Below are 43,425 nucleotides of genomic sequence, written 5' to 3' on the forward strand. Positions count from 1 at the left end.
CCACCCGCCCGCGCCCAACGACTCCTCGCTGTCCTGCCGCCACCCACCCTGGCGTGCGTTGCTTGTCTGATGTGTGGCACTGCGATCGCCCTGCGACGCACTGTTGAGCCGCAAACCCGAAGCGCGACGGCAGCTGGTGCCGCGTGATGCCGCAATCCATGGCTTTAGTTGATGACCTCTGAACTCGCGCAAGACGCGAATCCGCAAATCGATACGTCCAAGCCGCAGCAGCAGCCTCAGCAACACGAGATGCCGCTGGCGACCGTGCATGGACAGGCCGTGCTGCAGATTCCGCAGGATCTCTACATCCCGCCGGACGCGCTGGAGGTGATCCTGGATGCGTTCGAAGGCCCGCTGGACCTGCTGCTGTACCTGATCCGCCGGCAGAACCTGGACATCCTGGACATCCCGGTTGCCGAGATCACCCGCCAGTACGTCGACTACATCGGTGTGATGCAGGACCTGCGCTTCGAACTGGCGGCCGAATACCTGGTGATGGCCGCGATCCTGGCCGAGATCAAATCGCGGATGCTGCTGCCGCGGCCGATCAGCGAGCATGGCGAGGAAGGCGACCCGCGCGCTGAACTGGTGCGTCGCCTGCAGGAATACGAACGCTTCAAGCAGGCCGCCGAGGATATCGACGCCCTGCCCCGCCTGGACCGCGACACCACCCCGGTGCAGGCACACGTGCCCGAGCGCAGTGTCGTGCGCCTGCCACCGCCCGTGGACCTGCGCGAGATGCTGCTGGCCCTGCACGATGTATTGAAGCGTGCCGACCTGTTCACCGGCCACGCGATCAAGCGCGACGCCCTGAGCGTACGCCAGCGCATGGGCGATGTGTTGACGCGGCTGGAGGACGGCAAGTTCCATCGGTTCGAGTCGATGTTCACCCCTGAGGAAGGCCGGCAGGGCGTGCTGGTCACCTTCCTGGCGATGCTGGAACTGGCCAAGGAGCAGCTGCTCGACTTCGTGCAGGAAGCACCGCTGGCGCCGATCTACCTGAAGTCGCTGGCCCTGAACAATACGAATGAGCCGCTGGCGTTCTCCAGCGAATTCGATGACGGCGATGCCGCCAACGACAACTGACCCGCACCCAAGCCCTGTTCCGGAACCAAGTACCGAATGGATCAAGCACTCATCACCCGCATCGTCGAAGCCGCGCTGCTGGCGGCCAACCAGCCGCTGACCCTGGCGCAACTGCATGGCCTGTTCCCCGAGGAGCAGCCGGCGCCGCCGGACAGCGTGGAACAGGCGCTGGAACAACTGCGCGAGGCCTGTGCCGAGCGTGGCGTGGAACTGGTCGAGGTGGCTTCCGGCTTCCGCTACCAGGTCAAGGAGGAAGTGCACGGCTGGATCTCGCGCATGTGGACCGAGCGCAAGACCAAGTACACCCGCGCCACCCTGGAGACCCTGGCGCTGATTGCCTACCGGCAGCCGATCACCCGCGGCGAGATCGAAGCGGTGCGTGGCGTGGCGGTCAGCAGCAATACTATCCAGGCATTGGAAGAACGCGAATGGATCCGCGTGGTTGGCCACCGCGACGTGCCGGGCAAGCCCGCACTGTTCGGCACCACCAAGATCTTCCTCGATTACTTCGGCCTGAAGCGACTGGATGAATTGCCACCGCTGTCCGAGCTGAAGGATATAGGCGAGCTGGAGCCGCAGCTGTTCGCTGACAATGCGCCGGTCCCGGTCGGTCTTCCGGCCCCGGACTCCAGCGCGGAAGTTGCTCCTGCAGAAGACGATGCGTTGGCGGACGGCGACGAGACCCAGGATCGCACGCAGGCCGATGAGGCCGCCGTTGATCCGGACGAAGAAGAAACTCCCTTCGAGGAACCGGCGCCCGAAGCGCAGTTTTCCGAAGAACACACCACCCCAGAACAGGACGAGCCCGAAGGCGTCGATAGCGACCGCCCGGTTTTGTCGGAGCAGAAACAATGAGCGACACCCCACGCAACAAACTGTCACTGAAGCGCGGCGACACTGCCGAAACCGGTGAAGCCCCCAAACTCACCGAACGCCTGCACAAGGTACTGGCCCAGGCCGGCCTGGGCTCGCGCCGCGCGCTGGAGCAGCGCATCGCCGATGGCCTGGTCAAGGTCAACGGCGAAGTCGCGCAGACCGGCATGAGCGTCACCGGCGGCGACAAGATCGAACTGGATGGCAAGACCTTCGTCGCCAGCGCGCTGACCGAACCGGCCCGCGTGCTGCTGTACAACAAGCCCGAAGGCGAAGTGACCACGCGCGAAGACCCCGAAGGCCGCCCCACCATTTTCGAAGCGCTGCCCGCCTTGAAGGGCGCGCGCTGGATCGCCATCGGCCGCCTGGACATCAATACGACCGGCCTGCTGCTGCTGACCACCGATGGCGAACTCGCCAACGCGATGATGCATCCGTCCTACGAAGTCGAACGCGAATACGTCTGCCGGGTGCGTGCGCCGGAAGGCATGGAGACGGTTCCCGACAATCTGGTCGATCGCCTCGCCCGCGGAGTCGCGCTGGAAGACGGCCCGGCCAAGTTCGACGTGATCGAACGCATCGGCGGCACCGATTCGCATGACTGGTTCCGGGTGGTGGTCAAGGAAGGCCGCAATCGCGAAGTCCGCCGGCTGTGGGAATCCCAGGGCTGCCAGGTCAGCCGCCTCAAGCGCACGCGCTACGGCAAGGTGAGCCTGCCCCAGCCGCTGCTGCGCGGCCAGTCGCAGGAACTGCCCGAAGCCCAGGTTGAAAAGCTGCGCATCGAGCTGAACCTGGAAACCGGCGCCCCGCCCGCACTGACCCTGCAGCCGGTGATCGGCCAGCGCAAGGCCGCCAAGGCGACCGTGCACCTGGGGGCAGGCCGCAACCAGGGCCAGGCCTACGTCAACGGCCACAACACCGCCGACGAAGGCCGCGAGCTGCGCCGCTTCGACAACGTCCGCGAGGACCGCGGCCGTGGCCGTTTCGGCAGCAAGAAGCCGCACGGTGGCCTGACCGTCAGTGGCGAAGCCGCGGCCAAGCAATCGCAGAAGCCGTTCAAGTCGCGCCCGACCAAGGGCCCCAAGCCCTTGCCCGATGGCAACCCGGCCGCGTTCCGCAGCTGGTACGTGCCTGATGGCGTCGACACCGGCCCGACGGGGCATCGCAATGCCGGTCCGCCGAAGCCTTATGGCGACAAGCCCCGTGGCCCGCGTCCCGCAGGCGCGGGCGCAGGCCGCCCCGGTGGCGCCGGTCGCCCTGCGGCAGGCGGCAATCGCCCTTACGCGGCACGCAGCGAAGGCAATTTCGGCAACGAAGCCCGCGGTCCGCGTGGTCCGGGAGCCAAGGGTCCGCGCCAGGGACAGGGCCAGGGTGAAGGCCAGCCACGTGCGCCGCGTCCCTACGGACATCCGGGCAACGCACCCAGTTTTCCTTCCGACCATGCCAATCCGGGCGCCTACAACCCGTACGGCCAGCCGCCACGTGCCCCACGTCCGCAAGGCGCGCGTCCGGGCGGCAACCGTCCCGGCGGCAACAACGCAGGTCCGCGCCCGGGCAACAACGGCCCGCGCCCCTCAGGTCCGCGTGGCGCGGGGCGTCCGCCCAGTGGCAATCGCGGGCCGCGCGGCGGCAATGGCTGATTGAACAAGGGCGCTCCGGCGCCCTTTTTCATGAGCCGTTTGCAGGTGGGCTTGCAGGTTTTTTGCAGGAGCGACGCAAGTCGCGAAGCTGGAAGCAATCAACCGCTGAGGGCTTCGCGACTTGCGTCGCTCCTACCGTCCCGGCTCCTGCGGCTACAATGCGCACCTTGATTCGACGCATCCGACAGCAGCCCCATGTCTTCCGCCTTCGGCACTGAAACGGTGCTCGACGTCCGTCACTGGACCGACGACTACTTCAGCTTCACCACCACCCGCGACGATGGCTTCCGTTTCGACAACGGCCAGTTCGTCATGATCGGCCTGCAGGGGCAGCAGCCCGATGGCCCGCCCAAGCCGCTGATGCGCGCCTATTCCATCGCCAGCGCCAACTGGGAAGAACAGCTCGAGTTCTTCAGCATCAAGGTGCCCAACGGCCCGCTGACCTCACGTCTGCAGCACATCCAGCCTGGCGACTCGATAGTGATCGGCAAGAAACCCACCGGCACCCTGCTGATCAGCGACCTGCATCCAGGCCGCAACCTCTACCTGTTGGGCACGGGCACCGGCCTGGCGCCATGGCTTTCGATCATCAAGGACCCGGAAACCTACGAACGCTTCGACCGCATCGTGCTGACCCATGGCGTGCGCCACGTCCGCGACCTGGCCTACCGCGACTATTTCGAAAGGGAACTGCCGCAGCATGAATTCCTGGGCGAGCAGATCCGCGAGAAATTGCTGTACTACCCCGCAGTGACCCGCGAGGAATTCCGCAACCACGGTCGCCTGACCGAACTGCTGGCAAGCGGTCGCATGACCGATTCGCTGGGCCTGCCCGCATTGGACCCCGAGCAGGATCGCGCGATGATCTGCGGCAGCCCGCAGATGCTGGCCGACTTGCGCGCGATCCTGGACAAGCGCGGCTTCACGCCCGCGCCGCGAATCGGCACGCCGGGCCAGTACGTATTCGAGCGCGCGTTCGTCGAGAAATAGATGGCGCGTGCAAGCCTGCCGAACGAACGGAGCGAGTCCGATGACGGGCAACATGCTGACGCTGCTGCTTGCCAGTGACGCCTGCCGGACCTGAGCGGCGCTGGTTTCTTCGCGCTGCGACGGGCACACTTTCGCCCAACTTGCCCCGGAGACATCGACCATGCTGTTTCGGCCCCTGCCTTGGTTGATCCTCGCCCTTTCGTTCCTGCTTCTGGCCGCATGCTTTCCCAGGGGCAATGCCGGCGTGCCAATTCCGCATCTGCTGGTGACCGCGCCGGCCCCGGCGAGCCGGCTGGTGATCGTGCTGCCGGGGCGGGGCGACGACCTGGCCGCCATGCGGCGCTCGGGCATGGCGGAGGCGATCCAGTCAGCTTGGCCCGATGCCGACGTCATCCTGACCGGCCTGTCCTACGACTACTACATGCAGGGCCGCGCGCCGCAGCGCTTGCATGATGAGATAGTCGCGCCCGCGCGCCACAAGGCCTACCGGCAGATCTGGCTGGCAGGGGCGTCCATGGGCGGGATGGGCACGCTGATGTACGACCGGGCTTATCCAGGCGAAATGTCCGGCCTGCTCCTGCTGGCGCCGTACCTTGGCGACACGTCGCTGCTCAAGGAAATCGATACAGCTGGCGGCGTTGCGCAATGGCAGCCCGGACCGGTGCCGGCCGCCGTCAACGCCGACAATTTCCAGCGCGAACTCTGGCGCCACCTGCAGGGCTGGTCGCGGGAGCCGGGCAAGGCTGCCAACGTTTGGCTCGCCTACGGCGACAAGGATCGGCTCAGGAACACAATGCCTCTCCTGGGGTCCGTGCTGCCGGCTGCCAACATCCGCCGGCGCAGTGGCGGACACGATTGGGAAACCTGGTCGGCAGCCACCCGGGACGTCCTGGCGCAGGCACGGGAACGCAACCCGGTTTCGCCCTGACCCGACGAACCGTGTCTCCACGTTGTTCGGAACTCAGCCCAGCGCCGCCTCGATATCGCCTGCAATCGATTCGGGCTTGTCGGTCGGCGCATAGCGCTTGACCGGCTTGCCGTCGCGACCGACCAGGAACTTGGTGAAATTCCATTTGATCGCGTCGATACCCAGCAGGCCGCCTTTTTCTTTCTTCAGCCACTTCCACAGCGGGTGCGCCTGCGCGCCGTTGACGTCCACCTTGGCGAACATCGGGAAGTCGACTTCATAAGTCAGCGAGCAGAAATTCTTGATTTCTTCCTCGCTGCCGGGCTCCTGGCTGCCGAACTGGTCGCATGGGAAGCCCAGGACCACCAGGCCGCGTTCGCGGTAGTCCTGCCAGAGCTTTTCCAGCCCGGTGTACTGCGGCGTGAAGCCGCACTTGGAGGCCACGTTGACGATCAGCAGGGCCTTGCCCTGGTAGTCGGCGAGGGAAACGGGCTTGCCGTCGATGTCGACGGCTTCGAATTCATAGGCAGTGGTCATGCTGTTCTCCAGTTGCACTTGCGGCGCGGCGCTGGCCGCTTTACTGATCCCTTGTAAAACCAGTGCCCATCGATGACGAGTGGGCCCGCCCTACAAGGCAGGTATTTGTCTATCTGGAATCCTGGACCTGGATCATCACCGGCGACGCGAAGGGCTTGATGCCCAGCGCTTCGTTTATTTCGCTCGGGTAATAGGCCCTGTCGTGCTTGATCACCAGCGCGACCTTGCGTATGTCGGCAATGTCGAGAGTGGGATCACCATCGATCAGCACCAGGTCGGCGCGCCTGCCGACCGTGATCGACCCGCGATCCTCCAGCGTGCGCGTGTACTTGGCGCCGTTCCAGGTCGCAATCTGCAGGACCTGCGCCGGCGTGATGCCCGCCTTGACGTACAGCTCGAGTTCGCGCTGCAGGGTGAAGCCTGAAAGTTCGTCGGTGCCGGCCACCACGGGTACGCCCGCCTTGTACATGCGTCCGACGAACTCCACCAGCTTGTCGAATGACCTGGTGTAAAGCGCCGCAGTGGCGTCGTCGGGAATATCCATTTCCGCGACCTTGCGGCTGCGCTGGATGTCGGGTGGCAGGTGATCGGCCACGTCCGCAATGATCGGCGACTGCTCGCCGCTGCGCTGGTGGATGAACTCGAAGGTGGCCAGGGTCGGGTCGACCACGATCTGCTTTTTCGCCAGCATCGCGACAAAGTCCTGCACCGGCTTGGAATCAAGGTCCAGGCCGTCGGTCTTCCTGGCCACCAGGTAGAAGCGTTCAAGCGTGCGGGTATCGGTCTGCGGGGTCACGAAGAAGTTCAGCATCAGCTGGTTGATGTGCTGGATCTCGTCATAGCCCTGTTCCACCGCATCCTGGGCGCGCATGAAGGCGGGAATGTGGCCGCTGACGCGAAGCCCGCGCTGATGGGCATAGGCCGCCGTGTCGCGCAATACTTCCTTGGGAAACGAGTTGTAGATCTTGATCTGTGGATAGCCATGGTCTGCGTACCAGTCCACCGCCTTTTTGGCCTCTTCCAGATTCTTGATCACGAAGCCGTTGCGCGCCGACATCTTGCTTTCGCCTTCTATGAAACCGGCGGGCACCACGTCCGGACCAAGCAGCCTGTTTTCCTCCAGCTGCACCATCAACTGCTGCAGGGTTGCATTGTCGTTGCCCATGTCGCGGATGGTGGTGATGCCGGCTGCCAGGTGCAGTCCGCCATCCCACGGGCCGAAATGCGCATGCATGTCGAACAGTCCCGGCAGCAGCACCTTGCCGCCCGCATCGATGACCTGGTCGGCCTTGGCACGTTCGCCACCGCCATTGGAGATGGAGACGATCCTGCCGTCGCGGATCATCAGATCGGAGGCATCGCCCAGGATCGCCTTCTCGCTGTCGAATACGCGCGCATTGCGGATAAGGGTAGTGCCGGACAGCGGGTGGGCCAGCCGTTGTTCCATGCCGATCAGCACTTCGCCCTCGGACTGCTTCTGGCGCGCCTCCAGCGCGTCGGCATTGGCTTCCCACCCTGCCTCGATCAACTGCAGGAAGCCCGGGTAAATGAAGGCGAACAGGCGCGGGTTATTCCCGTTCGTAGCCCATGCGAAGGTAGGGGTCAGGCCCACCCCGGTCATGGCGACCAGTTGCACGCTGCGCTTGTCCTGGCCACGACTCACTTCGGCTTCGGCAACCTTGCGCACGGTCAGGGTGCCGCTGGGTATCAGCGGAAGCTTGCCATCCGCGCGACGCGACAGCGCGGTCAGTGCGACCGAGAATCCATCCGGCGTGCCACCCAGCGCCGAGTACAGGGCCGTGCCTGTGACAGGCTGGCTGCCGTGATCCGATGTCGACTTCCACTTGGCCGCGTTGCCATTCCGGGAAAATGTCTCGTCCACCCTGGCGCCGAAGGTCGACGTGCCGGTGACCTTGTACTGGCTGTAGGTGCCATCGGCGGCCAGTTTGTATTCTTCCTTCAGCTCGGGCCCGCGGCCGTTGTCCTTGAAGATGAAGTCGACATGGGTAGTGCCGTCATCCTCCTTGCGCACGACCTGTTCACCGGCCTGGGTGCCGCCGTCCACCAGGGCGACGTAGCGGATGGTCTCGGCAGCCACTGCCGGACCGGCAAGGAACATCCCAAGGCACAAGCAGAGCACGTGCTTCATGCAGCCATCTCCAGTGAAAGGGGGCGTACGGGTCGCCTGGGCCGAGCTTATCCGATGACAGTCACCCCTGTCTTTCGTCACAGGCCCGGGGGGCGGGCATCGGTTAGCCTGTAAAGTCCAACTCCGTAAGGAAAACCGCAGAATGACCACCCGCCTCGCCCTGGCGCTTGCCGCCTCCCTTGGACTTGCCATGCCCGCCTACGCAAAAGAGGCCGCCGCCCCGGCCGCCGCCGCAACCGCCAAGGCCTCGAACCCCTTCTTCGCCGAAAGCCCCCTGCCGCTGCACTACCCGCAGTTCGACAAGATCAAGGACAGCGATTTCGCGCCCGCCTTCGACGCCGGCATGGCCGAGCAACTGAAGGAAGTGGATGCCATCGCGGGCAACAGCGCGGCGCCGACGTTCGACAACACCATCGTGGCGCTGGAAAAGAGTGGCCAGGTCCTGAATCGCGCGCAGACCGTTTTCTTCAGCCTGGTCGGCGCCGACACCAATGACGCGCGCAACAAGCTGCGTGCCGATTACTCGGGCAGGTTCGCCGCCCATTCCGATGCCATTGCCCTCAACGGCAAGCTGTTCGAGCGCATCGACACGCTTTACAACAAGCGCGACAAGCTGGGACTGGACGCCCAGGGCGTGCGCCTGGTCGAGCGTTACCACACCGATTTCGTGCGTGCCGGCGCCAGGCTGTCCGACGCGGACAAGGCCAAGCTCAAGGCGATGAATTCGGAGCTGGCCGAACTGGGCAGCAAGTTCAGTGACAACGTGCTCAAGGACGTCAATGCCTCGGCCGTGGTCATCGACAGCGCCAAGCAGCTGGATGGCTTCACCCCCGAGCAGATTGCCGGCGCCGCCGACCTGGCCAAGTCGCGCAAGCTGGAGGGCAAATACGTCATCACCCTGTTGAACACCACCGGCCAGCCGCCCGAATCCGAGCTGACCGATCGCGCAACCCGCCAGAAACTGCATGAAGCCTCGATCGCCCGTGGCAGCCACGGCGGCGAGTTCGACAACCGCGAGATCATCAGCAAGATCATGAAGCTGCGCGCCAATCGCGCCAAGCTGCTGGGCTATCCCAACCATGCCGCCTACGTGCTCGAGGACGAGACCGCCAAGACCCCGGAAGCCGTCAACGACATGCTGGGCAAGCTGGCCCCGGCCGCTGTGGCCAACGCCAAGCGCGAAGCCGCCGACCTGCAGGCGATGATCAACAAGGAAGGTGGCAAGTTCGATCTGGCGCCGTGGGACTGGGCGTACTACACCGAGAAGGTCCGCAAGGACAAATACAACTTCGACGAGTCCCAGCTCAAGCCCTACTTCGAGTTGAACAACGTGCTGGAAAACGGCGTGTTCTATGCAGCCAACCAGCTCTACGGCCTGACCTTCAAGAAGCGCACCGACCTGCCGCTGTACAACCCGGACATCACCACCTACGACGTCTTCGATGCGGACGGCAAGCAGCTGGCCATCTTCATCGCCGACATGTATGCGCGCGATTCCAAGCGCGGCGGCGCCTGGATGAATTCCTACGTATCGCAGTCCGGCCTGACCGGCTACAAGCCCGTCGTCGCCAACCACCTCAACATCCCCAAGCCACCGGCGGGCAAGCCCACCCTGTTGACCTGGGATGAAGTGACCACGGCCTTCCACGAGTTCGGCCATGCATTGCACGGCATGTTCTCGAACGTTGAATACCCCTACTTCACCGGTACCAGCGTGCCGCGTGATTTCGTGGAATACCCCTCGCAGGTCAACGAGATGTGGGCAGACTGGCCGGCCATCCTGAAGCATTACGCCAAGCACAATGAAACCGGCGCGCCGATGCCGCAGGAGCTGCTGGACAAGGTGGTTGCAGCCTCCAAGTTCAACCAGGGCTTCCGCACCACCGAATATCTGGGCTCGGCCATGCTGGACCAACGCTGGCACCAGATCAGCGCCGACCAGGTACCCGATGCGTCCGGCGTGATGGCCTTCGAGGCCGCCGCGCAGAAAGCCGACGGAACCAACTACGCGCCGGTCCCGCCGCGTTACCGCACGCCGTATTTCAGCCACATCATGGGCGGCTACTCGGCCGGCTACTACGCCTACATCTGGTCGGAAGTGCTGGACGCCAACAGCGTTGAATGGTTCGAGCAGCATGGCGGCCTGACCCGCGCCAACGGCGACCATTTCCGCAAGACCCTGTTGTCGCGTGGCGGCAGCACCGACGCGCTGCAGCTGTTCCAGGATTTCGCCGGCCATGCACCGAAGATCGAACCCCTGCTGAAGAAGCGCGGGCTGATGGCGGAAACCGAGGCAGGCGCGGCACCGGCGGCGACGAAGTAAGCCTGCACGCTCGCAACAAAAACAGAAGCCGCCGGAGAAATCCGGCGGCTTTTTTCTATCAGGTGTCCGAGGCTCTGCTATTTCACGATCTGTTGCTGCTCGCCTGCAGGAACGGTCCAGTAGTACCGTTTCCTGGCGGGGTCATAGACCCGGTTGGGCGCGACCTGGATATACCCCTGCAGGGGTATGCCCGCAGCATCCAGCACCCCTATCGATGCAGGCGCGGTCGCCGCCTTGCGGATTGCCGGCGCGGGCGTGTCGTTGGCCGGCCCCTTGGCGCGTATGACAGTTGATCCCGGCGCACCGGGAGGGGATGTCTGCACGGCCGCCTGCGGCTGCTTCAACTGGGGGCCAGTGCCGCCGGCCGCTGGCGAGTTCTGGCTGGCTGGCGTCACGCCCGGTTGCAGCAGCGTCTGGGCTACCGCCTGCGAAAGCGTCGACGTCAGCAGCAACCCCAGGGTGGTATGCAGCAACTTTTTCATGGGCATCTGGCCGATGGCGGGTGCATGACCGTAACCCCGCCCATATTCACCGCGCATGAAGCGGCCCGGGCCAGGTGAGTCGGTGTCGCCTTCATCGCGGCGCCAGGTAGCCGCCAGGTACGCCACCCCGGGACAGCACGAGCTGCCACAGCTGCGAGCTGCGCGTACGGAAGGTGGCCATCGACGCGGCCAGGTAATAGCGCCACATGCGCCGGAACCGCTCGTCGTAGCGCGCTGGCAAGGACGGCCAGGCACGCTCGATGTTCCGGCGCCATGCCTGCAGGGTCAGGTCGTAGTCGGCGCCAAAGCCGTGCCAGTCCTCCAGCACGAACAGCCCCTCCATCGCCTGCGCGATCTGCGCCGCCGACGGCAGCATGGAATTCGGGAAGATGTAGCGGCCGATCCACGGATCGGTGTGGCTGACCGAGCGGTTGGTACCGATGCTGTGCAGCAGGAACAGGCCCGACTCCGGCAGGCACCGCAGCGCCACTTCCATATAGGTCCGGTAGTTCTTGGCTCCCACGTGTTCGAACATGCCAAGAGAAAAGGCGGCGTCAAACGGTTCGTCAAGCTCACGGTAGTCCTGCAGGCGGATCTCGATGGGCAGCCCCGCGCAGAGTTCGCGGGCGTAGTCGGCCTGCTGCCTGGATATGGTGATCCCGACGCCACTGGTTCCGTAGCGCTCGGCGGCGAACTTCAGTGCTTCGCCCCAGCCGCAGCCGATGTCCAGCACGCGCATGCCCGGCTGCAGGCGCAGCTTGCGGCAAACCAGGTCCAGTTTGGCTTCCTGCGCCGCATCCAGGTCGGGCAGCACCTGGCCGTCGGGCTGGGTCCAGTACCCGCAGCTGTAGACCAGGCGCTTGCCCAGCATCGCCCTGTACAGGTCGTTGCCCAGGTCGTAATGACGCTCGCCCACCACATGGCTGCGGCTGGGGCTCTGCAGGTTCAGGGCGCGCGCGCGCAACGCGTCCCACAACTCCCCAGCGCCATGCACGCGCTGGTCCAGCCCGGCCTGCAGCAGATGGACAAGGAAGTCGTCCAGCGATCCGGCATCCCACCAGCCTTCCATGTAGCTCTCGCCCAACCCCAGCGAGCCATGGGCAAGCACGCGCGCGTAGAAATGGGGGTCGTGGACGTGGATGTCCCAGGGGCGCGTACCATCCACCGCGATGCCGGCTTCTGCAAGCAGATCCACTACCCGTTGCTGGAAGCGTTCCTGCGGCATGACGGTCCCTCGATGGGTCAGGAAGCGGCGAACAGTCCTGCGTATTCGGGCGCGACGTGCGGCAGCAGCACCGCGGCCGGCACATCGACCGTCTGCGTGCCATCGGCGTACGGGCCGACCTGGTATGGCGGAAATACGAAGCGCAGCGCGGTGATGCGTCCCTGTGCATCTACGATGGGCTGGAATTCTCGGAAATTGTCGACGTCCGGCTCGGTGCCCTCGTCGATCATCTTGTCGGCGGTGCGCACGAACTGCTGGCGCTCGCCCGGCGGCATCTCGTCGGCGTCGGCACGGACCGAAACGCCCGTATGCAGTTGTTCGCGGATGTAGCTGCCGATTTCCACCCAGCCTTCCACCTTGGGCACCAGTGCATTGGCGGTCAGCAACCTAGACTGGGCCGGCAACCAGACGAAGCGCGCCACCAGCGGCTCGCCGTGCGCACCGCCGGTATAGCGGCTGCCGTCCGCCGCGACCGCGACGAGTTGGGGGGTCTCCACCAGCTTTTCAAAGCTCAATGACAACTCGTAGGGGGCAGTGGGCTTGTCGTTGCCGAAGCCGGCCACCGCTTGCATCAGTTCGGCGCGGGCCCCGTCCGCATAGGCGGCCACGGCTTGCGCCAGCCCGGGGTACTTGTTGATGCCGGGAGGGTAGCTGATGCCCACGATGTAGCTTTCCTGCGTCTCTATGACGTCCTTGAGCTCGGTGGCAGCGGGCGGCGCGGGCGCCGTCTCGACCTTGGCCTCCCCCTCCGCCGGTGTGACGCTCGGCGGACCATCGGCTTCGCGCTTGCAAGCGGTCAAAACCAGCATGAAGGCAAACAGCAGGGCGGGTTTCAACACGGGATGCACGGCAAGGCTCCTTCCAAGGGTAGGTACAGTCTATGCCGCGTCGCAGCACAGCAACAGTCGCGCGGCTCAGGCATCGACCAGATCGGCGTACTCGGGGTGTCGGCGAATGTATTCGGCCGAGTAGCTGCACGCGGGTACCACCCGCAGGCCAGAGGCGCGGGCATGGTCCAACGCGGCCTTGACCAGCGCACCGGCAATCCCCCTGCCCCCTATGGCACCGGGCACGGCGGTGTGGTCGATCACCAGCTTCCCGTCCTCCAGGCGGTAGACCAGTTCGGAGAGGTGGCCCTCAGTTGTAGTGGTGAAGCGGTGGGCGGCGGTGTCGTGGGTTATGGCAGCGGTCATGGCGGATCCAGGTGTTGGGTTGAAGGGATGCTTGCCGCTCAAGTCCGGAGCGGAGGCAAAACTGGACGCAGTGCGTCACTTTGGGGCGGCATTGGTATCGCAAGGCCTGCGGAACGGGGCTTTGAGGATGAACTTTCATGATTGGCACGAATACTGCTTTACCCATTCCAAGAACAAACTACCGACAGGAACGGCCATGAGCCTTGACGACGTGATCAGCAACAACACCTCCTCCAGCGATTTCACCCTGTTGGAAGGCCTGTACCAGCTGGCAGTTACCGGCCATACCAACGACTGGGAATTCGAGCGCCTCAACAACGCGGTGTACGAACGCCTGCTCTCGTCCTACGGCAATCTCGACAGGTCCCGCCTGGCCTCGGCCAACAACCAGCAGTCAGCCGACTGATTCCGCCGCTGCGCCGGCAATCGCGCAGCGGGCCATACAAGAAGACCTGAGCACAGGTCCCGACGCAGGCGTCACCGCCTGCGTCTTTTTTTGCGCCCGAAAAAGCCTTTCCCACTCAGCGGTTATCGCGCTTGCCCTGGTTGCGGCGGTCCTGGGTGCCGGCGCTTCCCTGTATGGCCTTCATCCTGCTTTCGGCCGCATGCAGTTCCACCGCGGCTTCCGCGGCCTCGGCCGACTGGAATCCGGGATCCGGCACGTGGTTCTGCTGCGCATCAAGCAATTGCCACGGCTGCATTTCGCGGTCATGCGCCTGCTTCTGCTCCAGCAGCTTTTTCGTCACTGCCAGCGCCTGGTCGGGCGTGGTCTTGCGCGGCGCCCTGGATTTCCTGGCAGCAACTGCAGTCTTGTTTGCAGGGCGAACTGACGAAGCGGGCTTGGCTGACGCCGACTTCCTTGCCGACACGGCAGGCTGCGATGCATTCGGCCTGGGGCCCGCTTTTCTGGCGATCGGTTTCGTGGCCACTGCCTTCTTCGCGACCACCTTCTTCGCGATCGCCTTCGTCGCGATCGCCTTCTTCGCGACAGGCGTCTTTGCTACTGCCTTTTTTGCGACCGGCTTCTTTGCGACTGCCTTCTTGGTCAATGCCTTTTTCGTTATGCCCTTCTTCGCTGGCGAATTCTTTGCCGCAGCTTTCGAGGGCAAAGCCCTGGTCACGCTCTTTTTTGGCTTGACCGGCTTGGCCGCGGATGCGGTCGTCGCGGTCCTGCTGGCGGCCTTGCTCGCAGCCTGTTTGCGGGCAGCTGTCTTTTTCGCGGCCGTGGATGCCTTGGCGGGTTTTCGGGTAGCCATCGCTCACGATCTCCGTTGGGTTTACACGGGCAATCGATAACACGCGAAACATTCAGATACGGTGAGTTCCCCGCGGCAATCTAGCCTCCGAAAGAAGGATTCTGCAACTCGCGGAGGAAGTGTTGCAGCACCTCCGGCCGCATGATCAGCAGGAACATCACCCCGTAGGCGGCGCCGGCCAGGTGCGCGCTGTGGTTGATGCGGTCACCGCCGCGCTTGTCCATCCAGATGCTGTAGCCGACGTAGAGAACCGCGAACACGATGGCCGGCAGTGGAATGAAGAACACAAAGATCAGCTGCCAGGGTGCGATCAGGATGAAGGCGAACAGCACCGCCGAGACTGCGCCGGAAGCACCCAGGCTCAGGTAGTTGGGGTTGTGCTGGTTCTTCAGGTAGGTGGGCAAGATGGATATGGCCAGCGCCGACAGGTAAAACATTGGATAGACCCAGACCCCTACCAGCCCCGTCATCAGCACCTCGATCTGCCGGCCGAAGAAGTACAGCGTGATCATGTTGAACAGCAGGTGCATGAAATCGGCATGGATGAAGCCGTAGGTCAGCAGGCGGTCGTACTGCTTGTGCTTGTCGATCGCCGGCGGCCACAGGATCAGCCGGTCGGCCAGTTTGCGGTTGTTGAAGGCCATCCACGACACCAGGCAGGTGATGGCGATGAGCGCATAGGTGACGGGGGTTTCCATCAGGCTGCCTCGGCTGCCGTGCGGTAGTGGTCCTGCATCGGGTAAGTTCGCGCATACAACGCGAAAACCGCGGCCGCCACGAATGCGAAGACGGCGAAGAAGAACATCAGGAAGGCGTTCTCGCTCAGCCCGGTCCCGGCGATGTGCGAGATCACCGCGTCGTTGCGTACCGCGGCATTGGTCAGCAGTACCCACAGGCTGCCGAAGGTGCTGGCCAGGTACCAGAACGCCATGATCACCCCCTTCATCGCCTGGGTGGCCTGGCTGTAGGCGAACTCGAGCGCGGTGGCCGAAACCAGCACTTCACCGAAGGTCAGCAGCGCATAGGGTGCGATCTGCCAGGCCAGGGAGACCGGGTCTCCGCCGTCGATCGACAGCTGGATCATGCCGGCCACGATCCAGGCCACCCCGGAAAACGCGATGCCCCAGCCCATGCGCTTCAGCGCCGTGGGCTCGAAACCCCAACGGCGCAGCGCCGGGTACAGCACGATGTTGTTGAAGGGAATGATGGCCATCACCAGCAGCGGGTTGAGCGCCTGCATCTGGCTGGCTTCCTTGACCAGAAAACTCGGCCACCACCACTGGTCGTGCGGCACCACCATGGTCTTGCCCTGCAGCACCCAGGTCGATGCCTTCTGGTCGAACAGCGACCAGAACGGCGTGGTCAGCGCGAACACGATGATCACCCGCAGCACCGCGCGCACGCTGTCGATGGCTGGATCCGAGTGCCGGCCGCGGGCACGCTCCAGCTGCATCGACACGCCAACGCCGCCGAAGCCAATCAGTGCGCCCAATGCCAGGCAGGCGGTGATCACGAAGCCGAAATCCTGCGGCCAGAAAGCCGGCTTGAACGCCCAGCACAGCAGCATGGCCGCGGCAACGGCCACGCCCGCCTGCAGCACCCGCAGACCCGGACGGCCCTGCCCTTCGGCTTCGGTGGTCAATGCCGTGCGCGCGACGTTGTAGAAGGAATCAGGATCCTCGCCACGCGTGGGCGCAACCCGGATGTACTGCTTGCGCCCCAGCCAGAAGATCACCGTCGCGATGAGCATCAACAGGCCCGGAATGCCGAACGCCACCGAAGGGCCGTAGCTGCGCAGGAACAATGGCATCAGCAATGAGGCGAAGAAGCTGCCGAAGTTGATGATCCAGTAGAAGAAGTCGAAGACCACCTTGGCCAGGCTCTTGTTGGACTCGTCGAACTGGTCGCCCACGAACGACACCACCAGGGGCTTGATACCGCCCGAGCCCAATGCGATCAGGAACAGGCCGGTGTAGAAGCCGTTGCGGTTGTCCTCGAACAACGCCAGGCAGGCGTGGCCGGCGCAGTAGATCAGCGAGAACCACAGCACGGTGTTGTACTTGCCGAAATAGCGGTCCGACAGCCAGCCGCCGAGCAGCGGGAAGAAGTACACGCCGATGACGAAACTGTGGAAGACGTCCTTGGCCGCGCCTTCCCGGGCCGATTCGGGCAGATAGGCCAGGATCACGCTGCTGACCATGAACTGGACCAGGATGTTGCGCATCCCGTAGAAGCTGAATCGTTCGCAGGCTTCGTTGCCGATGATGTAGGGGACCTGCTTTGGCAAACGTGCTCGGGTGGCGCCTGCGGCGTCGCTCATTGGGTGATCCTGGACCGTGATGGGGGAAGGGTAACCGATAGGCCGGGCACGAATCGACGAAGCACTGCGGGTGCGAGCCCTGGCCGTTGCGGGCATGATTGGGTTTTCCACCGGAATCCATCGCGTATGCGCCTGCCGCTCCTGCCAACCCTGCTGCTGCCCCTGATGCTTGCGGCTGGCCCGCTACCGGCCCGCGCGGACGGCTCCAGCCTGACCACTGTTGCCGAGCGCTCCGGCTTCCTCAGGACCGGTCGCTACGAAGAAGTCATCGCCCTGTGCGCAGCGTTCGCCAAGGCCTGGCCGCAATCGGTGCGCTGCATAGACTTCGGCACTTCGCCAGAAGGCCGGCCGATGAAGGCGCTGGTGGTGTCCGCCAGTGGCGCGCTGGACGCAGCGAGCGCGCGCCAACGCGGCCTGCCGGTGGTTTTGATCCAGGGCGGCATCCATGCCGGCGAGATCGATGGCAAGGACGCGGGTTTCCTTGCCCTGCGCGAACTGCTGCAGGGCAAGGCCGGCAAAGGCACGCTGGACAAGCTGGTGTGGGTGTTCGTGCCGGTGTTCAGCGTTGACGGACATGAAAGGTTCGCTGCGTGGAACCGCCCCAACCAGCGCGGCCCCGAGGAAATGGGCTTCCGTACCACCGCCCAGGGTTACAACCTCAATCGCGACTACCTGAAGGCCGACGCACCCGAGATGCAGGCGATGCTGAAACTCATCGACCAGTGGGACCCGCTGGTGGAAGTCGACCTGCACGTTACCGACGGTGCCAAGTTCGAACACGATGTCTCCATCCAGGTCGAACCGGTCCACGCGGGCGATGCCGCGCTGCGCGAGGCCGGACGTGCCTGGCGCGATGCGGTGATTGACGACCTGGCGCGCCAGGGTTCGCTGCCCCTGCCCTACTACCCGTCGTTCACCGTCGACGACGACCCGTCTTCGGGCTTCGAGGACGGCGTTCCACCGCCGCGCTTTTCGCATGGCTATTTCTGGCTGCGCAACCGCATGGGCATGCTGGTGGAAACGCATTCTTGGAAGACCTACCCGGTACGCGTGCAGGTGACGCGCAATGCGGTGGTGTCGGTCCTGCAGCAGGTCGCCCTGCATGGCCGCCAATGGCTGCAGGTGGCGCGGCAGGCCGACGCCCGGGCGCGGATGCTCGCAGGCAAGCCGGTGCCACTGGCCTATGCGGCCGGCCCGGAGTCGAGGACGGTCGATTTCCGCGGCTATGAATACACCCGCACGCTGTCGGAAGTCTCCGGCGCCCTGATGACCCGATACAACGAGGACAAGCCGCAGCTCTGGAAGATCCCGTTGCGCGACCACGTCCAGCCCAGCCTCAGCGTGGCGGCGCCCGCCGGCGGCTATCTCATCCCAGCCGCGCACGCGGGCTGGGTGTCGGAAAAGCTAAGGCTGCACGGTATCGATTTCAGGGTGCTGCCGGCGCAAACCGCGGTCGCGGTGCAGACGTTCCGCGCCACCGAAGCCACGCCTGCGGCGCAGTCCAGCGAAGGCCACCAGCGCATGACGGTCAAGGGCGAATGGAAGCCGGACACCCGGGATATCGGCGCAGGTGCCGTGTTCGTGCCGATCGCGCAACCGAAGTCACGCCTGCTGATGTCGATCCTGGAACCGCTGGCGCCGGACTCGCTGCTGGCCTGGGGTGAATTCAACAATGCCTTCGAGCGCAAGGAATACATGGAAGCCTACGTGGCCGAGGACGTGGCGCGCGAAATGTTGAAGGATCCGGCAGTGAAGGCATCCTTCGAGCAGCGCCTGAAGGCGGACGCCGCTTTCGCCAGGGATCCGGCCGCGCGCCTGGACTTCTTCTACCGGCTGCACAGCGCCTGGGACGAGCGCAACAACCTGTACCCGGTGATGCGCGTGGCCACGGTGCCGCGCTGACGACCGCCGGGAACCCGACGCAATGAAGCGGCTTGCCTGCCTTTGCCTGTTGCTCCTGCTGTCGTGCGCTTCCACCACGCAGGTACCACCGGCGCACGCGGACGGCACGCTTGCGGTCCGGATAGTCACGCTCAATCTTTACCATGACAAGGACGACTGGCCCGCACGCCGCGTGCAGATAGTCGAAACGTTGCGGCGGATGCAGCCCGACGTCATCGCGCTGCAGGAAGTTCTGCAGCACCCGGACCTGGAAAACCAGGCGCGGTGGCTGGCATCGGAGCTGGGTTACCAGTGGGAGTTCTTCAGCACCGACGCGCCCGGCAAGCCCCGGCGTTACGGCAACGCGATCCTGAGCCGCCACCGGGTCCTCATGCGCGGGCAGGAGGTGCTGCGGCCAACGGACGACAACAGGACGGTGGGCCTGGTGCGTATCGAACTGGACGGGCATCCGCTCAACGTCTATGTCACCCACCTGCACTGGACCGATGCCGGCACCGGGATTCGCGCGGCCCAGGTCGCCGACCTGGTGCGCTACATCGGCACGACGTCCGCAGGCCTCCCCAGCCTGGTCGCCGGCGATTTCAATGCCGCGGCCGATGCCCCGGAACTGGCCTTGCTGCGCCAGGACTTCGCAGACACCTACGGCAGCCTGCATCCGCAAGCGGACGCGATCGCCAGCAGCACCCTGAACCTGAAGTATTTCGCGCCGCGACGCATCGACCACGTGTTCCACCAGTGCAACGCGTTTGCGCCGGTGGCATCGGAAATCCTCTTCACCCGGCCCGATGCCGCCGGCGTCTGGGCCTCGGACCACTTCGGCCTGTATGCGCACTTGCGCCTGACCGCAGGACAGCCGCAACCGCACTGTGGCGGGCGGCAGGGGCGAGCGCGCTGAGATCCCCGCAGCGGTAGAACGGGCGCCCGGGCCGGGCCCGCGGTGACGCGGAGGCTTGACGAATCGACTGGGAGGGTTCTGGAAACGACCGGGAGGGTTCCGGAAACGACCGGGAGGGTTCCGGAATGGACTGGGAGGGTTCCGGAATCGAGTGGGAGGGTTCCGGAAACGACTGGGAGGGATAGAACAACCGAGCCGGAGGGTTCTGGAATCGGGCCGGAGGGTTTCGGAATCGACCCGGAGGGTTCCGGAATGGACCGGGAGGGATGGAGCAACCGACCCGGAGGGTTCCGGAATCGGCCGGGAGGCCTGCAACCACCGGCACGGCGGGTTCGACAGCCGATCAGGAGGAGCGCGCCGAGCGACTCGAGGGGACCTGGGTTCCGCCTGCAGGGCGCGACGGCCACTGCGCAGATACCGGGAGCCAGGAAGGTTCACGTAAGATCGTGCGCCCCACTCCCCATTCCGGATGAGCGTGGCCTTGCGCAGCACAGCGCATCACCGCGACCCAGGCACCATGCGCAAGTTCCCCGTAATCATTCTGCTGATGCTGCTGCTGGCCGGCTGGTGGTGGCTGCAGCACCCCGCGACGCCTGCCCCCTCGCAGGCCCCGGCTGCGACGTCATCGGCAGGCGTGCCTTCGGCCAGCGTGCCGCAGGCCTTGCCTCGCACCCTGCCCGGCTTCCTGCCGCGCGAAGCGCTGACCACCCTGGACCTGATTGCACGTGATGGACCCTTCCCGCATCCGCAGGACGGCGCCACCTTTGGCAACCGGGAAAAGCACCTGCCCCAGAAACCACGCGGCTATTACCGCGAATACACGGTGGAAACGCCCGGCCTGTCGCATCGCGGCGCCCGGCGCATCATCACGGGCGGCCGGCCGCCGGTGATCTATTACTACACCGATGACCACTACGATTCCTTCCGCAGCTTCACGGTGTCGCCATGACCCAGTCCGGCTTTGAACTGGGCCTGGACGATGCGGCGCGTGCCGGCGTCTTCTTCGTCAACGGCGAGGACCTGGACGTGCTCGGGGCCGCCGCGCGCGACGCCGGCCTGCTGCCCTGCCACATCGACCTGATGGGCTGCGCCAACAAGGCCACCCTGCTGCTGCGCATCGCCGTGGCCATGGATTTCCCCAATACCTCCAGCCGCAACTGGGATGCGCTTTCCGACAGCCTGCGCGACCTGGACTGGATGCCGGCCCCCGGCTACGTACTGCTGTTCGAAGGCGCGGGCGAGCTGCACCACGTCAACGAAACCGATTTCGACACGCTGGTCAGCATCCTGGATGAAGCCCAGAAGGAGTGGGCAGGCCGCCAGGTCCCGTTCTGGGCCTTCCTGGCCTTGCGCGAACGTGACTTCATCGCCTTCGAGGACTGAAAGCCGCTGTTTCGGCACTGGACGCTACGCAGGCCGGCGCGATGCTGCGATCATGGCGCATGAGCGAACACAACATAGATTTCGGCAGCCTGGATTTCGGCAGCCTGGGCTTGTCCCCGGGACTCCAACAGGGCGTGGAAGCCGCCGGCTACAAGCAGATGACCCCCATCCAGGCCGAGAGCCTGCCGGCGATACTCGCCGGCCGCGACGTGATTGCGCAGGCGCCCACCGGCAGCGGCAAGACCGCCGCCTTCGGCCTGGGCCTGCTGCACCGGCTGGACCCGGGCCTGATCCGCGCACAGGCACTGGTGCTCTGCCCCACCCGCGAACTGGCCGACCAGGTCGGCAAGCAGCTGCGCAAGCTGGCCAGCGGCATTCCCAACCTGAAAGTGCTGGTGCTGACCGGTGGCATGCCACTGGCGCCGCAGCTGGCTTCGCTGACCCATGATCCGCATGTGGTGGTCGGCACGCCCGGACGCATCCAGGAACTGATGCGCAAGAAGGTCCTGCATCTTGCCGGCATCCGCACCCTGGTGCTGGACGAAGCCGATCGCATGCTCGACATGGGTTTCGAGGAGGCCATCCGCGAAATCATCGGCAAGACCCCGAAAGAGCGGCAGACCCTGCTTTTCTCGGCCACCTTCCCCGACCCGATCCGCGACATCGGCCGCAACACCATGCGCGAGCCGCTGGAGGTCACCGCCGCCGGCGTAGCCGAGCAACCGGTGGTGGAACAGACCTTCTACGAAGTGGAGCTGGCGCAGAAGCAGACCCTGCTGGCCGCGCTGCTGTTCGAGCAGCGGCCCGAGTCCAGCGTGGTGTTCTGCAACACGCGACGCGATGTCGATGAGGTGGCCGGTTCGCTGCAGCACTTCGGCTTCACCGCCCTGGCCCTGCATGGCGACATGGAACAACGCGACCGCGACGAGGTGCTGGTGCGCTTCGCCAACCGCAGCTGCAACGTGCTGGTGGCCAGCGACGTGGCCGCGCGCGGCCTGGACATCGATGAACTGGCCACGGTGGTCAACTACGAACTGCCGACCGACCCGGACGTTTACGTGCACCGCATCGGCCGCACGGGCCGCGCCGGCAACGCCGGCCAGGTGCTGAGCCTGGTCACGCCGCGTGAAATCTCGCGCGCGCATGTGCTCGAGGAACGTCAGGGCGCGCCGCTGCGCTGGAAGAAGCTCACCGGCAACACCCCGACCACGCGCGGCGCGTTGCCCGCAGCCATGGCCACCTTGCGCATCGACGCCGGCCGCACCGACAAGCTGCGCCCCGGCGACATCCTGGGTGCACTGACCGGTGACGCAGGCCTGGCTGCGGGTGCCATTGGCAAGATCGATATCTTTGCCACGCGTTCTTATGTGGCGGTCGCACGGGCCCAGGCCAACCATGCCCTTTCCCGCCTCAATGCCGGCAAGATCAAGGGCAAGAAATTCCGGGTCCGCACTATCTGAGGATCAACAGCGTCGGGCAACCCCTGGACAGTTGCATTGTGAAGCTGGGCGGGAGCCGGTAGTCGGGAATCAAGGGCTGCCCTCCCGTCTTCCATGTCTCCCGTCTACCGACCCCGATCCTCAACGGATCTGCAGGGTCTCGTTGTCGGACATGGCGCCCAGATCGTCGCTTACCGCCGCCACCAGCAGATAAAGCGCCTTGCCGATGACCGTACCCGGACCATCCCAGTATTCGGCGCTCTCCGCACGCACGCGGATCAGGCGCAGGTTCGGGTCATCCTTGCCTTCGGGAAAAAAGATCTTCATGGGCGGCGACCAGAGCGCTTCGATCTTCGCCCGGTCGGCCACGATCGACGCCTTGCCGGACACGGATACGTAGGTGTTCTTGCCCGCCGATGCGTAGGACACGTTGACCTGCGGATTGGCACGGATTTCAGCCACCTTCTCGCTGTCGGCTGCAGTAGCAAACCACAGGTCACCGTCGAACTCGACCTGTTGCGTCCCCAGTGGCCTGCTGACCAGCCTGCCATCGGCCTGGGTGGTAGTGAGCATGGCGATCTCGACGTCCTTGATGAGGCTGGCGAGATGCTGGATGTTGGCGGCGCGGTCGGTCATTTGATTCTCCTGATCATCAGCAGTGATCTAAGCGCTTTTGCGGGCAATGACCCGTGAAGGGACCCGCAGCAGGTCTGCACGCCGATTGAACAATGCCCTCGCCGAGCCTGCAAAGCACGCGTCACGAGCTGCAGGAGAGCATCGAGCAGCCGGCACGATCCCGTGCCCACTCCGGGCGCCGCGCCGCATAAGCCTCACGGCCCGGTTGTTCTTCGTACGGCCGGCGCATGACCTCGAGCAGCTCCGCGATCCCGGAGGCATCGCCCTGCTCCGCCCGATCGATGGCCTGCTGGGCCAGGTAATTGCGCAGGACGAAGCGCGGGTTGGCGGCATTCATCCTTTTCACTCGCGCGACGCTGTCGAGCGGATCGGATTGCAGGCGCTGCCGGTATCGCTGCAGCCAGGCCGACAACAGGGGAGCTACTGCCACACGCTTGGTTTCATCGTAGAAGGCATCGGCGAATGGCTGCGGGGAAGGTTCGTCCCCGTCGATTCGCGCCAGCGCACGAAAGAAGATCGTCATGTCCATTTCCCCTGCCTGCAACAGCGATTGCAGGTCTTCCATCAGGGCGATGTCCTGGTCCAGGCACTCAGCGAACCCCAGCTTGCGCGCGATGTTGTCCTGCTCGGCACCGGCATAGGCCTCCCGGTAGCGCTGCAGTCCCTCCTGCAGCGGCTGCGGGTTGCCGAACAGCGGGGAAAGCGCGCCTGCGAGGCGGTTGAGGTTCCAATAGGCGATCTTCGGCTGCCAGCCGAAGCGGTAGCGCCGCCCCTGCATATCCGTGGTGTTGGGGGTCCAGTCGGGATCGTAGTCGTCGATCCAGCCGTAAGGCCCGTAGTCGATGGTCAGCCCGAGTATCGACATGTTGTCGGTATTCATCACACCGTGCACGAAACCCACCCGCATCCAATGCGCGACCATCACCGCAGTGCGTTCGCAGACCTGTGCAAACCACTGGGCGTAACGCGCCTCCCCATCGCCGCCGATCTCCGGGAAGTCGCGATCGATGGTGAAGTCCGCCAGTTGCCTGAGCAGCGCCAATTCACCGCGTGAGGCAGGCAGCTCGAAATTGCCGAAGCGCAGGAAGGACGGGGCCACCCGGCAGACAATGGCGCCGGCTTCGGCCTGGGGGTGACCGTCATAGAACATGTCACGGACCACGCGATCACCGGTACCGACCAGGCTCAGCGCGCGCGTCGTCGGCACTCCCAGATGATGCATGGCCTCGCTGCACAGGAATTCGCGGATGGAAGAGCGCAGCACCGCGCGGCCGTCGGCTGTGCGCGAGTAAGGGGTCGGACCGGCGCCTTTGAGCTGAAGCTCCCAGCGCTGCCCTGCCCGGTTGATCAACTCACCCAGGGAAATGGCCCGCCCATCGCCCAGCTGGCGGGCCCAGTGGCCAAACTGGTGGCCGCCATAGTTGGCCGCGCAGGGCTGCATACCCGGCAATAACGCGTTGCCGGCGAACACTTGCGCAAATTCGGGCGAAGCCAGGTCCGATGCGTCCAGATCCAGCAGGCCGGCCGTTTCACGGGACCATGCCAACAGGCTTGGAGCGGAAACGGGGGTCGGGCGGACCAGGGAATACGCAGCAGCGCGGACTTCGCGCACGCCCGGGCCGATCACTGGGTCGCCAGGCATTTCCGCGATGAAGCGGTTATCGAACTTCAGGGATTTCATGGGCACAGGCTACGCGCCCGCGGCACGGATGGATGCCGCACAAACAAAAACGCCGGGGCAAGCCCCGGCGTTTCGGACAACGAGTCAGTCGCTATTACAGCGGCTGGACTTCATCAGCCTGCATACCCTTCTGGCCCTGCACGGCGACAAAGCTGACGCTCTGGCCTTCCTGCAGCGACTTGAAGCCGGAACCCTGGATCGCGCGGAAATGCACGAAAAGGTCCGGGCCGCTCTGCGGGGTGATGAAGCCAAAACCCTTGGCATCGTTGAACCACTTGACGGTACCGGTTTGACGGTCAGACATCTTTGAAACTCCTGAAACGGATGAAAAAAATCACGGCCGGGGACCCCGGGCCGAGACTGAGTTGCAGGTGTTAAGCAAAGCGGAAAGATGTAGCTGATCGTTTTGGATCGCTGCATCAGGCCACGATTTACGGTGACCCAAGCAAACACAGTGCCTGCACGTTACACGCCTTTTCACCGAAAAGCCAACCCCCCTCACAGAACGCCTCTCATCCGGTTAACCGCCCGTTTGCCCTAAACTGGGGTCCCTCCCCGGAAAGAAGCCCATGGCCAAGCCCAATTATTCCTTTGAAAAGAAGCAGCGCGAGCTCGCCAAGAAGAAGAAGCAGGACGAGAAACTGGCCAAGAAGCAGTCCACCCGTGAGCCAGGACAGGACGAAAACGCCCCACCGGCAGCGCCAGACACCAGCGGTGGCGGTCGCTAAGACCCCTCCTGCAGGTCCCAGGAGCTTTCGAACCTCCGCCGGACCCCGCTGATAGGGTCCACGAACGCCAGCCCCCGCGCCAGCAGCTGCAACGGGCGCGAATAGTCGTCCGCCACCTGTCCGGCCAGCCCGGGATAGTAGGCATCGTTGCGGATAGGCGCCCCGAGGGCGGCCATGTGCACCCGCAACTGGTGCTTGCGGCCGCTGACCGGGGACAGGCCGTACCGCCACCAGTGGCCCTGCTGCTGCAGTACCTCGATCCGGGTCCAGGCATTGGCCGGACCTGGCTCCTCGCGCATGCGGAAGAAGGGCTCGCCCTTCACGATCCGCGAAGCCCGCTGCAAGGGGAAGTCGAGCTCCGGCAAGGCGGCGGCCACTGCCTCGTAGCGTTTGTCGATGCGGCGCTCGCGGAACAGGGCCTGGTAGGCATCGCGGCTGGCGGGCTCGGCCGAAAACAGCACCAGGCCGGCCGTGCCCCGGTCCAGGCGATGCAGGGGCACCAGGTCCGGATTGCCCAGCCGCTTCACCAGCCGGGTCAGCAAGGTCTCGCGCACGTAAATCCCGGTCGGCGCCACCGGCAGGAAGTGGGGCTTGTCGGCGACCACCAGATGTTCATCCACCGACAGGATCGTTTCCTCGAAAGGAATCACGGGTTCCTCCGCTACTTCACGGAAATAATGCACCGTCATGCCCGTGCGGTATGGCGTGTCGGCCGCCAATGGGCGCCATTGCGCATCCTGGATACGCCCGCGCCTGAATCGATCCAGCCACTGCGTGCGCTCGATCCTGGGAAACCTCGCGCACAACCCGTCCAGCAACGTCGCCCAGTCGCCCTGGGGCAACTGCAGCGTGCTGGCGACGGGGCGATCTGTACTGGCGCTTGGCTCTGACACGGCCGGCCTCCATGGGACAAGGACGTATCATGGCCGACCTTTTCCCCAGGCACCTCGATGGCGCTCAAATCCACGGTCGTGAAGGCCGAACTGCAGATCAGCGACATGGATCGGCATTACTACGCGACCCACAACCTGACCTTGGCCCAGCATCCTTCTGAAACCGACGCGCGGCTGATGGTGCGGGTGCTGGCGTTCGCCATGTTCGCTGACGAGCGCCTGGAATTCGGCCGGGGCCTCAGCCAGGACGACGAACCAGACCTGTGGCGCAAGGAAATGACCGGCGAGATCGTGCAGTGGATCGACCTGGGACAGCCTGACGAGGCACGCATCCGCAAGGCCTGCGGCCGTTCGCGCCAGGTCGTGCTGTTCACCTATGGTGGGCGCAGCTCGGATATCTGGTGGGACAAGAACGCGAACTCGCTCCAGCGCAGCAAGAACCTGACGGTGATCGATATTCCCGTCGAAACCGTGGAACAACTTGTATCGCTGACGGTGCGCGGCATGCGCCTGAACGTGATGATCCAGGACGGCGAGCTGCAGGTGCTGGGCGGCGAAGTGACCATCGAGGTCAGGCCGGTCGTCCGCCAGGCGGCCAGCGCGGGCCAGTAGTCGCATGAGCCACAGCCACGACGTGCTGGTCATCGGCGGCGGCGCGGCCGGCTTGATGTGTGCGCTGACCGCGGGCCGGCGCGGCTTGCGGGTGCTGGTGGTGGAACACGCCAACCGCGTGGGCAAGAAGATCCTGATGTCCGGCGGCGGGCGCTGCAACTTCACCAATACCGGCACCACGCCTGCGAACTACCTGTCCGCCAATCCGCATTTCTGCAAATCGGCGCTGGCGCGTTACACGCCCGCCGACTTCATCGAAATGGTCGAACGCCACGGCATCGCCTTCCATGAGAAGGAACTGGGCCAGCTGTTCTGCGATGAGTCATCCAAGCAGATCGTGAAAATGCTGCTCGACGAATGCGAGGCAGCCGGGGTGCATATCGAAACCAGCTGCAGCGTGGAAAGCGTGCAGCACGGCGATGGCGTCTACCGCCTGCGCACCACACGCGGCGCATTGTCAGCGCCGGCACTGGTGGTGGCCTGTGGTGGCCTGTCCATCCCCAGCATGGGCGCGACCGGATTCGGCTATGAACTGGCGCGCCAGTTCGGTCACACCGTATTGCCGACGCGCGCAGGACTGGTGCCGCTGACCCTGACCGGCAAGCACCAGGAAAACCTGCACGACCTCAGCGGCGTGGCCTTGCCTGTCGACGCCAGTTGCAATGGAAAGAGCTTCCGCAACTTCATGCTGATCACCCATCGCGGCGTCAGCGGGCCGTCGATCCTGCAGGTCTCGTCCTACTGGCAACCAGGCGATGACCTGCGCCTGGACCTGTTGCCGGATGCCGATGCCTTCGACCTGCTGCGCGCGCAACAGGCCGCCCGGCCGGCCGCAGAACTGAAAACAGTGCTGTCAGACCTGCTGCCACGACGGTTCGCGCAGCGATTGTGCGAACTGTGGCTGCCGAACCGGCCCATGAAACAGTTCAACGACCCGCAGCTGCGCGCCATCGCCGCGCAGCTGCAATCCTGGCCTCTGGTCGCCAGCGGCACCGAGGGTTACCGCACCGCCGAAGTCACGCTGGGCGGGGTGGACACCGACGAACTGTCTTCCAGCACGATGCAGTCGAAGAAGCACGCCGGGCTCTATTTCATAGGCGAGGTGGTCGACGTCACCGGCTGGCTGGGCGGCTACAACTTCCAGTGGGCGTGGGCGTCGGGGCATGCCGCGGGCAATGCGGTCTGAAGGCAAAGTTAACCCACCCGGCCCTTGCAGGAGCGACGCAAGTCGCGAAGCTCGCGCTGTCTGATTGCCGAGATTTTGCCGGGCCATGATTCCGGAGCTTCGCGACTTGCGTCGCTCCTACACCGCTAGGCCTACACCGCTAGGCTTGCATCGCCTGGGCGGCGATTTCGAAGGAACGCAGGCGCGCGGCCTGGTCGAAGACATTGGCCACCAGCAGCAGCTCGTCGGGGCGATGGCGGTCAACGAATTTCGCTATGCCCCGCTTCACCGTGTCCGCATCACCGACCACGCTGCAGGCCAGCGCATTCTCCACGCCCAGTTTTTCATGCGGCTGCCAGTAGGCCTCGATGTCGTCGATGGGCGCGGGAATCAGCCCGGGCTTGCCGCGCCGCAGGTTGACGAAACTCTGCTGCGCGGTGGTGAACAGCCGCCTGGCTTCGGCATCGGTCCCGGCGGCGACGACATTCAGCGCCAGCATCGCGTGGGGCTGCGCAAGATGCCGAGACGGGCGGAAATCGCGGTGGTACACCGCCAGCGCCTGGTCCATTGCATCGGGCGCGAAGTGCGAAGCGAAGGCAAAGGGGAGACCGAGCGCTGCCGCCAGCTGCGCACTGAACAGGCTGGAGCCCAGCAACCACACCGGCACGTCCAGGCCCGCACCGGGCACGGCCCGCACCAGCTGGCCTGGTTGTGCGGCATCGAAATAGCCCAGCAGTTCCTGCACATCAAGCGGAAACTGCTCGGCACTGTCGAAGTACCGGCGCAAGGCCTTGGCCGTGGGCTGGTCGGTGCCGGGCGCGCGTCCCAGCCCCAGGTCGATGCGGCCGGGATACAGCGAAGCCAGGGTGCCGAACTGCTCGGCCACCTGCAGCGGCGCATGGTTGGGCAACATCACTCCGCCTGCCCCGACACGAATGGTCTTGGTGCCGCCGGCGACATAGCCGATCAGTACGGCGGTGGCCGCGCTGGCGATGCCGGGCATGTTGTGGTGTTCGGCCAGCCAGTAGCGCTGGTAGCCCCAGCCTTCCGCATGCCGGGCAAGCTCGAGCGTATTGCGGAATGCCTGCGCGGCGTCACTGCCCTCGCAGACGGGGGCCAGATCGAGTATCGAATAGGGAATCATGGGCGCTGCCGTTGAAGTCATGGCTTTCGACATGGGGGCGGCGCCCGGCATTGCCAAACCGGACAGCCGGGATGCTGCATCCCGTGACCGGTCAGCTCAACAGATCGAACGGGCCGCCCTGCTCCAGCGCTTTCTGGTAGGCCGGTCGCTCATGGATACGTTGCAGAAAGCCTCGCAGGTTGGGCTTGTCGTCCAGTCCATGGCGTGCGCCTGCGGCTTCCACAGGAAAACTCATCTGGATATCGGCCGCGCTGAACTCACCGCCTGCAAACCAGCGTGACTTGCCCAGTTCGCTTTCCATGTACTCCAAGTGCAACTTCACCTGCGGCCCTACGAAGGTCTTCATCACCTTGTCGGCAATCCCGCGCGCCACCGGCTTTACCAGGAACGGCATCGGTGCCTTCTTCAGGCGCGAAAACACCAGGCTCATCAACAGCGGCGGCATCGCCGAACCTTCCGCGTAATGCATCCAATAGCGGTAACGCAGGCTTTCAGGCGTTCCTGGCGACGGAGCGAAGTCATGCGCGGTGTCGTAGCGTTCCACCAGGTATTCGAGGATGGCCCCCGACTCGGCCAAGGTGTTCTGGTCATCGACCAGCACCGGCGATTTGCCCAGCGGATGAACCCTGCGCAGTTCGGCCGGCGCCAGCATGGTCTGCGCATCGCGCTGGTAGCGCACGACGTTGTAGTCCAGGCCCAGTTCCTCCAGCAACCAGAGCACGCGCTGAGAACGGGAGTTGTTGAGATGGTGGACGGTGAGCATGCATGACCTCGCGCGAACGGTCCGCTGATGCCGACCTGTGTGCCCGGGATCATAGCCCGCAGTGAAACCTCAGGCCGCATCCACCAGCGGCTTGAGCTGCGCGTCCAGCGCCACCCTCTCATCGAAGACGAAGCAATGGCCGTCATAGCCCTGCCCGCCCACGTGCTCGAAGTAGCCCAGGATGCCGCCTTCCAGCTGCAGCACGTTGTCCATGCCTGCCTCCTGCATCCACAGCGCGGCTTTTTCGCAACGTATGCCCCCGGTGCAGAAGCTGACCACGGTGGTATCGGCGAGCTGGTCGCGCTGGGCCTCGACGGCGGCGGGCAGATCGGTGAAGCGGTCGATCGGCAGGGTCATCGCACCGGCGAAGGTGCCGTACTCGACTTCCTGGCGATTGCGCGTGTCCAGCAGCAGCACCCTTCGCCCGTCATCGTCATGGCCCTGCTGCAACCACTGCGCCAGGGTCGCCGGTGCCACGGAGGGCGCACGCCCGCTCAAAGGCGAAGCGTCATCGCGGCGAAAGCTGATGATTTCCGGCTTGATCTTCACTTTCAGGCGCGCGAATGGCTGCACGGCGCTCTGGCTGTACTTGACGCGAATGTCAGTGAACCTGGGATCGCAGCGCAGCTGCGAGAAGAAGTTATGCACGGCGTCATTCCCGCCCGCCAGGAACAGGTTGATGCCCTCCGGCGCCACCAGGGCAGTACCCCGCAATCCGGCTGCCTCGGCCCAGCCACGCAATTGCGTCGCCAATGCAGCGGGGTCGGAGACCGGAACGAAATGATAGGCAGCGGTATTGAGGATCATCCCGCCATTGTAAAACCCAGCCGCTCCCCCCCCCCGATAAATAATTCAACCAAAGGGTTGACAGTTGCCGTGGGTCGGGAGATATTCAACCGCATGGTTGAATATGACTCTACCGCGCTGGATTCCGTATTCCAGGCCCTGTCCGATGGCACCCGGCGCCGCATGCTGCGCAGCCTGAGCAGTGGCCCGCACAGCGTCGGGGAACTGGCCGCCCCTTTCCGGATTTCGCTGGCTGCCGCTTCCAAGCACATCAAGGTGCTGGAACGCGCCGGCCTGGTGGAGCGTCGAATCCAGGGACGCACCCACCTGTGCCAGCTTCGCGCCGAGGCCATGGCCGAGGCCGGACAATGGCTCGGGTATTACCAGCAGTTCTGGGCCCAGCGCCTTGACGCGCTTCAGGCCGCACTGGAAGCCGACCCCATCGAACCGGAACACGGCAGGACATCATGAACAACGAAAACAATTTCCAGGTCACCGCCACGCGTTTCCTCAACGCCACGCCGGAGCGCGTGTTCGATGCCTGGCTGGTGCCACGCACGTTGGGCATGTGGATGTTCGGCCCGCGGGTGCGGGAGGAGAACGTGGTGCGGCTGGATGTCGACCCGCGCGTGGGTGGGCAGTTCTCGCTGAAGGTGGAACGCAACGGCCAGCTGGTCGACCACGTCGGGGAATACCTGGAGATGGAGCGACCACATCGCCTCGCTTTCACCTGGGCGGTCAAGGGCGATTCGGACGACGCCCCCAGCCGCGTGCAGATCGACATTGCCGCGTCCGGCGGCGGCTGCGTGCTGACCCTGGTGCATGTGATGGACGTGAAGTGGGCCGACTACGCCGAACGCACCGAGGCCGGCTGGAACACCATGCTGGAATCACTTGCCACGCTTTTCTGAAACCCCTGCAAGATGCCGGAGCAGCGCCATGAATGACTCCTACGCCAGGGTGATCGCACCCGCCACCGTTCAAATCGAACGCACCCTGCCCGGCCCGATCGAACGGGTGTGGGCCTATCTCACCGAACCGGAAAAGCGCAGCCAATGGTTCGCCGGCGGCGATATGGAGCTGCGCTCCGGTGGGAGGGTCGCGCTGCGATTCAACAATTCAGCGCTGACCGGCCACGATGGCACGCCGCCCGTGAAATACGCCGCGCATGCAGGCCCGACCACCTTGAATGGCACCCTCACCGCTTGCGAGCCACAGCACCTGCTCGCCTACACCTTCGGCGAAGGCGACGACGCCTCGCATGTGCGTTTCGAACTCAGCGAAGCGGGGGACGAGGTGATCCTGCGGGTCGTGCACAGCCGCCTGCGCAATCGCGACGAGATGCTCAGCGTGGCCGGCGGCTGGCATACCCACGTCGACATCCTGGCCGACCGGCTCGAGGGACGCACCCCGGCCGGCTTCTGGCCGACGCATACAAGGCTGGAAGCGGAATACGACCAGCGACTGCCGCACTGGTAACCCGCATGGCGGTGAACCAGGAAGGCTGATTGCCTCAGCGCAGGAAAAGGTACGGCAGGGCCAGGGTCAGGGCCACGATGGCGACGATGGCGGCCAGCACGCCGATCACATAGAGCGGGCGCTGCCTGAGCAACTTGCCGAAGCTGTCCTGCTCGCCGCGCTCGCGCGCGGCGGCCTGTTCCGCCAGCACACGTTGCCGGCGCGCGGCCTGGTAGTCGGCCATCAGTGCCTTGGCGCGGACGATGTCCGCGTCTTCGCGCATCCAGATGCCGCCGTGGGAAATGCCCCAGGGGCTGGGCTGGGTCTCGTAGAAATCCATCCCGCTATCGGTGAGCCAGGCGCGCACCTCGTCGGCTTCATCTTCGGGTACGTTGCGCAGGTTGAGCAGGAGTTTGGCCATGCGGGATGATACCGCGCAGCCTCATGCGCTACCCTGCGCGGCCCCGGGACGAGGAATCCACATGCGTTTCACGCTTCTGCTTTTGTTGATGCTTGGCCTCTGCGCCTGCAGTTCACCCGGCCCGTTTCCCGGCGGCAGTGTCGCCGAGTTGCAACGCATCGACGAGAAGACCGGCACCGGAGCGACCGCCACGGCCGGATCCGATGTCACCGTGCACTACACAGGCTGGCTCTACGACGAAAATGCCTCCAATCATCGCGGCCCGGAATTCGACAGTTCGGTCAAGCGCGGCGAGCCTTTCACCTACCTGCTCGGGGCTGGCCAGGTGATCCGCGGCTGGGACGAGGGCGTGGCAGGAATGAAGGTGGGAGGCAAGCGCGTGCTGCTCATTCCTTCGGACCTGGGCTACGGCATCAATGGTGCGGGCGGCGCGATACCGCCCAATGCCTCGCTGGTGTTCGAGGTCGAGCTGCTCGGCGTCAAGCCGCACTGACCCGCCCCATGACCCCGATTTCCGCAGGCGCAAGCAGGCTGGCCGTTATAGGCGGCGGTCCAGCGGGCCTGATGGCCGCCGAGGTGGCGCGTGCGGCGGGCATCGAGGTGGACGTATACGAAGCCAAGGGATCGGTCGGCCGCAAGTTCCTGATCGCCGGCAAGGGTGGGCTCAACCTCACCCATTCCGACAACCGCCTGGCTTTCATGCAACGTTTCCGCGAACGCGCCGGTGCAGTGGATCACTGGCTGAGGGACTTCGATGCAGAGGCATTGCGCGAATGGGCGCGCGGCCTTGGCGTGGAGACCTTCGTCGGCAGTTCCGGCCGGGTGTTTCCCAACGACCTCAAGGCGGCGCCGCTGCTGCGCGGCTGGGTTCGCCGCCTGCGCGAAAGCGGTGTGCAATTCCACGTCCATCACCGCTGGCTGGGCTGGAACGGCAATGCGCTGCGATTCGCCACGCCGCAGGGTGACATCGAGGTCGGAGCCGCAGCGACGGTGCTCGCGTTGGGCGGCGGCAGCTGGCCGCAACTGGGCTCCGATGGTGCCTGGCAACCCTGGCTTCTGCACAAGGGCGTCGACGTGGCCCCGCTGAAACCTGCGAACTGCGGCTTTGATATCGATTGGAGCGAACACCTGAAGACCCGCCATGCGGGCGCCCCGCTCAAACCGGTGGTCGCCCATTGGCAGGACTCGCAAGGACGCACGCAGCAGTTGCAGGGTGAATGCGTGGTCAGTGCACACGGCATCGAGGGCAGCCTCATCTATGCCTTGTCCGCCGACCTGCGCGACCAAATAGAACGCGACGGCCACGCCGCTGTGCAACTGGACCTGGCGCCAGGCCGCAGCCTGCAGCGATTGCAGCAGGATCTCGGCAAACCCCGCGGACATCGCAGTATCAGCGACCATCTGCGACGACAGGCAGGCATCACCGGCGCCAAGGCCGCCCTGGTCTACGAAGTACTGGAAAAGCCGCAAATGGAGGACGCGGACACCCTGGCACGCACCATCCACCGCCTGCCGCTGCGCCTGCTCCGGCCGCGGCCATTGCCGGAAACCATCAGCAGTGCCGGCGGCGTGCGCCTGGAGGCGATGGACAAATCGTTGATGTTGTCGGCGATTCCCGGCGTGTTCTGCGCGGGCGAGATGCTGGACTGGGAGGCACCTACCGGCGGCTACCTGCTGACCGCCTGCTTCGCCAGCGGCCACCGCGCCGGCAAGGGCGCGGTGGCCTGGTTGCATGCGAATGCGATGGCCTGATCTGGTCGTCCGCCATGGCCCGGCAGGAACTGGTTCCTGCCTGCGACCATCGCGGACGTGGCATCAGGATAGCGATGCTTCCATTGAAATATGGTTAGCTTTTCGCTTCAGCCAGATGACACGTGGTGATGTGTTCAGAACGGAACCGGCAATCCCAGCATGGGCGCCAGCAGCCAGTACGCGATGCCGATAACCACGGCCCAAAGGAACAGCTTGAGCGCGAACCCGGCGACCTTGATCGCCAGATAAACGCCCACTAACAAGAGCACTACTGCGACCCAGCTCATGCGCACTGCCTGTGATTGCGGCCCGCGTGCATCATCAGGATTTGGCCGCGCCGCGCTTGCGGGCCAGCGAAGCCACGTACATGTTGTCGACTAGGTTCGGGTAGGCGCGACCTGCGGCTTCCGCGCGCGCCCTGGCCTGCTCGATCTGTTCCGGGGTCAGCTTGACGTGCCCGCCCGGGCCTGCGGGATTCTTGCGATCCCACGGTTTTGCGCTACGACTGGTCATTTCTCTGATACTCCACTGTGCATCGATACGATTGGTTCAGTACGCGCCCATGTAGTCGCGCTTGCCCACTTCCACGCCATTGTGACGCAGCAGGTCGTAGGCGGTGGTGACGTGGAAGAAGAACTGCGGCAGGCCGTAATGCAGCAGGTAGGCCTGGCCGCCCATGCGCCTTTCCTTGGGCGTACCGGGACGCAGCACGATTTCGCGTGATCCGGCGCCTTCGAAGCCTGCAGCGTCCAGGCCGCCGATGAATTCCAGCGTGCTGGCGATCAGGCCACGCAACTCGGCGAAGCTGGCCTGCTCGCCATCGAACACGGGCAATTCCACTCCCGCCAGCCGGCCCGACACGCCACGCGCGAAATCGCAGGCAATCTGTACCTGTTTGCTCAGCGGAAACATGTCCGGGAACAGCCGTGCCTGCAGCAAGGCATCGGGCTGGATCTTGCGCTCGCCCGCGTGTGCCTCGGCCTTGGCCAGTAGCTGGTCCAGGCTGCCCAGCAATTGCTGGAATACGGGAACGGAAGCGGCGTGCATGGGAATGGTCATCTTTGATCCTGGGGTGAGAGTGTGTTTCAGGGCATCGCAGGAGCGGCTCAAGTCGCTATGAAGCTCCATCAGGAAGCTCCAGCACCAATGCTTGGCTCCGGCGCGAATAAGGCGGGTCAATCCTGCTCGGCGGCGGCCTGGCGACCCTGTTCGCGGATCAGCGCCTCTTCGCGCGCGTCGTTGATCGCTTCGCGCACGCCATCCAGGTCGACGCTGCGCTCGTCGTGCACGAACTTGCCGGTCAGTGGGGTGTCGGACAGCAGATCGCCGGTTTCGAACAGCGCCCACATTTCCTCGCCGTACCAGCTGTCCAGCAACTCCGGGGCAAAAGCGCCCAGGGTGGCGGTGAGGTTGTTGACGTCGCGCAGCAGCATGGCGCGCGCGGCGTTGTTGCCGCCAGCGCTGACCACCTGCGGGAAATCGATCACCACCGGGCCTTCGGCGCCTACCAGCACGTTGTAGGCCGAGAGGTCGCCGTGGATCAGGCCGACGCACAGCATCAGCTGCACCTGCTTGACCAGGAAGGCGTGGTAATCGCGGGCCAGTCCGGCATCGAGCTGCAGCTCGCCCAGGCGGGGCGCGGAGAAGCCCTCGGCATCGGTGACCAGCTCCATCACCAGCACGCCATGGAAATAGCCATAGGGTTGCGGGACCCGCACGCCGGCATCGGCCAGCTGGTACAGGGCATCCACCTCGGTGTTCTTCCAGGCCGTTTCCTGCTGCTTGCGACCGTATTTGCTGGCCTTGCCAATGGCCCGGGCTTCGCGGCTGCCGCGCACCTTGCGACCTTCCTGGTACTGCACACGCTGCTTGAAGCTGCGCTGGGCCATGTCCTTGTACACCTTGGCGCAGCGCACGTCGTCGCCGGAGCGCACCACATACACGGCCGCCTCCTTGCCACTCTTGAGCGGGCGCATCACTTCGTCGATCACGCCGTCATCTATCAGCGCTTGCAGGCCTTGCGGGGTCTTCATCCAGTGGGGGGTGTGGCCAGGGAGGCCCATTGTGCCTGCATGGCAGCCGGAACCGGTGGAAACCTTGCATTTGCGTGCCAGCGCTTACACTGCACGCCCGCTTCAGCCCTGAACTTCCATGCCCGATCCCGTCCGCCTGGCCAAACGCGTCGCCGAAATCGCCGGCTGTTCCCGCCGCGAGGCCGACCAGTACATCCAGGGCGGCTGGGTGACCGTGGATGGCGAAGTCATCGATGCACCCCAGCACCCGATCACGGACCAGGTCGTTGTCATCGACCCCGAAGCCGACCTGGACGTCGCCGAGCCAGCCACCCTGCTGCTGCACAAGCCTGCCGGCGTGGCCTACGATGCGGTGGCGAAGCTGGCCATGCCCGAATCGCACACCGCGGGCGATGACCCTTCCATCCGCGTTCTCAAGCGCCATTTCGTGCGCCTGACCCCGCTGATGCCGATGGACGACGAGGCCAGCGGACTGGTGGTATTGAGCCAGGATGGCCGCGTCTGGCGCCGCCTGAGCGAGGATGCCGACCTGATAGAGCAGGAATTCGTGGTGGAGGTGGAGGGGGAGCTGGCGCCCTATGGCCTGCCGAAGCTGTGTGACGGCATGCTCTACCAGGGCCGTGCCCTGCCCCGCGCCAAGGTCAGCTGGCAGAACGAGGACAACCTGCGCTTCGCGATCAAGGCGGTGCGGCCGGGCCAGTTGCGGCACATGTGCGCGCAGGTGGGGCTGGAGGTTCGCTCGATCCGCCGCATCCGCATCGGCCGTATCCCGCTCAGCAAGATGCCGGTCGGCGAATGGCGCTACCTGCCGGTCGGCGAAAAGTTCTGAACCCTGGTGGCTGAATACCCAGCGTCGCCAACTGCAACGGCCGATTGACGGGAATGCACCGGGTTGCCGACACTAGGCGCCGCGCTCGCCGCATCGTGCAGGCGCCAGCATCCACCACATCCAGCGGCACACCGACGAGAGGCCTGTATGAGTAAGGGAATGGACCAGAAGAAAAGCGAAAAGAAGGCGCCCGCCAAGACCCTGAAGGAAAAGCGCGCCGACAAGCAGGAAAAGAAAAAGGGCAAGTAAGCCGCACGACGGCCGAGGGTCCAAAGGGCGGATGCTCCCCACGGAGCCCGCCCTTTTCTTTTTTTACCGGGCTCGGCTTGCCCGGCTGCCATGCACCACGCGGCCAGCGGTTGCGGACTGCGCTGCCGATGACCGCCGCCAGCAGAAACTAGACCGCCGCAGTCACCACGATTTCGATTTTCCACTTGGGATTGGCCAGCGCGGCCTGCACCGTGGCCCGGGTGGGCGTATGCCCCGGCACCACCCAGGCTTCCCAGACCTGGTTCATGGCAGCGAAATCCTGCAGGTCTGGAAGGAAAATCTGCGCATGCAGGATCCTGGCCTTGTCGCTGCCCGCCTGCGCCAGCAACGCGTCAATCGCCTCCAGCACCTGCCGGGTCTGGCCCTGGATGCTGAGGCTGGTGTCATCGGCCACCTGGCCGGCCAGATACACCGTGCCGTTGTGCACGGCCATCTCGGACAACCGGGGTCCGACTTCGAAGCGCTGGATCATCACGTTCACTCCTCAGGATGCAGTCCAATCCTACTGCACTGGGGCGATCGCACCGGCCAGCCCGCATACCGTCAGAAACAGCACATGAAAAGCCGTTTAGACGGGTGGCGTAGAATGGCAGCGCAACTGCACCCCAGCGCGTTTCGCCCGGCCCTAGCTCAGTCGCCCGCTTCGCTCCTTTCCCCGCGTCGCTCGTCCCTTGCCGGACCCAGCCATCCCGACGCCTCTCCTGGAGCGCCCCATGCCGGGCTACGCCACCCGCCTGCATACCGTCCGCCTCGGCGGCCACGACTTCCGCATTCGCGCGCTCAGCGACCTGCAGCAGTTCGCCGACCCGACCGGGCGTGCCTCGCGCGCAGGCATTTCTTCGTCCCTGTGGAGCCTGTTCGGTCAGATCTGGCCTTCCGGGCGGGTGCTGGCCGAGGCCATGAGCAGTTTCGACGTTGCCGGCAAGCGCATCCTCGAACTGGGCTGCGGGCTGGGCCTGTCCAGCCTGGTGCTCGCCCATCGCGGCGCCAACGTGGTCGCCAGCGACCACCACCCGCTGGCCGAATCCTTCCTGGCCTACAACGCCGGCCTGAACAACCTGCCAGCGGTGACTTACCGTGACCTGCCGTGGTCGGTACCGGACACCAACCTCGGCATGTTCGACCTGATCATCGGCAGCGACATCCTGTACGAGCGCGACCACGCCGCGCAGATCGCGGCGATGATGCTGCGCCACGCCAGCCCGGATGCCGAATTGCTGGTCACCGATCCGGGCCGCGGCAACAGCGCGCCGTTCACCCGGGCAATGGAGGCGCAGGGTTACGAAGTCACCGAACAGCCCAGCCGCTTCAACGAGAAGGACGTCGAGCCCTTCCGCGGCCGCCTGCTGAGCTATCGCCGCGGCAACAGCGCACTGCCGCCGGCCTTGGCGGCCGCATGAGCAGCATCCCCCTGCGCCTGATCGAGGGTGGCCTGGAAGCTGACAGCCCGGACGCCGGCTACCTGGAAGGCGACGGCATCGACCACAGCGTCTCCTGCAGCAGCTGCGATGCGGTGTGCTGCCGCCTGACGGTGGTGGTGATGCCCGAAGACCAGGTGCCACGGCACCTGGTTGCACGCAACGACCACGGCGTGGAAGTGATGGCCCACGGCGAGGATGGCTGGTGCGTGGCGATCGATCCGCTGCGCATGTGCTGCAGCATCTACGACCAGCGCCCAGGCATCTGCCGCAAGTTCGCAATGGGCAGCGAGTACTGCGTGGACGAGCGCGAGGTCTACCGTACCCGCTACGACCACCTTCCTGCTGCGTAGGTGCACGGGAGCGACCTGGGTCGCCATCGGATCAGCACCTTAAAACACATCGCGATTGAGTCAGCCCTATGGCGCCTCGGGCTCGTGGGGCGGCTGGCGCAACTTCCAGGCTGCCAGCCTTTCCTCATAGCGCTCCAACGCCGCTTCATAGGCATCGTAGACACAGGTCAGGCAGCCGCCCCCGCAGCAGTCGCCGGGGTCGGGCTTCTCGGGAGGTTGCGGCGGCGGATCGTGGATGGCGTGCATGGGCTTACTGTAGCGCCACGAGCGGGTATGGTTGGGCCATGCAACCGCTCAAATACCTGTCCGGATATCCGGAAGAAGTGCAGCATCGGGTCCGCACCCTGCTCGACCAGGATCGCCTGGGCACTATCCTCAGCGAAAAATATGGCGAGGCGCACGCCGTGCGCAATGATCGCCAGCTGTACGAATACACCGTGCAGATGAAGGACCGCTACCTGCGCAAGGCCGAACCGCTCAACAAGGTGGTCTACGACGGCAAGCTGCACGTGGTGAAGCATGCACTGGGCACGCACACCACTGTGTCACGCGTGCAGGGAAGCAGGCTGAAGGCCAGCCGCGAGATCCGCATCGCCAGCGTGTTCCGAGACGCGCCGGCGGAATTCCTGAAGATGATCGTCGTCCATGAACTGGCGCACCTGAAGGAAAGCGACCACAACAAATCCTTCTACCAGTTGTGCATGCACATGGCCCCGGACTACCACCAGCTGGAATTCGACCTGCGCCTCTACCTCACCCAGCTTGAAATGGGCGCACGTCCGCAAGGTGATTGAGGACCTTTGGTCAGCACCATTCCAGTCCAGCCGATGCCGCGCTCGCCGCCCCGCCGCTTGCAACCTCCCTGGCTTCAGTGATCCAGCAAGCGGCGCAGGTTGTCCCGCGCCTGCGCGTCGTAGCGATGGTGGAACCAGTCGCTCAGGTAGATCCGCTCGCGGGCCAGCAAACCCCTGAGGAAACGCCTGCGATTGAGCCGGAAAAGGAAGCCTGGCATCCGGCCCGCGTACTCCTCGGCAATGCCCCTGTCATAGGTGTGGAACACTTCCGGCGACGCGCCCAGGATGGCCATGTCGCAATCCAGGAAGTGAAGCGTGTCCAATGAAAAGCCGTCGTCACCGAAATCCGCCGGCGACAATTGCCCGTGCCGCGCGGTGAGGTTGATCAGCTCGGCCACGCGCAGGGTGTCGATGCCCGCATCGGGCAGCCAACGCGCAACTTCAGCCATTGCAAGTTCGGCCGAGCGCGCCTCGTTGTCCCTGCGCGACGCTTCATAGATCGCGTCGTGGTACAGCACCGCCAGGTACACCTCCACTGGCTGGGTCCAACCCGGTCCAATGGTGATGTCAGCGAAGCGATGCAATACGTCCTGCACGTGGCCGAAGTGGTGGTAGGCGCGCGGCGGCGTCGCGTAGGCCGCCTCCAGTTCCGACAGCATGGCGGTAGGCAGGGTCAGTGGCGCGGACATGGCAGCTCCAGCAAAAAAACCGTTACAGGACTATATCGCCAGCCGGTGCACGATGAGGGTATGCATCGCGGCTGGGCCGTGGAGGCAGCTGCACCCGGATAAATCCGCGTGGAGTTCGAGACTGGATCTGCTCCCGCCACGGACACTGCAATGCAAGCAACTCAGCGCACCACGTGCCACTGCGTCTGCCGACCGGCGAGATAATGCACACGCTCGCCGTCGAACAACGCGGTCTGCTCCAGCTTGATCTGCACGTGCTGGCCATTCCACTCCGGCAGCGCGGCCTTGATGTTGCCCTCGATCGCGTAGACGGTCATCGCATGCAGCGGCCAGTCGCCCTGCCCCGGGCTGGCTTCCTGGTTGTCCCACATGCCGATGGCCGGGCCCGGTGCATGGCCGAAGAAACCGACCGGGTGCGAATAGGTGGAAGCCAGGATGCCGGCCGCCTGCGTCTGCCGCCGCGTCGCGACGAGGATCTGGTTGCCGGTGAGGCCGGTGCGGAAGTTGGCGGTCAGCAGGTCCTGCCAGCGATTGCCGGTGGCCAATGCCTGCTGCAACCCTGGCGGCACGTCGCGCTCACCCACGCGCGCGACGTAGGCCATCTCCTGGGTATCGGTGCACAGCTTCAGGTAACAGATGCCGACGTCGGTATGCAGTACGTCCCCGGGCTGGATCACCCCTTCCTCCCCGCAGAACGGAGCATCGACGGCACATTTGCCGCCTGCACGCTGGAAATTCACGTCCGGCATGAACCAGATCGGCAGGCCCAGCGCCTCGAAGCGCTGGCGGATATACCAGGCCACATCGTCGGTATGGGTGACGCCGGGGGTGATGACCTGGGCCGAGAAAGCCTCGGCAATCACGCCACGAGCCAGTCCCACCACATGGGGATAGGCGGCGCGTTCGGAGGCGCTGCGGGTTTCCAGCCAGCGCACCACCAGGTGTTCGGCCGGAACCAGCCGGGTCTCGTAGCCCGGCGGCAGCGCCGCCAGCAACTGCTGGTGCAGCCCGTGGGTCAGGCCGTCGGCGACGGGCCACTGCTTCGACACGTTGATGCCGATGCGTCTTGGATCGCGTTTTGCTATCAACTCACCCAGCGCCTTCCACTGCGCGTCCAGATCGCCTCCGGACCACGCCGATTCGTAAGGCGCGCCAAATGGATAGCGGTTGATCGACAGCCGCTTCACGCTTCCATCGGCCTGGCGGTCGAAGATCAGCATGGTGGTGCGTCGCGCCGAATGGCTGGGTTGCGGCACCAGGGTGAAATAGACCGGGTCCTCCGCGTACTCACGCGCAATCACCAGCCACAGGTCCAGCTCGGCCTCCTTCATCAGCTGCGGCAGCAGCGCGTCCAGCCGCTCCTGCAGCATTCCGTTTTCAGGCGCCACCCGATCACGCGGCGCCAGCACCGCGCCGACGCTGTCAACGATCCTGCCCTGGCTGGGCGATGAAGATTGCGCGCACGAGTGGGCAGCGGCGAGGCAGCCTGCGAGCAGGACGCTGGCGGTCAGTACTGCACGAAGGAGGTTCATTGTTTTTCCTTGATCAAGTCATTGCATTGATGCGGTTCGAGAGCTTCAGGTTTCATTCGCAGGCGGAGCGGCGGACTTGTTCCTGGCACTGCGTTTCCTGGCCATCCAGCCGAAGATCGGCACCAGCAGCGTGGTCCACAGCCATTTGCCATGCTCGCTGAGGAGCCCGCTGACGCGCTGGGTGGTGGTCACTTCCACCTGGATCGGCTTGCGGAACGTACGCAGGGTCCTGGGCACGGTTTCGCCATTGACGTCGATCAGCGCATCAATGGTCAGGGTGAGCGTGTGCCTGCCGGCATTGAGCGGAGTCACGTCCCAGATCCAATCGGTGACGCCCGACGACACCGCCTGGCGCTCGCTGGTCACCGGCACGATCCTGAAGCCTTCGCCGCTGAGGCGCGCCTCCATGTTGTTGGATACCTGCAGGGGCAAAGAGACCTTTTCCCCCGGCCCTTCCACGCGCGCCTCCAGCACGGCCGCGGTTTCCGACGGACTCAAGGTGACATGGATGGACACTGTGTCCTCGATGTTGATTGTCGTGGGCGCATTGAAGGCCACATTGCCCAGTTTCAGCTGCGAAAGGATGGCGTCGACGATCTGCGTGGCGGTACTGGTTTCGGTTTCAGTATCCGTTCCCTGGTCCGGTCTCGCTGCTGCGTCACTGGCCGAGCCCGCGATCACACCATCGACTGCCACGTCGGGGGCATCTACTGCAGCAGCCTGCTGGCGCTGCGATGCAGGTTCCGCGCGCGCACGTCCAGCAGCCTTTCCCGCTGCCATCCTGGTGCGCCGCGGGGTTGCGCTTACGGGTGCGGAGGTGCGCCTTGCCTGCCGCGTGTCGTCATACGGTGGTGGCGGCTGTCGCTTT

General features: G+C 64.8%; 50 protein-coding genes and 1 pseudogene. 24 read left to right on the top strand and 27 right to left on the bottom strand.

All coding sequences use genetic code 11. The annotated features are described in order from the left end of the window. The first annotated feature begins 171 nt into the window (after positions 1–171). The 5 genes from DT603_RS15090 to DT603_RS15110 all read left to right on the top strand — a co-directional run bounded on the left by DT603_RS15090 (position 172) and on the right by DT603_RS15110 (position 5,517). Complete coding sequence (locus tag DT603_RS15090) at positions 172–1,086, top strand: segregation and condensation protein A (protein ID WP_162350818.1); 915 nt, start codon at positions 172–174, stop codon at positions 1,084–1,086. Between the two features lie 36 nt (positions 1,087–1,122). Beyond that, positions 1,123–1,941, top strand: coding sequence for an SMC-Scp complex subunit ScpB (scpB, locus tag DT603_RS15095; protein ID WP_246191882.1), 819 nt, complete (start codon positions 1,123–1,125; stop codon positions 1,939–1,941). Beyond that, a complete protein-coding gene (locus tag DT603_RS15100; RefSeq protein ID WP_162350819.1) occupies positions 1,938–3,599 on the top strand; it encodes a pseudouridine synthase in 1,662 nt (553 codons plus the stop codon). Before scpB ends, DT603_RS15100 begins: the two co-directional genes overlap by 4 nt. Before the next feature lie 195 nt (positions 3,600–3,794). Further along, positions 3,795–4,589 (top strand): ferredoxin--NADP reductase, encoded by a 795-nt coding sequence (locus tag DT603_RS15105; protein WP_162350820.1) that lies wholly within the window; start codon positions 3,795–3,797, stop codon positions 4,587–4,589. 265 nt (positions 4,590–4,854) lie between these two features. After that, on the top strand, positions 4,855–5,517 hold the full coding sequence (locus tag DT603_RS15110; RefSeq protein WP_343037776.1) for an alpha/beta hydrolase-fold protein: 663 nt from the start codon (positions 4,855–4,857) through the stop codon (positions 5,515–5,517). Positions 5,518–5,550: 33 nt separating this feature from the next. Here the strand turns inward: DT603_RS15110 and DT603_RS15115 are convergent, their stop codons facing one another. Together DT603_RS15115 and DT603_RS15120 are read right to left on the bottom strand one after the other, a co-directional pair. Further along, positions 5,551–6,033: a glutathione peroxidase gene (locus DT603_RS15115; RefSeq protein WP_162350821.1), complete on the bottom strand. Its 483-nt coding sequence runs from the start codon at positions 6,031–6,033 to the stop codon at positions 5,551–5,553. A 109-nt stretch (positions 6,034–6,142) separates the two neighbouring features. Beyond that, positions 6,143–8,182 (bottom strand): amidohydrolase family protein, encoded by a 2,040-nt coding sequence (locus DT603_RS15120; protein ID WP_162350822.1) that lies wholly within the window; start codon positions 8,180–8,182, stop codon positions 6,143–6,145. A gap of 142 nt (positions 8,183–8,324) precedes the next feature. Between DT603_RS15120 and DT603_RS15125 the strand changes: the two genes are divergently transcribed. After that, positions 8,325–10,505: a M3 family metallopeptidase gene (locus DT603_RS15125; RefSeq protein WP_162350823.1), complete on the top strand. Its 2,181-nt coding sequence runs from the start codon at positions 8,325–8,327 to the stop codon at positions 10,503–10,505. Between the two features lie 77 nt (positions 10,506–10,582). On the opposite strand, the gene DT603_RS15130 is transcribed toward DT603_RS15125, so the two are convergent. From DT603_RS15130 to DT603_RS15145, 4 genes are all read right to left on the bottom strand, one after another. After that, entirely contained in the window at positions 10,583–10,987 is a 405-nt protein-coding gene (locus tag DT603_RS15130) for a classical arabinogalactan protein 4 (protein WP_162350824.1), read from the bottom strand. Positions 10,988–11,078: 91 nt separating this feature from the next. Further along, positions 11,079–12,212 carry a cyclopropane fatty acyl phospholipid synthase gene (cfa, locus tag DT603_RS15135; protein WP_162350825.1) on the bottom strand — a complete coding sequence of 378 codons (1,134 nt, stop codon included), beginning with the start codon at positions 12,210–12,212 and terminating at the stop codon, positions 11,079–11,081. Positions 12,213–12,229: 17 nt separating this feature from the next. Continuing rightward, the gene (locus DT603_RS15140) at positions 12,230–13,021 is read right to left on the bottom strand and encodes a DUF3298 and DUF4163 domain-containing protein (protein WP_162350861.1); all 792 of its coding nucleotides are present in this window, start codon (positions 13,019–13,021) and stop codon (positions 12,230–12,232) included. A 105-nt stretch (positions 13,022–13,126) separates the two neighbouring features. Next, positions 13,127–13,405, bottom strand: coding sequence for a GNAT family N-acetyltransferase (locus DT603_RS15145; RefSeq protein ID WP_162350826.1), 279 nt, complete (start codon positions 13,403–13,405; stop codon positions 13,127–13,129). 196 nt (positions 13,406–13,601) lie between these two features. Between DT603_RS15145 and DT603_RS15150 the strand changes: the two genes are divergently transcribed. Further along, entirely contained in the window at positions 13,602–13,811 is a 210-nt protein-coding gene (locus DT603_RS15150; protein ID WP_162350827.1) for a hypothetical protein, read from the top strand. Positions 13,812–13,926: 115 nt separating this feature from the next. On the opposite strand, the gene DT603_RS16145 is transcribed toward DT603_RS15150, so the two are convergent. The 4 genes and pseudogenes from DT603_RS16145 to DT603_RS15165 all read right to left on the bottom strand — a co-directional run bounded on the left by DT603_RS16145 (position 13,927) and on the right by DT603_RS15165 (position 16,981). Further along, a complete protein-coding gene (locus DT603_RS16145; protein ID WP_246191884.1) occupies positions 13,927–14,151 on the bottom strand; it encodes a hypothetical protein in 225 nt (74 codons plus the stop codon). Between the two features lie 108 nt (positions 14,152–14,259). Next, a pseudogene (locus tag DT603_RS16340) lies at positions 14,260–14,661 on the bottom strand (histone H1-like repetitive region-containing protein); the annotation flags it as partial. Positions 14,662–14,741: 80 nt separating this feature from the next. After that, positions 14,742–15,359, bottom strand: coding sequence for a rhomboid family intramembrane serine protease (locus DT603_RS15160; RefSeq protein WP_211368475.1), 618 nt, complete (start codon positions 15,357–15,359; stop codon positions 14,742–14,744). Then, positions 15,359–16,981, bottom strand: a complete 1,623-nt coding sequence (locus tag DT603_RS15165) for a POT-type proton-dependent oligopeptide transporter (protein ID WP_162350829.1) — start codon at positions 16,979–16,981, stop codon at positions 15,359–15,361. Before DT603_RS15165 ends, DT603_RS15160 begins: the two co-directional genes overlap by 1 nt. 132 nt (positions 16,982–17,113) lie before the next feature. On the opposite strand from DT603_RS15165, the gene DT603_RS15170 reads away from it, so the two are divergent. From DT603_RS15170 to dbpA, 5 genes are all read left to right on the top strand, one after another. Next, a complete protein-coding gene (locus DT603_RS15170) occupies positions 17,114–18,883 on the top strand; it encodes a M14 family metallopeptidase (protein WP_425500989.1) in 1,770 nt (589 codons plus the stop codon). Positions 18,884–18,905: 22 nt separating this feature from the next. Further along, entirely contained in the window at positions 18,906–19,778 is an 873-nt protein-coding gene (locus DT603_RS15175) for an endonuclease/exonuclease/phosphatase family protein (RefSeq protein ID WP_162350831.1), read from the top strand. Positions 19,779–20,295: 517 nt separating this feature from the next. Continuing rightward, positions 20,296–20,727, top strand: coding sequence for a guanyl-specific ribonuclease (locus tag DT603_RS15180; protein WP_162350832.1), 432 nt, complete (start codon positions 20,296–20,298; stop codon positions 20,725–20,727). After that, entirely contained in the window at positions 20,724–21,161 is a 438-nt protein-coding gene (locus DT603_RS15185; RefSeq protein ID WP_162350833.1) for a barstar family protein, read from the top strand. The genes DT603_RS15180 and DT603_RS15185 overlap by 4 nt, the downstream gene beginning before the upstream one ends. A gap of 59 nt (positions 21,162–21,220) precedes the next feature. Beyond that, the gene (dbpA, locus tag DT603_RS15190; RefSeq protein ID WP_162350834.1) at positions 21,221–22,621 is read left to right on the top strand and encodes an ATP-dependent RNA helicase DbpA; all 1,401 of its coding nucleotides are present in this window, start codon (positions 21,221–21,223) and stop codon (positions 22,619–22,621) included. A gap of 120 nt (positions 22,622–22,741) precedes the next feature. Here the strand turns inward: dbpA and DT603_RS15195 are convergent, their stop codons facing one another. The 3 genes from DT603_RS15195 to DT603_RS15205 all read right to left on the bottom strand — a co-directional run bounded on the left by DT603_RS15195 (position 22,742) and on the right by DT603_RS15205 (position 25,221). Further along, on the bottom strand, positions 22,742–23,236 hold the full coding sequence (locus DT603_RS15195) for a pyridoxamine 5'-phosphate oxidase family protein (protein ID WP_162350835.1): 495 nt from the start codon (positions 23,234–23,236) through the stop codon (positions 22,742–22,744). Positions 23,237–23,357: 121 nt separating this feature from the next. Beyond that, positions 23,358–24,917, bottom strand: coding sequence for a protein adenylyltransferase SelO (locus DT603_RS15200; RefSeq protein WP_162350836.1), 1,560 nt, complete (start codon positions 24,915–24,917; stop codon positions 23,358–23,360). Between the two features lie 94 nt (positions 24,918–25,011). After that, positions 25,012–25,221 (bottom strand): cold-shock protein, encoded by a 210-nt coding sequence (locus DT603_RS15205; RefSeq protein WP_093279947.1) that lies wholly within the window; start codon positions 25,219–25,221, stop codon positions 25,012–25,014. Positions 25,222–25,486: 265 nt separating this feature from the next. Here DT603_RS15205 and DT603_RS15935 point away from each other — a divergent pair, with 265 nt between their 5' ends. Beyond that, positions 25,487–25,645 carry a hypothetical protein gene (locus tag DT603_RS15935; RefSeq protein WP_170295416.1) on the top strand — a complete coding sequence of 53 codons (159 nt, stop codon included), beginning with the start codon at positions 25,487–25,489 and terminating at the stop codon, positions 25,643–25,645. On the opposite strand, the gene DT603_RS15210 is transcribed toward DT603_RS15935, so the two are convergent. Next, positions 25,642–26,538, bottom strand: a complete 897-nt coding sequence (locus tag DT603_RS15210; RefSeq protein ID WP_162350837.1) for a pseudouridine synthase — start codon at positions 26,536–26,538, stop codon at positions 25,642–25,644. The genes DT603_RS15935 and DT603_RS15210 overlap by 4 nt on opposite strands. A 57-nt stretch (positions 26,539–26,595) precedes the next feature. Here DT603_RS15210 and DT603_RS15215 point away from each other — a divergent pair, with 57 nt between their 5' ends. Together DT603_RS15215 and DT603_RS15220 are read left to right on the top strand one after the other, a co-directional pair. Further along, the gene (locus tag DT603_RS15215) at positions 26,596–27,150 is read left to right on the top strand and encodes a YaeQ family protein (protein WP_162350838.1); all 555 of its coding nucleotides are present in this window, start codon (positions 26,596–26,598) and stop codon (positions 27,148–27,150) included. Between the two features lie 4 nt (positions 27,151–27,154). Continuing rightward, on the top strand, positions 27,155–28,336 hold the full coding sequence (locus tag DT603_RS15220; RefSeq protein ID WP_162350839.1) for a BaiN/RdsA family NAD(P)/FAD-dependent oxidoreductase: 1,182 nt from the start codon (positions 27,155–27,157) through the stop codon (positions 28,334–28,336). Positions 28,337–28,475: 139 nt separating this feature from the next. Here DT603_RS15220 and DT603_RS15225 read toward each other — a convergent pair whose 3' ends face one another. From DT603_RS15225 to DT603_RS15235, 3 genes are all read right to left on the bottom strand, one after another. Beyond that, the gene (locus DT603_RS15225; protein ID WP_162350863.1) at positions 28,476–29,459 is read right to left on the bottom strand and encodes an LLM class flavin-dependent oxidoreductase; all 984 of its coding nucleotides are present in this window, start codon (positions 29,457–29,459) and stop codon (positions 28,476–28,478) included. Positions 29,460–29,550: 91 nt separating this feature from the next. Further along, a complete protein-coding gene (locus DT603_RS15230; RefSeq protein WP_162350840.1) occupies positions 29,551–30,222 on the bottom strand; it encodes a glutathione S-transferase in 672 nt (223 codons plus the stop codon). 69 nt (positions 30,223–30,291) lie between these two features. Further along, on the bottom strand, positions 30,292–31,029 hold the full coding sequence (locus DT603_RS15235; RefSeq protein WP_162350841.1) for a sulfurtransferase: 738 nt from the start codon (positions 31,027–31,029) through the stop codon (positions 30,292–30,294). 93 nt (positions 31,030–31,122) lie between these two features. Between DT603_RS15235 and DT603_RS15240 the strand changes: the two genes are divergently transcribed. The 3 genes from DT603_RS15240 to DT603_RS15250 are packed head-to-tail and all read left to right on the top strand — an operon-like array spanning position 31,123 to position 32,487. Next, positions 31,123–31,479 (top strand): ArsR/SmtB family transcription factor, encoded by a 357-nt coding sequence (locus tag DT603_RS15240; protein ID WP_162350842.1) that lies wholly within the window; start codon positions 31,123–31,125, stop codon positions 31,477–31,479. Continuing rightward, positions 31,476–31,919, top strand: coding sequence for an SRPBCC family protein (locus tag DT603_RS15245; RefSeq protein ID WP_162350843.1), 444 nt, complete (start codon positions 31,476–31,478; stop codon positions 31,917–31,919). The genes DT603_RS15240 and DT603_RS15245 overlap by 4 nt, the downstream gene beginning before the upstream one ends. A 28-nt stretch (positions 31,920–31,947) precedes the next feature. Further along, positions 31,948–32,487, top strand: a complete 540-nt coding sequence (locus DT603_RS15250; protein ID WP_162350844.1) for an SRPBCC family protein — start codon at positions 31,948–31,950, stop codon at positions 32,485–32,487. Between the two features lie 34 nt (positions 32,488–32,521). Here the strand turns inward: DT603_RS15250 and DT603_RS15255 are convergent, their stop codons facing one another. Beyond that, a complete protein-coding gene (locus DT603_RS15255; RefSeq protein ID WP_162350845.1) occupies positions 32,522–32,887 on the bottom strand; it encodes a DUF6164 family protein in 366 nt (121 codons plus the stop codon). Positions 32,888–32,948: 61 nt separating this feature from the next. Here DT603_RS15255 and DT603_RS15260 point away from each other — a divergent pair, with 61 nt between their 5' ends. Next, complete coding sequence (locus DT603_RS15260) at positions 32,949–33,380, top strand: FKBP-type peptidyl-prolyl cis-trans isomerase (RefSeq protein ID WP_162350846.1); 432 nt, start codon at positions 32,949–32,951, stop codon at positions 33,378–33,380. A gap of 8 nt (positions 33,381–33,388) precedes the next feature. Then, positions 33,389–34,639 (top strand): TIGR03862 family flavoprotein, encoded by a 1,251-nt coding sequence (locus DT603_RS15265; protein WP_162350847.1) that lies wholly within the window; start codon positions 33,389–33,391, stop codon positions 34,637–34,639. A gap of 134 nt (positions 34,640–34,773) precedes the next feature. Here the strand turns inward: DT603_RS15265 and DT603_RS15270 are convergent, their stop codons facing one another. From DT603_RS15270 to DT603_RS15285, 4 genes are all read right to left on the bottom strand, one after another. Further along, positions 34,774–34,926 (bottom strand): hypothetical protein, encoded by a 153-nt coding sequence (locus DT603_RS15270; RefSeq protein ID WP_162350848.1) that lies wholly within the window; start codon positions 34,924–34,926, stop codon positions 34,774–34,776. Positions 34,927–34,960: 34 nt separating this feature from the next. Next, complete coding sequence (locus DT603_RS16155) at positions 34,961–35,152, bottom strand: hypothetical protein (protein WP_246191886.1); 192 nt, start codon at positions 35,150–35,152, stop codon at positions 34,961–34,963. 36 nt (positions 35,153–35,188) lie between these two features. Then, positions 35,189–35,698 (bottom strand): DUF1993 domain-containing protein, encoded by a 510-nt coding sequence (locus DT603_RS15280; RefSeq protein ID WP_162350849.1) that lies wholly within the window; start codon positions 35,696–35,698, stop codon positions 35,189–35,191. A 116-nt stretch (positions 35,699–35,814) separates the two neighbouring features. After that, entirely contained in the window at positions 35,815–36,672 is an 858-nt protein-coding gene (locus DT603_RS15285) for a PA4780 family RIO1-like protein kinase (protein WP_162350850.1), read from the bottom strand. Positions 36,673–36,790: 118 nt separating this feature from the next. On the opposite strand from DT603_RS15285, the gene DT603_RS15290 reads away from it, so the two are divergent. Further along, the gene (locus DT603_RS15290; protein WP_162350851.1) at positions 36,791–37,501 is read left to right on the top strand and encodes an rRNA pseudouridine synthase; all 711 of its coding nucleotides are present in this window, start codon (positions 36,791–36,793) and stop codon (positions 37,499–37,501) included. A gap of 397 nt (positions 37,502–37,898) precedes the next feature. Here the strand turns inward: DT603_RS15290 and DT603_RS15295 are convergent, their stop codons facing one another. Beyond that, positions 37,899–38,243, bottom strand: coding sequence for a RidA family protein (locus DT603_RS15295; protein WP_162350852.1), 345 nt, complete (start codon positions 38,241–38,243; stop codon positions 37,899–37,901). 241 nt (positions 38,244–38,484) lie between these two features. On the opposite strand from DT603_RS15295, the gene DT603_RS15300 reads away from it, so the two are divergent. Together DT603_RS15300 and DT603_RS15305 are read left to right on the top strand one after the other, a co-directional pair. After that, positions 38,485–39,171 (top strand): class I SAM-dependent methyltransferase, encoded by a 687-nt coding sequence (locus DT603_RS15300; protein ID WP_162350853.1) that lies wholly within the window; start codon positions 38,485–38,487, stop codon positions 39,169–39,171. Further along, on the top strand, positions 39,168–39,542 hold the full coding sequence (locus DT603_RS15305) for a YkgJ family cysteine cluster protein (protein WP_162350854.1): 375 nt from the start codon (positions 39,168–39,170) through the stop codon (positions 39,540–39,542). The genes DT603_RS15300 and DT603_RS15305 overlap by 4 nt, the downstream gene beginning before the upstream one ends. Positions 39,543–39,608: 66 nt before the next feature. Here DT603_RS15305 and DT603_RS15310 read toward each other — a convergent pair whose 3' ends face one another. Beyond that, complete coding sequence (locus DT603_RS15310; RefSeq protein ID WP_162350855.1) at positions 39,609–39,788, bottom strand: oxidoreductase-like domain-containing protein; 180 nt, start codon at positions 39,786–39,788, stop codon at positions 39,609–39,611. A gap of 38 nt (positions 39,789–39,826) precedes the next feature. Between DT603_RS15310 and DT603_RS15315 the strand changes: the two genes are divergently transcribed. Further along, on the top strand, positions 39,827–40,336 hold the full coding sequence (locus DT603_RS15315; RefSeq protein ID WP_162350856.1) for a M48 family metallopeptidase: 510 nt from the start codon (positions 39,827–39,829) through the stop codon (positions 40,334–40,336). 74 nt (positions 40,337–40,410) lie between these two features. On the opposite strand, the gene DT603_RS15320 is transcribed toward DT603_RS15315, so the two are convergent. The 3 genes from DT603_RS15320 to DT603_RS15330 all read right to left on the bottom strand — a co-directional run bounded on the left by DT603_RS15320 (position 40,411) and on the right by DT603_RS15330 (position 43,253). After that, on the bottom strand, positions 40,411–41,025 hold the full coding sequence (locus DT603_RS15320; protein ID WP_162350857.1) for an HD domain-containing protein: 615 nt from the start codon (positions 41,023–41,025) through the stop codon (positions 40,411–40,413). Positions 41,026–41,186: 161 nt separating this feature from the next. Next, positions 41,187–42,557, bottom strand: coding sequence for a M24 family metallopeptidase (locus tag DT603_RS15325; RefSeq protein ID WP_162350858.1), 1,371 nt, complete (start codon positions 42,555–42,557; stop codon positions 41,187–41,189). 45 nt (positions 42,558–42,602) lie between these two features. Then, the gene (locus tag DT603_RS15330) at positions 42,603–43,253 is read right to left on the bottom strand and encodes a hypothetical protein (RefSeq protein WP_162350859.1); all 651 of its coding nucleotides are present in this window, start codon (positions 43,251–43,253) and stop codon (positions 42,603–42,605) included. Positions 43,254–43,425 lie beyond the last annotated feature (172 nt).

Source organism: Pseudoxanthomonas gei, from assembly GCF_010119615.1.
GTDB classification, from domain to species: Bacteria; Pseudomonadota; Gammaproteobacteria; order Xanthomonadales; family Xanthomonadaceae; genus Pseudoxanthomonas_A; species Pseudoxanthomonas_A gei.

Coding starts and splice junctions, on each gene's coding strand:
- DT603_RS15090 (WP_162350818.1), top strand. CDS start 172: ATGACCTCTGAACTCGCGCAAGACGCGAATCCGCAAATCGATACGTCC.
- DT603_RS15240 (WP_162350842.1), top strand. CDS start 31,123: ATGGTTGAATATGACTCTACCGCGCTGGATTCCGTATTCCAGGCCCTG.
- DT603_RS15150 (WP_162350827.1), top strand. CDS start 13,602: ATGAGCCTTGACGACGTGATCAGCAACAACACCTCCTCCAGCGATTTC.
- DT603_RS15100 (WP_162350819.1), top strand. CDS start 1,938: ATGAGCGACACCCCACGCAACAAACTGTCACTGAAGCGCGGCGACACT.
- DT603_RS15175 (WP_162350831.1), top strand. CDS start 18,906: ATGAAGCGGCTTGCCTGCCTTTGCCTGTTGCTCCTGCTGTCGTGCGCT.
- DT603_RS15195 (WP_162350835.1), bottom strand. CDS start 23,236: ATGACCGACCGCGCCGCCAACATCCAGCATCTCGCCAGCCTCATCAAG.
- DT603_RS15250 (WP_162350844.1), top strand. CDS start 31,948: ATGAATGACTCCTACGCCAGGGTGATCGCACCCGCCACCGTTCAAATC.
- DT603_RS15130 (WP_162350824.1), bottom strand. CDS start 10,987: ATGAAAAAGTTGCTGCATACCACCCTGGGGTTGCTGCTGACGTCGACG.
- DT603_RS15225 (WP_162350863.1), bottom strand. CDS start 29,459: ATGATTCCCTATTCGATACTCGATCTGGCCCCCGTCTGCGAGGGCAGT.
- DT603_RS15285 (WP_162350850.1), bottom strand. CDS start 36,672: ATGAAGACCCCGCAAGGCCTGCAAGCGCTGATAGATGACGGCGTGATC.
- DT603_RS15120 (WP_162350822.1), bottom strand. CDS start 8,182: ATGAAGCACGTGCTCTGCTTGTGCCTTGGGATGTTCCTTGCCGGTCCG.
- DT603_RS15105 (WP_162350820.1), top strand. CDS start 3,795: ATGTCTTCCGCCTTCGGCACTGAAACGGTGCTCGACGTCCGTCACTGG.
- DT603_RS15260 (WP_162350846.1), top strand. CDS start 32,949: ATGCGTTTCACGCTTCTGCTTTTGTTGATGCTTGGCCTCTGCGCCTGC.
- DT603_RS15165 (WP_162350829.1), bottom strand. CDS start 16,981: ATGAGCGACGCCGCAGGCGCCACCCGAGCACGTTTGCCAAAGCAGGTC.
- DT603_RS15185 (WP_162350833.1), top strand. CDS start 20,724: ATGACCCAGTCCGGCTTTGAACTGGGCCTGGACGATGCGGCGCGTGCC.
- DT603_RS15220 (WP_162350839.1), top strand. CDS start 27,155: ATGAGCCACAGCCACGACGTGCTGGTCATCGGCGGCGGCGCGGCCGGC.
- DT603_RS15215 (WP_162350838.1), top strand. CDS start 26,596: ATGGCGCTCAAATCCACGGTCGTGAAGGCCGAACTGCAGATCAGCGAC.
- DT603_RS15145 (WP_162350826.1), bottom strand. CDS start 13,405: ATGACCGCTGCCATAACCCACGACACCGCCGCCCACCGCTTCACCACT.
- DT603_RS15230 (WP_162350840.1), bottom strand. CDS start 30,222: ATGCTCACCGTCCACCATCTCAACAACTCCCGTTCTCAGCGCGTGCTC.
- DT603_RS15300 (WP_162350853.1), top strand. CDS start 38,485: ATGCCGGGCTACGCCACCCGCCTGCATACCGTCCGCCTCGGCGGCCAC.
- DT603_RS15270 (WP_162350848.1), bottom strand. CDS start 34,926: ATGAGCTGGGTCGCAGTAGTGCTCTTGTTAGTGGGCGTTTATCTGGCG.
- DT603_RS15235 (WP_162350841.1), bottom strand. CDS start 31,029: ATGATCCTCAATACCGCTGCCTATCATTTCGTTCCGGTCTCCGACCCC.
- DT603_RS15115 (WP_162350821.1), bottom strand. CDS start 6,033: ATGACCACTGCCTATGAATTCGAAGCCGTCGACATCGACGGCAAGCCC.
- DT603_RS15125 (WP_162350823.1), top strand. CDS start 8,325: ATGACCACCCGCCTCGCCCTGGCGCTTGCCGCCTCCCTTGGACTTGCC.
- DT603_RS15200 (WP_162350836.1), bottom strand. CDS start 24,917: ATGAAATCCCTGAAGTTCGATAACCGCTTCATCGCGGAAATGCCTGGC.
- DT603_RS15325 (WP_162350858.1), bottom strand. CDS start 42,557: ATGAACCTCCTTCGTGCAGTACTGACCGCCAGCGTCCTGCTCGCAGGC.
- scpB (WP_246191882.1), top strand. CDS start 1,123: ATGGATCAAGCACTCATCACCCGCATCGTCGAAGCCGCGCTGCTGGCG.
- DT603_RS15935 (WP_170295416.1), top strand. CDS start 25,487: ATGGCCAAGCCCAATTATTCCTTTGAAAAGAAGCAGCGCGAGCTCGCC.
- DT603_RS15295 (WP_162350852.1), bottom strand. CDS start 38,243: ATGATCCAGCGCTTCGAAGTCGGACCCCGGTTGTCCGAGATGGCCGTG.
- DT603_RS15315 (WP_162350856.1), top strand. CDS start 39,827: ATGCAACCGCTCAAATACCTGTCCGGATATCCGGAAGAAGTGCAGCAT.
- DT603_RS15310 (WP_162350855.1), bottom strand. CDS start 39,788: ATGCACGCCATCCACGATCCGCCGCCGCAACCTCCCGAGAAGCCCGAC.
- DT603_RS15290 (WP_162350851.1), top strand. CDS start 36,791: ATGCCCGATCCCGTCCGCCTGGCCAAACGCGTCGCCGAAATCGCCGGC.
- dbpA (WP_162350834.1), top strand. CDS start 21,221: ATGAGCGAACACAACATAGATTTCGGCAGCCTGGATTTCGGCAGCCTG.
- DT603_RS15140 (WP_162350861.1), bottom strand. CDS start 13,021: ATGCTGGTTTTGACCGCTTGCAAGCGCGAAGCCGATGGTCCGCCGAGC.
- DT603_RS15305 (WP_162350854.1), top strand. CDS start 39,168: ATGAGCAGCATCCCCCTGCGCCTGATCGAGGGTGGCCTGGAAGCTGAC.
- DT603_RS15265 (WP_162350847.1), top strand. CDS start 33,389: ATGACCCCGATTTCCGCAGGCGCAAGCAGGCTGGCCGTTATAGGCGGC.
- DT603_RS16155 (WP_246191886.1), bottom strand. CDS start 35,152: ATGACCAGTCGTAGCGCAAAACCGTGGGATCGCAAGAATCCCGCAGGC.
- DT603_RS15280 (WP_162350849.1), bottom strand. CDS start 35,698: ATGACCATTCCCATGCACGCCGCTTCCGTTCCCGTATTCCAGCAATTG.
- DT603_RS15320 (WP_162350857.1), bottom strand. CDS start 41,025: ATGTCCGCGCCACTGACCCTGCCTACCGCCATGCTGTCGGAACTGGAG.
- cfa (WP_162350825.1), bottom strand. CDS start 12,212: ATGCCGCAGGAACGCTTCCAGCAACGGGTAGTGGATCTGCTTGCAGAA.
- DT603_RS15205 (WP_093279947.1), bottom strand. CDS start 25,221: ATGTCTGACCGTCAAACCGGTACCGTCAAGTGGTTCAACGATGCCAAG.
- DT603_RS15160 (WP_211368475.1), bottom strand. CDS start 15,359: ATGGAAACCCCCGTCACCTATGCGCTCATCGCCATCACCTGCCTGGTG.
- DT603_RS15255 (WP_162350845.1), bottom strand. CDS start 32,887: ATGGCCAAACTCCTGCTCAACCTGCGCAACGTACCCGAAGATGAAGCC.
- DT603_RS15245 (WP_162350843.1), top strand. CDS start 31,476: ATGAACAACGAAAACAATTTCCAGGTCACCGCCACGCGTTTCCTCAAC.
- DT603_RS15180 (WP_162350832.1), top strand. CDS start 20,296: ATGCGCAAGTTCCCCGTAATCATTCTGCTGATGCTGCTGCTGGCCGGC.